61 protein-coding genes, 4 tRNA genes and 2 rRNA genes (1 of these 67 cut by a window edge) are annotated in these 56125 nt (G+C 58.8%); 2 read left to right on the top strand and 65 right to left on the bottom strand.

What is annotated here, in order from left to right; genetic code table 11:
• The 8 genes from selB to ABE456_RS08500 all read right to left on the bottom strand — a co-directional run.
• Positions 1-764, bottom strand: the beginning of a protein-coding gene (gene selB / locus ABE456_RS08535; protein WP_346643497.1) for a selenocysteine-specific translation elongation factor. The gene continues 1159 nt to the left of window position 1, outside the view; the window shows 764 of its 1923 coding nt (coding positions 1-764); its start codon is at positions 762-764; the stop codon falls past the left edge of the window.
• Entirely contained in the window at positions 761-2188 is a 1428-nt protein-coding gene (gene selA, locus ABE456_RS08530) for an L-seryl-tRNA(Sec) selenium transferase (protein ID WP_346643496.1), read from the bottom strand. The genes selB and selA overlap by 4 nt, the downstream gene beginning before the upstream one ends.
• A gap of 160 nt (positions 2189-2348) precedes the next feature.
• A complete protein-coding gene (fdhE, locus tag ABE456_RS08525) occupies positions 2349-3269 on the bottom strand; it encodes a formate dehydrogenase accessory protein FdhE (RefSeq protein WP_346643495.1) in 921 nt (306 codons plus the stop codon).
• A 4-nt stretch (positions 3270-3273) separates the two neighbouring features.
• Positions 3274-3930 carry a formate dehydrogenase subunit gamma gene (locus ABE456_RS08520; protein WP_346643494.1) on the bottom strand — a complete coding sequence of 219 codons (657 nt, stop codon included), beginning with the start codon at positions 3928-3930 and terminating at the stop codon, positions 3274-3276.
• A complete protein-coding gene (gene fdxH, locus ABE456_RS08515; protein ID WP_346643493.1) occupies positions 3927-4877 on the bottom strand; it encodes a formate dehydrogenase subunit beta in 951 nt (316 codons plus the stop codon). Before fdxH ends, ABE456_RS08520 begins: the two co-directional genes overlap by 4 nt.
• Positions 4877-7945, bottom strand: a complete 3069-nt coding sequence (fdnG, locus tag ABE456_RS08510) for a formate dehydrogenase-N subunit alpha (RefSeq protein ID WP_346643492.1) — start codon at positions 7943-7945, stop codon at positions 4877-4879. The genes fdxH and fdnG overlap by 1 nt, the downstream gene beginning before the upstream one ends.
• A 208-nt stretch (positions 7946-8153) precedes the next feature.
• The gene (locus ABE456_RS08505; protein ID WP_346643491.1) at positions 8154-8915 is read right to left on the bottom strand and encodes an SDR family NAD(P)-dependent oxidoreductase; all 762 of its coding nucleotides are present in this window, start codon (positions 8913-8915) and stop codon (positions 8154-8156) included.
• Positions 8916-8937: 22 nt separating this feature from the next.
• Complete coding sequence (locus ABE456_RS08500) at positions 8938-9723, bottom strand: TSUP family transporter (RefSeq protein WP_346643490.1); 786 nt, start codon at positions 9721-9723, stop codon at positions 8938-8940.
• A gap of 319 nt (positions 9724-10042) precedes the next feature.
• On the opposite strand from ABE456_RS08500, the gene ABE456_RS08495 reads away from it, so the two are divergent.
• Complete coding sequence (locus tag ABE456_RS08495) at positions 10043-11443, top strand: PLP-dependent aminotransferase family protein (RefSeq protein WP_346643489.1); 1401 nt, start codon at positions 10043-10045, stop codon at positions 11441-11443.
• 145 nt (positions 11444-11588) lie between these two features.
• Here ABE456_RS08495 and ABE456_RS08490 read toward each other — a convergent pair whose 3' ends face one another.
• The 5 genes from ABE456_RS08490 to ABE456_RS08470 form a co-directional block, all read right to left on the bottom strand.
• Positions 11589-12458: a DMT family transporter gene (locus ABE456_RS08490; protein WP_346643488.1), complete on the bottom strand. Its 870-nt coding sequence runs from the start codon at positions 12456-12458 to the stop codon at positions 11589-11591.
• A gap of 298 nt (positions 12459-12756) precedes the next feature.
• Positions 12757-13068: a hypothetical protein gene (locus ABE456_RS08485; protein WP_346643487.1), complete on the bottom strand. Its 312-nt coding sequence runs from the start codon at positions 13066-13068 to the stop codon at positions 12757-12759.
• Positions 13069-13338: 270 nt separating this feature from the next.
• Positions 13339-13794 carry a hypothetical protein gene (locus ABE456_RS08480; protein WP_346643486.1) on the bottom strand — a complete coding sequence of 152 codons (456 nt, stop codon included), beginning with the start codon at positions 13792-13794 and terminating at the stop codon, positions 13339-13341.
• Between the two features lie 215 nt (positions 13795-14009).
• Positions 14010-14552 (bottom strand): single-stranded DNA-binding protein, encoded by a 543-nt coding sequence (locus ABE456_RS08475; RefSeq protein WP_085677073.1) that lies wholly within the window; start codon positions 14550-14552, stop codon positions 14010-14012.
• Between the two features lie 9 nt (positions 14553-14561).
• A complete protein-coding gene (locus tag ABE456_RS08470) occupies positions 14562-15956 on the bottom strand; it encodes an MFS transporter (protein ID WP_346643485.1) in 1395 nt (464 codons plus the stop codon).
• A gap of 129 nt (positions 15957-16085) precedes the next feature.
• Between ABE456_RS08470 and uvrA the strand changes: the two genes are divergently transcribed.
• Positions 16086-18920 carry an excinuclease ABC subunit UvrA gene (uvrA, locus tag ABE456_RS08465; RefSeq protein WP_346643484.1) on the top strand — a complete coding sequence of 945 codons (2835 nt, stop codon included), beginning with the start codon at positions 16086-16088 and terminating at the stop codon, positions 18918-18920.
• 139 nt (positions 18921-19059) lie between these two features.
• On the opposite strand, the gene bfr is transcribed toward uvrA, so the two are convergent.
• The 52 genes from bfr to ABE456_RS08205 form a co-directional block, all read right to left on the bottom strand.
• Positions 19060-19524 carry a bacterioferritin gene (gene bfr / locus ABE456_RS08460; RefSeq protein WP_003257116.1) on the bottom strand — a complete coding sequence of 155 codons (465 nt, stop codon included), beginning with the start codon at positions 19522-19524 and terminating at the stop codon, positions 19060-19062.
• Between the two features lie 163 nt (positions 19525-19687).
• Positions 19688-21127 (bottom strand): catalase, encoded by a 1440-nt coding sequence (locus ABE456_RS08455; RefSeq protein WP_346643483.1) that lies wholly within the window; start codon positions 21125-21127, stop codon positions 19688-19690.
• 172 nt (positions 21128-21299) lie between these two features.
• Positions 21300-21686 (bottom strand): 50S ribosomal protein L17, encoded by a 387-nt coding sequence (gene rplQ / locus ABE456_RS08450; RefSeq protein ID WP_003255451.1) that lies wholly within the window; start codon positions 21684-21686, stop codon positions 21300-21302.
• Positions 21687-21728: 42 nt separating this feature from the next.
• A complete protein-coding gene (gene rpoA, locus ABE456_RS08445) occupies positions 21729-22730 on the bottom strand; it encodes a DNA-directed RNA polymerase subunit alpha (RefSeq protein ID WP_099814598.1) in 1002 nt (333 codons plus the stop codon).
• A gap of 22 nt (positions 22731-22752) precedes the next feature.
• Positions 22753-23373 carry a 30S ribosomal protein S4 gene (rpsD, locus tag ABE456_RS08440; protein ID WP_346643482.1) on the bottom strand — a complete coding sequence of 207 codons (621 nt, stop codon included), beginning with the start codon at positions 23371-23373 and terminating at the stop codon, positions 22753-22755.
• Between the two features lie 15 nt (positions 23374-23388).
• Positions 23389-23778, bottom strand: coding sequence for a 30S ribosomal protein S11 (rpsK, locus tag ABE456_RS08435; RefSeq protein ID WP_003255454.1), 390 nt, complete (start codon positions 23776-23778; stop codon positions 23389-23391).
• An 18-nt stretch (positions 23779-23796) separates the two neighbouring features.
• Positions 23797-24153 carry a 30S ribosomal protein S13 gene (gene rpsM, locus ABE456_RS08430; protein ID WP_003255457.1) on the bottom strand — a complete coding sequence of 119 codons (357 nt, stop codon included), beginning with the start codon at positions 24151-24153 and terminating at the stop codon, positions 23797-23799.
• 131 nt (positions 24154-24284) lie between these two features.
• Entirely contained in the window at positions 24285-24401 is a 117-nt protein-coding gene (rpmJ, locus tag ABE456_RS08425; RefSeq protein ID WP_002555468.1) for a 50S ribosomal protein L36, read from the bottom strand.
• 28 nt (positions 24402-24429) lie between these two features.
• Positions 24430-25761: a preprotein translocase subunit SecY gene (gene secY / locus ABE456_RS08420; RefSeq protein WP_003257108.1), complete on the bottom strand. Its 1332-nt coding sequence runs from the start codon at positions 25759-25761 to the stop codon at positions 24430-24432.
• On the bottom strand, positions 25762-26196 hold the full coding sequence (gene rplO, locus ABE456_RS08415) for a 50S ribosomal protein L15 (RefSeq protein WP_003255461.1): 435 nt from the start codon (positions 26194-26196) through the stop codon (positions 25762-25764). It lies immediately after the preceding gene.
• A 3-nt stretch (positions 26197-26199) separates the two neighbouring features.
• Complete coding sequence (gene rpmD / locus ABE456_RS08410; RefSeq protein WP_003255463.1) at positions 26200-26376, bottom strand: 50S ribosomal protein L30; 177 nt, start codon at positions 26374-26376, stop codon at positions 26200-26202.
• Between the two features lie 2 nt (positions 26377-26378).
• Positions 26379-26879: a 30S ribosomal protein S5 gene (gene rpsE / locus ABE456_RS08405; protein ID WP_003255465.1), complete on the bottom strand. Its 501-nt coding sequence runs from the start codon at positions 26877-26879 to the stop codon at positions 26379-26381.
• 3 nt (positions 26880-26882) lie between these two features.
• Positions 26883-27233, bottom strand: a complete 351-nt coding sequence (gene rplR, locus ABE456_RS08400; RefSeq protein WP_003255467.1) for a 50S ribosomal protein L18 — start codon at positions 27231-27233, stop codon at positions 26883-26885.
• Positions 27234-27243: 10 nt separating this feature from the next.
• Positions 27244-27777, bottom strand: a complete 534-nt coding sequence (gene rplF, locus ABE456_RS08395) for a 50S ribosomal protein L6 (protein ID WP_003255469.1) — start codon at positions 27775-27777, stop codon at positions 27244-27246.
• 12 nt (positions 27778-27789) lie between these two features.
• Positions 27790-28182, bottom strand: a complete 393-nt coding sequence (gene rpsH / locus ABE456_RS08390) for a 30S ribosomal protein S8 (RefSeq protein WP_346643481.1) — start codon at positions 28180-28182, stop codon at positions 27790-27792.
• A 209-nt stretch (positions 28183-28391) separates the two neighbouring features.
• Positions 28392-28697: a 30S ribosomal protein S14 gene (rpsN, locus tag ABE456_RS08385; protein WP_009681970.1), complete on the bottom strand. Its 306-nt coding sequence runs from the start codon at positions 28695-28697 to the stop codon at positions 28392-28394.
• A 13-nt stretch (positions 28698-28710) separates the two neighbouring features.
• Entirely contained in the window at positions 28711-29250 is a 540-nt protein-coding gene (gene rplE / locus ABE456_RS08380; RefSeq protein WP_003255474.1) for a 50S ribosomal protein L5, read from the bottom strand.
• Positions 29251-29270: 20 nt separating this feature from the next.
• On the bottom strand, positions 29271-29585 hold the full coding sequence (gene rplX / locus ABE456_RS08375) for a 50S ribosomal protein L24 (RefSeq protein ID WP_003255476.1): 315 nt from the start codon (positions 29583-29585) through the stop codon (positions 29271-29273).
• An 11-nt stretch (positions 29586-29596) separates the two neighbouring features.
• Positions 29597-29965: a 50S ribosomal protein L14 gene (rplN, locus tag ABE456_RS08370; RefSeq protein WP_002555479.1), complete on the bottom strand. Its 369-nt coding sequence runs from the start codon at positions 29963-29965 to the stop codon at positions 29597-29599.
• A 23-nt stretch (positions 29966-29988) separates the two neighbouring features.
• Positions 29989-30255, bottom strand: a complete 267-nt coding sequence (gene rpsQ, locus ABE456_RS08365; protein WP_003255478.1) for a 30S ribosomal protein S17 — start codon at positions 30253-30255, stop codon at positions 29989-29991.
• Positions 30256-30257: 2 nt separating this feature from the next.
• A complete protein-coding gene (rpmC, locus tag ABE456_RS08360) occupies positions 30258-30449 on the bottom strand; it encodes a 50S ribosomal protein L29 (protein WP_002555481.1) in 192 nt (63 codons plus the stop codon).
• Complete coding sequence (rplP, locus tag ABE456_RS08355) at positions 30449-30862, bottom strand: 50S ribosomal protein L16 (protein ID WP_003255479.1); 414 nt, start codon at positions 30860-30862, stop codon at positions 30449-30451. Before rplP ends, rpmC begins: the two co-directional genes overlap by 1 nt.
• Positions 30863-30874: 12 nt before the next feature.
• Positions 30875-31561, bottom strand: a complete 687-nt coding sequence (gene rpsC, locus ABE456_RS08350; RefSeq protein ID WP_003255481.1) for a 30S ribosomal protein S3 — start codon at positions 31559-31561, stop codon at positions 30875-30877.
• Positions 31562-31574: 13 nt separating this feature from the next.
• Positions 31575-31907: a 50S ribosomal protein L22 gene (rplV, locus tag ABE456_RS08345; protein ID WP_003103908.1), complete on the bottom strand. Its 333-nt coding sequence runs from the start codon at positions 31905-31907 to the stop codon at positions 31575-31577.
• Between the two features lie 11 nt (positions 31908-31918).
• Positions 31919-32194, bottom strand: a complete 276-nt coding sequence (gene rpsS, locus ABE456_RS08340; RefSeq protein WP_003255482.1) for a 30S ribosomal protein S19 — start codon at positions 32192-32194, stop codon at positions 31919-31921.
• 16 nt (positions 32195-32210) lie between these two features.
• Positions 32211-33035, bottom strand: a complete 825-nt coding sequence (gene rplB, locus ABE456_RS08335; RefSeq protein WP_003255483.1) for a 50S ribosomal protein L2 — start codon at positions 33033-33035, stop codon at positions 32211-32213.
• A 14-nt stretch (positions 33036-33049) separates the two neighbouring features.
• Positions 33050-33349: a 50S ribosomal protein L23 gene (rplW, locus tag ABE456_RS08330; protein ID WP_003255484.1), complete on the bottom strand. Its 300-nt coding sequence runs from the start codon at positions 33347-33349 to the stop codon at positions 33050-33052.
• A complete protein-coding gene (rplD, locus tag ABE456_RS08325) occupies positions 33346-33948 on the bottom strand; it encodes a 50S ribosomal protein L4 (protein ID WP_003255485.1) in 603 nt (200 codons plus the stop codon). The genes rplW and rplD overlap by 4 nt, the downstream gene beginning before the upstream one ends.
• Before the next feature lie 12 nt (positions 33949-33960).
• Entirely contained in the window at positions 33961-34596 is a 636-nt protein-coding gene (rplC, locus tag ABE456_RS08320) for a 50S ribosomal protein L3 (protein ID WP_056806901.1), read from the bottom strand.
• A gap of 80 nt (positions 34597-34676) precedes the next feature.
• Entirely contained in the window at positions 34677-34988 is a 312-nt protein-coding gene (gene rpsJ / locus ABE456_RS08315; RefSeq protein WP_003186070.1) for a 30S ribosomal protein S10, read from the bottom strand.
• Positions 34989-35129: 141 nt separating this feature from the next.
• Positions 35130-36323 (bottom strand): elongation factor Tu, encoded by a 1194-nt coding sequence (gene tuf, locus ABE456_RS08310; RefSeq protein WP_003255489.1) that lies wholly within the window; start codon positions 36321-36323, stop codon positions 35130-35132.
• A gap of 27 nt (positions 36324-36350) precedes the next feature.
• Positions 36351-38498 carry an elongation factor G gene (gene fusA, locus ABE456_RS08305; protein WP_346643480.1) on the bottom strand — a complete coding sequence of 716 codons (2148 nt, stop codon included), beginning with the start codon at positions 38496-38498 and terminating at the stop codon, positions 36351-36353.
• A 30-nt stretch (positions 38499-38528) separates the two neighbouring features.
• On the bottom strand, positions 38529-38999 hold the full coding sequence (gene rpsG, locus ABE456_RS08300; RefSeq protein ID WP_003246741.1) for a 30S ribosomal protein S7: 471 nt from the start codon (positions 38997-38999) through the stop codon (positions 38529-38531).
• Positions 39000-39105: 106 nt separating this feature from the next.
• On the bottom strand, positions 39106-39477 hold the full coding sequence (gene rpsL / locus ABE456_RS08295) for a 30S ribosomal protein S12 (RefSeq protein ID WP_003255492.1): 372 nt from the start codon (positions 39475-39477) through the stop codon (positions 39106-39108).
• Positions 39478-39688: 211 nt separating this feature from the next.
• Positions 39689-43888 (bottom strand): DNA-directed RNA polymerase subunit beta', encoded by a 4200-nt coding sequence (rpoC, locus tag ABE456_RS08290; RefSeq protein ID WP_346643479.1) that lies wholly within the window; start codon positions 43886-43888, stop codon positions 39689-39691.
• Between the two features lie 64 nt (positions 43889-43952).
• On the bottom strand, positions 43953-48026 hold the full coding sequence (gene rpoB, locus ABE456_RS08285) for a DNA-directed RNA polymerase subunit beta (RefSeq protein WP_346643478.1): 4074 nt from the start codon (positions 48024-48026) through the stop codon (positions 43953-43955).
• A 220-nt stretch (positions 48027-48246) separates the two neighbouring features.
• On the bottom strand, positions 48247-48612 hold the full coding sequence (rplL, locus tag ABE456_RS08280; RefSeq protein ID WP_003255496.1) for a 50S ribosomal protein L7/L12: 366 nt from the start codon (positions 48610-48612) through the stop codon (positions 48247-48249).
• A gap of 77 nt (positions 48613-48689) precedes the next feature.
• Complete coding sequence (rplJ, locus tag ABE456_RS08275; RefSeq protein WP_003255497.1) at positions 48690-49190, bottom strand: 50S ribosomal protein L10; 501 nt, start codon at positions 49188-49190, stop codon at positions 48690-48692.
• 197 nt (positions 49191-49387) lie between these two features.
• Positions 49388-50083, bottom strand: a complete 696-nt coding sequence (rplA, locus tag ABE456_RS08270) for a 50S ribosomal protein L1 (RefSeq protein ID WP_060501592.1) — start codon at positions 50081-50083, stop codon at positions 49388-49390.
• Positions 50083-50514, bottom strand: coding sequence for a 50S ribosomal protein L11 (rplK, locus tag ABE456_RS08265; RefSeq protein WP_003255500.1), 432 nt, complete (start codon positions 50512-50514; stop codon positions 50083-50085). The genes rplA and rplK overlap by 1 nt, the downstream gene beginning before the upstream one ends.
• Before the next feature lie 119 nt (positions 50515-50633).
• The gene (nusG, locus tag ABE456_RS08260) at positions 50634-51167 is read right to left on the bottom strand and encodes a transcription termination/antitermination protein NusG (RefSeq protein WP_003255501.1); all 534 of its coding nucleotides are present in this window, start codon (positions 51165-51167) and stop codon (positions 50634-50636) included.
• Between the two features lie 9 nt (positions 51168-51176).
• Positions 51177-51545 (bottom strand): preprotein translocase subunit SecE, encoded by a 369-nt coding sequence (gene secE, locus ABE456_RS08255; RefSeq protein WP_003257081.1) that lies wholly within the window; start codon positions 51543-51545, stop codon positions 51177-51179.
• Positions 51546-51589: 44 nt separating this feature from the next.
• Positions 51590-51665 (bottom strand) — tRNA-Trp (locus ABE456_RS08250).
• Between the two features lie 54 nt (positions 51666-51719).
• Entirely contained in the window at positions 51720-52913 is a 1194-nt protein-coding gene (gene tuf / locus ABE456_RS08245; protein ID WP_010951775.1) for an elongation factor Tu, read from the bottom strand.
• Between the two features lie 78 nt (positions 52914-52991).
• A tRNA-Thr gene (locus tag ABE456_RS08240) sits at positions 52992-53067 on the bottom strand.
• Between the two features lie 29 nt (positions 53068-53096).
• Positions 53097-53170: transfer RNA gene (locus ABE456_RS08235), tRNA-Gly, on the bottom strand.
• Between the two features lie 24 nt (positions 53171-53194).
• Positions 53195-53278, bottom strand: a tRNA-Tyr gene (locus ABE456_RS08230).
• Positions 53279-53430: 152 nt separating this feature from the next.
• Positions 53431-53856, bottom strand: coding sequence for a hypothetical protein (locus tag ABE456_RS08225; RefSeq protein ID WP_346643477.1), 426 nt, complete (start codon positions 53854-53856; stop codon positions 53431-53433).
• A 7-nt stretch (positions 53857-53863) separates the two neighbouring features.
• Positions 53864-54613 carry a pantothenate kinase gene (locus tag ABE456_RS08220; RefSeq protein WP_346643476.1) on the bottom strand — a complete coding sequence of 250 codons (750 nt, stop codon included), beginning with the start codon at positions 54611-54613 and terminating at the stop codon, positions 53864-53866.
• Positions 54603-55562, bottom strand: coding sequence for a bifunctional biotin--[acetyl-CoA-carboxylase] ligase/biotin operon repressor BirA (gene birA, locus ABE456_RS08215; protein ID WP_346643475.1), 960 nt, complete (start codon positions 55560-55562; stop codon positions 54603-54605). The genes ABE456_RS08220 and birA overlap by 11 nt, the downstream gene beginning before the upstream one ends.
• Before the next feature lie 225 nt (positions 55563-55787).
• Positions 55788-55903, bottom strand: a 5S ribosomal RNA gene (gene rrf / locus ABE456_RS08210).
• 132 nt (positions 55904-56035) lie between these two features.
• Positions 56036-56125: ribosomal RNA gene (locus ABE456_RS08205) — 23S ribosomal RNA — on the bottom strand; the annotation flags it as partial.

The raw sequence follows: 56125 nt of genomic DNA, 5'->3' as shown, positions 1-56125 counted from the left end.
CGTACCTGCTCCACCGCCAGGCGTTCGGCAACGATGTTCAGCGCCACCCGCTGGCCCGCCTCGGCCACCAACGCGGCCTGGTTCTGTGCATGCAGACCGCGCACCCGCACTGCTTTACCAGCCTTGCCCAGCAACAAGGTATCGCCGGCACTGACCCGGCCGGCCAGTGCCGTGCCGGTGACCACCACGCCAGCACCGGTAACCGCAAAAGCGCGGTCGACAGCCAGACGAAAACCGCCGCGCACGCTGCGTTGCCGCACAGCTGCTTCGGCCTCCAGCAACGCCTGACGCAGGGCTTCGACGCCCTCCCCGCTGAGGCTGGACAAGGGAAACTGCCGCGCCCCGGCATACGGCCCAGGCGCCAGCAGTTCACCAACTTGCACCTGCACCTCAGCCAGACGCGCCGGCTCGACCCGGTCGCATTTGCTGATCGCCACCAGCGCCTGGGGAATGCCCAGCAATTCGATGATCGCCAAGTGCTCGCGGGTCTGCGGCATGACCCCATCGTCCGCAGCCACCACCAGCAGCACCAGGTCGATGCCATGGGCACCGGCCAGCATGTTGTGGATAAAGCGCTCATGCCCCGGCACATCGATGAAGCCGGTCAGCGGTGCACCTTCGGCCAGCGCGGCATAGCGGTAGCCAAGGTCGATGGTCATGCCACGGGCGCGCTCCTCCTGGCGCTGGTCGCCGGCCTGGCCTGTCAGCGCCTGCAACAGTGCGGTCTTGCCGTGGTCGATGTGCCCGGCGGTGCCAACGATCACTGCACCGGCCCCAGTTGCAGGGCAGGCAACTGCGCCAGCCACTGGGCTTCATCGTCCAGTTGGCGCAGGTCGAGCCACAGGGCGTCGTCGTCGATACGGCCAAGTACCGGCACCGGCAAGTCACGCAGGGCCCGCTCCAGTACATGCAAACTGCGCCCACGCAGCTTCTTCGACACCTGCGGGCGCAGGCACAGGGCAGCACTGGCCAAGCGCGCCACCGGCTGGCTGCCACTGCCGATCATGCCCAACGCCTGTTCCACGCTGACAGCCCATTGCTCGCCGAGGCGGGCCTTGAGTTCAGGAGCCAAACGCTCGGCCTGGGCCTGGATCTCGGCCTGGTTGCGGGTGAGCAGGCGCAGGCTGGGCAGGCGTTCGGCCAACCGATCCGGGTTGCGGTACAGCGCCAGCACCGCTTCGAGTGCGGCGAGGGTGATCTTGTCGACGCGTAGCGCGCGCTTTAGCGGGTTCTTCTTGATCTTGGCAATCAGTTCCTTGCGGCCGACGATGATCCCGGCTTGCGGCCCGCCCAGCAGTTTGTCGCCACTGAAGGTGACGATATCGGCACCATCGGCCAGGGCCTGGCGCACTGTCGGTTCGGCAGGCAGGCCCCAGCGGGTAAGGTCGAGCAGGCTACCGCTGCCCAGGTCTTCAAGCAGCGGCAAGTCATGTTGGTGGGCGATACGCGCCAGCTCGGCAGTGGGCACCTGGGTGGTGAAACCCTGGATGCTGTAGTTGCTGCAATGCACACGCATCAGCAGGCCGGTGCGCGGGCCGATGGCGGCTTCATAGTCACGGGCGTGCGTGCGGTTGGTGGTACCGATCTCGTGCAGCTTCACCCCGGCGCGGGCCATGATGTCGGGGATGCGGAAGGCGCCGCCGATCTCGATCAGCTCGCCACGGGAGATGATGCCCTCCTTGCGCGCGCCCAGGCTGTTGAGCGCCAGCAGCACGGCAGCGGCGTTGTTGTTGACCACGGTGACGGCCTCGGCGCCGGTCAGTTCGCGGATCAGGCCTTCGATGAGATCGTCGCGGTCGCCGCGTTTGCCGGTGGCCAGGTCGAATTCCAGGTTAAGCGGGTAGCGGGCGGCGGTCTGCATGGCCTCGATGGCTTCTTCCGGCAACAGGGCGCGGCCAAGGTTGGTGTGCAGCACGGTGCCGGTGAGGTTGAACACGCGACGGACCTGGCTGCGTTGCTGGATGGCCAAGCGTTCGCCGGCGCGGCCCAAGAGGATTTCGGGGGCCAGCTCGGCTCTGCCGAGTTCGCCATTGCGCGCGGGGACGCGCAAATCGTCGAGCAATTGGCGCAGAGTGGCAAGGACGGCGTCGCGGCCGTGGCGGTCGATCAGCGGCAGGCAGGCCGGGTGGCGCAACAGGGTGTCGATGGAGGGCAGGCGTGGGGTGTTGCTGGCGAGGCTGGAGGACATGCGGTACTACCTTGGACTTATCCGTTGTCTGTTCTGGCCCTTTCGCGGGTGAACCCGCTCCTACAGGTAGGGCGTAACCCTGACGGTTTGCGCATTACCTGTAGGAGCGGGTTTACCCGCGAAGAAGGCGACTCGGTGTTTCAGTGTAGACACTCACCCACTACCCGGGCGCGAGCAGCAGGTTGGGTGCCAGGCGATGGAAGCCTTCCTCGTCCAGGCGCATATCCAGCGCCAGGCTCGCCAGGTCGTCGGCCAGCGGCTCGGCCGCCGCATCGTTCTCCAGGTAATTCTGCTTGAGGTAGCACTCGCACCCCGGGCAGCATTCGGCCCGCAAGGGTGCCTTGCCCGGCGCATGGCGGTCATCCTCGAGGCTGGTATAGCGCAGGTCCTTGCTCGACTCGCAGTACACGCACTTGACCCGCACCACATGCCACTCACAGGCACACAGCGAGCAAGCCAGGTAACGCAGGCCATTGTGCTTGCCACGATTGCGCACCACCCCGGCCATCGCCGGCGAACCGCAGGCCGGGCACTGGGCCAGGCTGTCGCCAGGCTTGAGCTCAGGCGTGGGCAGCGCCAGCAGCCAGCTGGACCATGCTGCCTGCAACGCGGCGCCAAGGAACGGCACCAGCGCCGCAGGCACCGCGTTGTACTGGCCAGCGAGCAAGGCAATGCCCCAGCCCTTGCGCTGGTTGTCATCACTGCCACGCAGCACCTGCAACGCCTCGCCGAGCGGGCCACTGGTGTCGTTTTCGAAGTGTTCGAGCAAGGCCTGCAACCAGACCAGCCAAGGCCCTTCACGTACCAGGCTGTCAGCTGCCAGCGGCGGCAAACCATGACTTATGCACAGGCGCTGACGCTCTTCGACCACCGGCATTTCACCGGGCGGGTTATCCACAAGCTGCTGCTGGATACGACACAGCCGCGCGATCAACTTCAGGTAATCGCCAAGGGCATTTCCCTCGGCCAGCTGCTCCAGGCGCGCGGCGCGCAGTTCAAACAGGTTGGCAGGCGGCAGGTGCAGAAACGGCGGCATCACCGCCGAGGCTTCGATCTGCCCGGGTTCGAGTATCGTGCTCAAGCGCTCATCCTTCTTTTCGTCCGTGATTGCCCGGCGTCTTGTCGCCAGTCACTTCGCGGTACCACAACTCATGGTGCTTGCGTGCCCAGGCGCGGCTGACCCAGCCATGCAGCATGGCGCCGATCGAGCCCTTGATCCAGATGCCGGCGTAGATGTGCACAATGATGCTGAGGATCAGCACGAACGCCGCCAGCGCGTGCAGCAGCGCGGACAGGCGAATGACATCGATGCCGAACCAATGGCTGAAGTATGCGCGCCAGATCACCACGCCACTGACCAGCAGTACCAGCATGCACGCCAGCAGGGTCCAGAACAGCAGCTTCTGCCCGGCGTTGTACTTGCCGATCGGTGGCACGCCCTCCTCCTCGTTGCGCATCACCCGGTCCACCCGGCGCAGCCACAGGCGGTCGTTGGCGGTTATGAAGTTGGCCCGCCAGAAGCGGAACACCAAACCGAGAAAGAACACGAACATCGCCACGCCGATGAAGGGGTGCAGGATGCGCGTCCACGGCCCGCCGCCGAACAGGTTGCTGAGCCAGAACAGCGCCGGGTGGAACAGCGCCAGCCCCGACAGCCCTGCAAGGATGAACAGGATCGCCACCACCCAGTGGTTGCTGCGCTCGTTGGCGTTGTAGCGCAGGATGGGTTTGTTGTCGTTCATGGCCGCTGCCCCCCTTGCCCACCGGGCTTGGTCGGATCATAGACATGCACCGCAGGGTCCACCTGATGCACGCTTTCGTCGGGTGGCGTGGGGTGTTCATCCTCTTCCACCCGCTGTGGGCCAACCCGCACATAGTGGAAAAACCCAGCCAGCACTGCTGCGCCCATGGCCAGCAGCGCCAGCGGCTTGGTGAAGCCCTTCCACAGCCCCACCAGCGGGCTGATCACCGGCTGGTCCGGCAAGCCGGCGTACAGCTTCGGCGTGTCGGCATGGTGCAACACATACATCACGTGAGTGCCACCGACGCCGTCCGGGTCGTAAAGGCCGGCCTTGTCGTAGCCCCGCGACTTCAGGTCGACGATGCGCTCGGCGGCATGCACTTTCATCTCGTCCTTGCTGCCGAAAACGATCGCCCCGGTCGGGCAGGTTTTCACGCAGGCCGGCTCCAGGCCCACGGTCACGCGGTCTGAACACAGGGTGCACTTGTACGCCTTGTGGTCCTTCTGCGAGATGCGCGGGATGTTGAACGGGCAGCCAGTGATGCAATAGCCACAGCCGATGCAGTGGTCCTGGTTGAAGTCGACGATGCCGTTGGCGTGCTTGATGATCGCCCCCGGGCTCGGGCAGGCCTTCAGGCAACCTGGGTCGGCGCAGTGCATGCAGCCGTCCTTGCGGATCAGCCATTCCAGGTTGCCGTCGTCACGCTCATGCTCGGTGAAGCGCATCAGGGTCCAGGTCTCGGCGGTGAGGTCCTGGGGGTTGTCGTAGGTGCCGTGGTTGTGGCCGACCTCGTCACGCAGTTCGTTCCACTCCGAACACGCCACCTGGCAGGCCTTGCAGCCGATGCACTTGGTGGTGTCGATCAGCTTGGCGACTTCCTGCTGCTGGCGTACCGAGGGCGGTACGGTGGTGGTGGCCGAGCGGGCGATGATGTCTTGGCTGGCCATCAGAGTTTCTCCACTTTGACGAGGAACGACTTGGACTCTGGCGTCTGCGTGTTGCCGTCACCGAGGAAGGGCACCAGGGTGTTGGTCAGGTAGCCATGCCGGGTCGCCCCGGTGAAGCCCCAATGCAACGGGATGCCGATCTGGTGCACGGTCTGGTTGTTGACCTGCAAAGGGCGAATCCGCTTGGTCACCACCGCTACCGCATCGATATGCCCGCGCTTGCTCGACACCCGCACCCGGTCACCGGCCTTGATGCCCTTCTCGTTGGCCAGCACCTCGCCAATCTCGACGAACTGCTCGGGCTGGGCAATGGCGTTGAGCCGGCAATGCTTGCTCCAGAAGTGGAAGTGCTCGGTCAGCCGGTAAGTGGTAGCCGCGTACGGGAACTCGTCGTGCTTGCCGAGGCTGTCCCACACCGAGTCGAAGATGCGCCCAGCTGGGTTGCTGGTGGCCTTCTTGTTCTGCGGGTGCAGCGGGTTGATGCCAATTGGCGTTTCGAACGGTTCGTAGTGCTCGGGGAACGGGCCTTCGGCCATCTTGTCGATCGCGAAGAAGCGCGCCACGCCTTCGGGGTTCATGATGAACGGGTTCATCCCCGCTTCGGGTGGTGAATCGACCTTGAAGTCGGGCACGTCGGTGCCGGTCCAGACCTTGCCGTTCCACCACACCAGGCGCTTCTTCTGCGGGTCCCACGGTTTGCCTTGCGGGTCACTGGAGGCACGGTTGTAGAGGATGCGGCGGTTGGCCGGCCAGGCCCAGGCCCAGTTCTGTACCTGGTGCATCCCGTACGGGTCGCTGTTGTCGCGGCGGGCCATCTGGTTGCCCTGCTCGGTCCAGCTGCCAGCGAAGATCCAGCAGCCAGACGCAGTGCTGCCGTCGTCCTTGAGCTGGCCGAAGCCTGCCAATTGCTGGCCGGCCTTGATCACCGCGCCAGCCGGGTCGGTGACGTCGGCCACCGCCCAGCCGTTCATCTCCTTGGCCAACTCCTCCGGGGATGGCTCTTCGGGGATCTTGTACGGCCAGCTGATGTTCATCATCGCGTCGGGGTAGGCGCCGCCCTCGGCCTGGTAGCGTTGGCGCAAACGCAGGAACAGCTCGCTCATGATGTGCACGTCGGTGCGGGTTTCGCCCGGGCCGTCGGCGCCCTTCCAGTGCCACTGCAGCCAGCGGCTGCTGTTGACCAGCGAGCCGTCTTCCTCGGCAAAGCAGGTAGTGGGCAGGCGGATAACTTCGGTCTGGATGTTGGCCGTGTCAACGTCGTTGAACGGCCCGGCGTTGCGCCAGAACTCCGAGGTTTCGGTGGCCAGCGGGTCCATGATCACCAGCCACTTGAGCTTGCCCAAGGCCGCAGTGACGCGGTTCTTGTCCGGCAGCGCGGCGATCGGGTTGAAGCCTTGGCACATATAACCGTTTACCTTGCCCTGGCCCATCATCTCGAACATGCGCAGCACGTCGTAGGCCGGTACATCGAGCTTGGGCAGCCAGTCGTAGCCCCAGTTGTTCTCCGCCGTGGCGTTGGCGCCATACCAGGCTTTCATCAGGCTGACGTGGAACTTGCCGTAGTTCTGCCAGTACGACAGCTGCCCCGGGCGCAGCGGCTTGGAAGCGCGTTTGTCGATGTAGGTGGCGTAGTCCTGCTCGGCGTCGCCAGCCAGGGTCAGGTAGCCAGGCAGCGAGTTGGACAGCAGGCCGAGGTCGGTCAGACCCTGGATGTTGGAGTGCCCGCGCAGGGCGTTGACCCCGCCACCGGGCATGCCGACGTTGCCCAGCAGCAACTGGACCATGGCCGCACTGCGGATGATCTGCGCGCCAATCGAGTGCTGCGTCCAGCCCAGCGCGTAGAGGATTGTCATGGTCTTGCCCGGTACCGAGCAGGTGGCGATCTCTTCCCAGACCTTCATCATGGCGTCCTGCGGCATGCCACAGGTCATGCTCGCCAGCTCCGGGGTATAGCGGCTGTAGTGCTGTTTCATCAATTGGAACACGCAGCGCGGGTGCTGCAGCGTCGGGTCGACCTTGGCATAGCCGTCCTCACCCAGCTCGTAACCCCAGCCGGACTTGTCGGCATACACACGCTTGGCCTCGTCGTAGCCGCTGAACAGACCGTCCTCGAAGCCATAGTTCTCTTTGACGATGAACGACACGTCGGTGTAGTTGCGCACGTACTCGTGCTGGATCTTGTCAGTAGTCAGCAAGTAGTTGATCAGCCCACCCATGAAGGCGATGTCGGTACCGGTGCGGATCGGCGCGTAGTAGTCCGCCACCGAAGCGGTACGGGTAAACCGCGGGTCGACCACGATCAGCCGCGCCTTGTTGTGCGCCTTGGCCTCGGTCACCCACTTGAAGCCGCACGGATGCGCTTCTGCTGCGTTGCCACCCATCACCAGGACCAGATTCGCGTTGGCGATATCGGACCAGTGGTTGGTCATGGCGCCACGGCCGTACGTCGGGGCAAGACTTGCCACCGTCGGGCCATGTCAGACACGAGCCTGGTTATCGAACCCCAGCATGCCTGTTGCGCGGACGACCTTGTGGGTCAGGTAGCCGGCCTCGCTGGAGGCGGCGGAAGCAGCGAGAAAACCGGTGGTGAGCCAGCGGTTGACGGTTAGCCCCTGGGCGTTCTTCTCGATGAAGTTGGCGTCGCGGTCCTGCTTCATCAGGTCGGCGACGCGGTCGAGCGCCTCGTCCCAGCTGACCCGCACCCACTCCTTGCTGCCCGGCTTGCGTACCTCGGGGTACTGCAGGCGGCTCGGGCTGTGGATAAAGTCCAGCAGGCCGGCGCCTTTCGGGCAGAGGGTGCCGCGGTTGACCGGGTGGTCGGCGTCACCTTCGATATGGATGATGCTCTGTTTGACGTTTTTACCCGCATCGCCCTGGCTGTACATGATCAGGCCGCAGCCGACCGAGCAGTAGGGACAGGTGTTACGGGCTTCTTTGGTATGCGCCAGCTTGAAGTGACGCACCTGCTCGGCGAAGGCCGGCGTCGGGGCCATGCCCAACGCCGCCAGGCTCGAGCCTCCAAGGCCGACGGCGGCGACCTTGAAGAACTGCCGACGGTTGAGATCCATCGTGCACTCCTGATCAGGTGGTGGACGCGCGGAACATGGCCGGCGCCTCTTGGTAGTCACGGTGGCGGCTAATTGATGGCCGCCAATAGATAAGACTAGTCAAGAATCGGGAAGGTGCGATGACATGGGTCAGCTGCAGACGCGGTCCCTGTGGGAGCGGGTTTACCCGCGAACACCGGCAACGCCGGTGCCATCCACCACTTACCAATCAGCAACGCGGCAGGTTGCGCACCACATTCAGCGCCGCGCTGCTCTGCGCCACCGGCATGATCTCGATGGTATTGATGTTCACATGCGCCGGTTGCTCGGCAATCCAGGCCACCGTGGCCGCAATGTCTTCCGGCAGAATGGCTTCCACATCCCGGTACAGCGCCTGCACGGCATCCTGGTCACCATTCAGGCGCACCACTGAGAAGTCGGTGCCCGAACACAGCCCCGGCTCAATATTGCTCACCCGCACGCGGGTGCCCGCCAGGTCGGCGCGCAGGTTGAGGCTGAACTGGCGAACAAAGGCCTTGCTCGCGCCGTACACGTTACCGCCCGGGTAGGGGTAGGTGCCGGCGATGGAGCCAATGTTGATGATCATGCCGCTGTCGGCTTCCACCATCTGCGGCAGGATCTTGTGGGTGTCCATGGCCAGGCCGGTGATGTTGGTGTCGATCATCCGCTGCCAGTTTTCGGCACTGCTGGCCTGGGCACGGTCGACACCCAACGCCAGCCCAGCGTTATTGACCAGCAGATCGATTTGCAGCGAAGCATCGCGAATATGCTCGGCCGCCGCTTCGAGCGACACCGGGTCAGTGACATCCAGCGCCAGCGGGATGAAGTTGGCACCCAGCTCGGCCTCCAGCGCTTGCAGCTTGTCCATGCGCCGGGCACCACCGATCACGCGGTAGCCTTTGCCGATCAGGGTGCGGCAAATGGCGCGGCCAAAGCCTGAGGAGGCGCCGGTTACGAATGCGGTTTTCATCAATTGTCTCCTTTGGATTGAGTCAGGCCAGGTACTTCACGCCCAGGCTGGTGAACAGGCAGAGCATCGAGAACACCAGCGCCTTGCGCACCACTTCGTTACCTTTGCGCAGGGCCAGCGCGCTGCCCAGGTGATTACCGAGGATGTTGCAGGCCACCAGCGGCAACGCCAGCAGGTAGACGACCTTGCCTGCCATGACGAAGGCCACCAGGGCGCCGATGTTTGACGCAAAGTTGAAGGTTTTCGAGTTGGCCGAGCTGGAGACCAGGTCCATGCGCAGCAGGTAATGGAAAGCGATGATGAACATGCTGCCGGTACCGGGGCCGAAGAAGCCGTCATAGAAGCCAATGGCCAGGCAGGTCAGCGGCACCACGGTGTACAGCACGCGCGAAGACAGCTCGCGCTCCTCGACCGGGCGGTCCTTGGGGGTGAGGAAAATGAGGATGCCGAACGGGATCAGCGCCAGGATGATCTTGCCCACGGTTTCCTGGGAGATCGACACGATCAGGTGCGCCCCCAGGTAGGCACCCAGCAGCGAGAACGGCACCCCGACCAGCGCCACCTGCCAGACCATCTTGCTGTTGGCCAGGAAGTTGCGAATGGCCGCCAAGGTGCCAAGGGTGCTGACCAGTTTTTCCTGGCCCAGGGCAACCTGGGGGGGCATGCCAACCAGCAGGAAGCCCGGCACCAGGAACAACCCGCCACCGCCAGCAATGCTGTCGACGAAGCCCGCAATGAAGGCGATCGCACCGAGCATGAGGATCGCCAACAACCAGTGTTCCGCCCAGAAGGCGCCTAACAGTTCCATTATGGTACGTCCCTTACCCTGGATAATTGCATCGATTCAATGATTGTATTTATAGAAATAACATCGATTCAATTAGTTTTTTGCACGCCAGCCTCATCAAATCGAAAAACCTTAATTAACCATCTGAATTTATTAGATTTTATTGAAGCAAGTGTTAAGCCACGGCTCGACGTTAAGCCCGTTTAATCGCCATCCAATGCACCTGCACGACGGACCGGAACGGTTAAATCGAGGTAATTTGTGCGCAGAAATCACAATTACTTCCATCAGACCTTTCGTGCTAGGCTTCCGCGTTCTCGCAGCTTCTGGTGCCATTTCCATGTGGGTTCCTCACTACAGCGACCTGGCGCAGCCGGTCTACCTGATGATCGCCGACGCCTTGGAGCAAGACATTGGCAGTGGCCGGCTGTTGGCGGGCGAACGCTTGCCTACACTCAAAGACTTGGCCGAGGCCCTGAATGTGACCCCTGGCACCATCGGCCGAGCCTATGACGAAGCTGCCAAGCGCGGCCTGGTAGTGGGTGAAGTTGGCCGTGGCACCTTCGTGCTGCAGCGGCAGCAGGTGCAAAGCCCTGCCCCGGCCCCGAGCGCAAAACCAAAGGCAGCAACAGCCGAGCGTGAGAGCGGCCAGATCGACCTGTCGATCATCAAGCCCAACGATGCCCACATGGCCGACTGGCTGCGCGGGGCGATAAACGAACTGGCCACGTCGCCCGACCTGGTGCAAGTGCTGGACTATGTCACCGAGGGCGGCCACACCACGCACAAACAGGCCGGCGCCGCCTGGATCCAGCGCTGGCTGCCCGAGGCGCGCTGGCAGCAGGTAGTGCTGACTTCGGGGGCCCAGCATGGCCTGCTGGTGGCCATCAGCAGCCTGTCGAAGAGCGACGACGTGGTGCTGTGCGAGTCGTTCTGCTACCCAGGCATCATCTCCCTGGCGCATAGCATGGGCCGCCGCCTGCGCGGCGTAGCCATGGACGAGCACGGGCTGATTCCCGAGGCGCTGCGCGCGGCATGCCTGGAGCATCGCCCTTCCCTGCTGGTATGCGTCACCACCCACCAGAACCCGACCAACTCGATCATGCCCCACGCACGGCGCCAGGCCATCGCCGAGATCGCCCGCGAGTTCGACCTGTTCATCGTCGATGACGATATCTACGGTTTCCTTGAGCCCGCACCGGATTACAAGCCACTGGCTGCGTATGCGCCCGAACGCTCGGTGTACCTCACCAGCCTTTCCAAGAGCGTGCTGCCGGCGCTGCGTATCGGTTACCTGTACGCTCCGCCGCAAACCCTCTCGCGGTTATCGTCGATGGTACGCAGCAGCGTGTGGATGCCATCGCCATTGATGGCGCAACTGGCCAGTAACCTGATCAACAGCGGCATGGCCGACCAGTTGGTGCAGGTGCAGCAGAATGAGGCGGCCGCGCGCCAGCACATGGCCCGAGAGATACTTGGCAAGTACAAGATCCGCAGCCAGCCCAACAGCTTCCATATCTGGCTGGAGTTGCCGGAGCCATGGACCAGCGACGAGTTCGCCAACCTGGCGCGCAACAACGGCGTCACGGTGGTCAGTGGCAGCCAGTTCCTGCCTGAACGCAGCAACACCAACTACGGCGTGCGCATCGCCCTGATGACCCCTAGCCGCGAGGAACTGGGCTTTGCCCTGACCAAGCTGGTCAGTTTGCTGGACTCGCCGGATCCGCGGCTGTTCTATTGAAGCGCTGGCTGATTTGACGCGCCCCTCTGTGGGAGCGGGTTTACCCGCGAATGCGTCGGTAAGCCCGCTGCCGCATTCGCGGGTAAACCCGCACACAGTGACCGCGTCATGGCTCAGATGAACGCAGTACCTGAACTTATCGGGGTCACCCAAACAGGTGCAGCAGAATGGCACCCGACAAAACCAGGTTCACGCCCACCACCTGAAAACAGGACAAGCGCTCTCGATAGAAGAAAAAGCCAAGTATCGCAGCGATGCCGCCAGACAGTGTGCTGATCACCGTGACAATGGAAATCGAACCATTGAGTACCCCCCAGGAAAAGGCAGAAAAACCACCCAGGTTAAACAGGCTGGCACCGCACAATGTTGCACAGGTTCTTAGCCTGATTGCCGACCACCCTCTCATCAGCCTCAGCGCTTCGGGCATCAGGAAGATCACCCCTACTGCATACCCTAACGCCAACATGTTTACAGGGCCGAGCGATGGCAGCGCATATTTCCCCTGAAGCCAGAAACTGATGCCGTAGAGCGCCGCCGCCAACAAAGCAAAACCAACTGGCAAACGGCTCATCGAGCGCCCCTGCTCATCCGCCCTGTTACCGCTGCTACTGGCCAACAGCACACCAAGGAAACAGGTCAGCAAGCCAAGAAACTGCCAAAGCGACAGTTCATCACCACCCAGCCAGGCCAGCAACGTAGTAAAGATGCCATACGAGGTCACCATCGGGGCCACGACTGCCGTCTTGCCGATAGCGAACGCCTTGGAAAGTGACAGCGCCCCCAACACAGTGCAAAGCGCCGCAACCCCACCGAGGAGCAATGCGCTAACAGGTGCCGCCAGCATCTTTTCCAACTGATTGGCCGACATGAAGAGAATCAGTCCCATCAGCAGCAGACCCAAAACCTGTCCAAAAAAGACAGCTCGGCGGATGCCAACTGCCCGGGCGTTTACTCCCACCAGAAAATCCGTGGCGCCCCATAACACGGCGGCTACCAAACCCATGATGACGTCCATGCTTTCATTCCCTCTGCTTGCTATGGAGCAGATACTAAACAAGAGAGGGCGATGATGAGTCGCAATACCAGCAATTTCAGATGCTTCCTACACAGGATGGCTGGCCAAAAAACATCACGACATAATGGGAATTAGCAACCCGCGATGTGCGTTCGAAGCTTCCCGCAAGCTTTCTGTAACAGCTTTGTATCGCGAAAGGTCGCGTTGCAGCTCCAGCCCTTGTTCATGTAGAAAATCCGGAGCCGCTATGCGGTCTTTTCGCAACATATGGCCGTTCCTACAACTGCGGCGTCAGCCCTCATGGATGCAATGAAATATTGAACTCATCTTCTGCCACATGACGTATGTCGACCTGCTCTCTGGCGTCATTCCCATCAATGCTAATTACCTTGTAGTGAGCAAGCAGAAAAGACTCTCGACTGACCTGATCTTCGCCGCGTATTTTTTGGGCCAGGGCCAGGAAAAAGATCCCCACAGATAGGACAAGATGAGGAGCAATTTGCATGTGTTGTATAAAGCTCGGACCAGAAAGGCGGTCGTAGTAAACGGTCGAAGGGCCGAACATCCAGATACCGAGGCCCAATGCTGCAATCGCAAGACCTATCACCATGAGTACGCTGGCACCGTGACGCCTGTCAGCACAATCCTCCGAGTAGCTTTCATAAGCATTGGAAAAGCCGCAGACCTGGTAAGCCTGCCTGTCTGGCTGGCTGGAGCTTCACTTCACCCATGAGTTTCTTGACCGATGTTTGCATCCTCATCTCCTTTGAAAAAATAGAGACTACGCAGTCAACGATCAAGAAACCTCTAGCGAACCAATATTCAGAATCTACTTACAAGCGAGGATAAAAATTCTTCGACTTTCTGGCCCGCTTACCCCTCAGTTGATTGCTATATTAAAGTTATCACCGCCCAGATAACGGAGATGAACTGTTCCAGTAACAACCTGCCCATCAGGCGCGATGAGTTTGTAGATCGTCACCAGAAACTCCTCTCGCCCCACTGCCTTCTTTGAATACAGATAACCACCCAAGGTAAACAGCGCACCGCCAGCCATCATTATCGGCGCAGCGTACATCTGGACATACTGAAACCAGGAGGGGCCGGTAGATCGGTAGTAAGTGATCGTCGACGGGCCGAAAACCAGCGCACCGATGGCCAGTGCAGCGATGGCAAAACCTAACAGGAGCAGAAAGCCTCCAGTGTAACCCGCACCCTTTTTGCAGCCCTTGAGATACAGCGCGTAACCTTCGCTGAACCCCGGGATCCGATAGTCGCCTGATGAAGACTTCAGCTGGATTTCAATTTTATCTAACTCTTCACTTTCTGATTGCATGATCCACTCCTTTAAAAACGTAGATGCTAAGCAATCGCGACAGCAGATAGTTGACGCAAGAGTAAATTCAGAAATGCCCTACAACAAAAGAGACCATTTATTTGAGTATTTCGAGGCCCTCCCCATAATTTCTTACTGCTTCATTTCCACAGGCAAAAAAAACCCGGAGCAATTGCTCCGGGTTTCTGGCCTGGCGCGATTCCTAACCGTTCGAGTTAGAACGGAATATCGTCATCAAAGCTGTCAAAGTCAGCCGCCGGCTGCGGTGCTGGCTGCTGTGGCGCCGGGCGCTGTTGCTGCTGCGGGCGTTGGGCCTGCTGGCGTGGCGGAGCCTGGTTGTACTGTTGCTGCTGGCCGCCACCGTAGTTGCCGCCACCCTGGTTGTACGGGTCACCGCCCTGCTGTTGGCCCTGCGGACGGCCGCCGAGCAGCTGCATGGTGCCGTTGATGTCGACGATGATCTCGGTGGTGTAGCGCTTGATGCCGTCCTTTTCCCACTCGCGGGTCTGCAGCTTGCCTTCGATGTAGCACTGCGAACCTTTGCGCAGGTACTCGCCGGCGATTTCGGCAACCTTGCCGAACAGCGACACACGGTGCCACTCGGTACGCTCGACCTTCTGGCCCGACTGCTTGTCGGTCCACTGCTCGCTGGTGGCCAGGCTCAGGTTGGTCACGGCGTTACCGTTGGGCAGGTAGCGGACTTCGGGATCCTGGCCACAGGTACCGACCAGAATGACTTTGTTAACCCCACGGGCCATAACGTTCTCCTAGGCTTCGCACGCCGAAGAGGCCGGGTTCACCAGGCGCTCGAGGGTCGTACGGTCCAAAATTTTCGTATCCAGTTTGATATAGATGGCGGATTCTTCAGCCACCACAATGGCGTCGGTCACACCCGGCACGGCCATCAGGCGCTCGGTCAGGCCGGCTTCCCGGACTGCCTCTGGCGTCAGCGGCATGCGCAGGCTGGTCACATAGGGCGGCTCGTTCATGCGCAAGGCGACGACCAGCCATATGGCACACAGAACCGCACAGCCGAGGAACACCATGTTCAGCCCGCCGTGCTGGAACAACCAGCCACCGAGGATTCCTCCCAGGGCAGCGCCGAGGAACTGGCTGGTGGAGTAAACCCCCATTGCCGTCCCCTTGCCACCTGCAGGCGACACCTTGCTCACCAGCGAAGGCAGCGAGGCCTCCAGCAGGTTGAATGCAGTAAAGAATACCACGGTGCCGATCACCAGTCCGCGCAAACCGTCAGCCCACTGCCAGAAGAACACCTCGACCAGCAGCAACACACTGACCGCCCCGGCCAGCACACGTTTCATCTTGCGCTTTTTTTCGCCGTAGATGATGAACGGTACCATTGCAAAAAATGAAATGAACAACGCGGTCAGGTACACCCACCAGTGTTGCTCCTTGGGCAGGCCACCACGCTCGACGAAGGCCAGTGGCAATGCGACGAAGCTGGCCATGAGGATGGCGTGGAGGATGAAAATACCCACGTCCAGGCGCAGGAGGTCCGGATGGCGCAGGGTCGGGCCAAGGGCCTTGCGCGCCACACCCGACTCGCGATGCTGCAGGATGCTGTGGGTATTGGGCACGACAAAGGCAATCAGCAGGATACCGACCAAGGCAAGGCCGGCCGTGGCCAGGAACAATCCTGACAAGCCAAAGGCACTTGTCAGCAATGGGCCAACGACCATGGCGACAGCGAACGACAGCCCGATACTCATGCCGATCATGGCCATCGCCTTGGTCCGGTGTTGCTCGCGGGTAAGGTCGGACAGCAGCGCCATGACGGCGGCAGAAATCGCCCCGGCGCCCTGCAGGATTCGCCCGGCAATCACACCCCAGATAGAGTCGGCCTGGGCCGCCAATACACTGCCCAGGGCAAAGATCACCAGCCCCAGGTAAATCACTGGCCGGCGGCCAATGCGGTCGGAAATCATCCCGAACGGTATTTGCAATACCGCCTGGGTCAGGCCATAGGCGCCAATGGCCAGGCCGATCAGCGCAGGCGTGGCACCGGCCAGGTCCATGCCGTAGGTGGCCAGTACCGGCAAGACCATGAACATGCCCAGCATACGAAAGGCAAAGACCAGGGCCAGGCCGCCAGCAGCGCGGGTTTCGCCGCTGCTCATGCGCTCGTTGTGGGTGTCGTGCATGGATTAACCTCGTGTGAACCGGCGGGGATTCTATCAGTCCGACAGCTTGACGGCATCTACGCGACGCTTTGCCGCGTACTGGCAGCGCGCCGTATACTTCCTTGTTTATGCCCGCCGAGCGAGGCCGCAGTGGACAAGATCCTGATTCGTGGGGCGCGTACCCACAACCTGAAGAACATCGACCTGACCCTGCCCCGGGACAAACTGATCGTGATCACCGGCCTGTCCGGTTCCGGTAAGTCGTCCTTGGCGTTCGATACCCTGTACGCCGAAGGCCAGCGCCGCTACGTCGAATCGCTGTCGGCCTACGCCCGGCAATTCTTGTCGATGATGGAAAAACCCGACGTCGACACCATCGAAGGCCTGTCGCCGGCGATTTCCATCGAACAGAAGTCGACTTCGCACAACCCGCGCTCCACGGTCGGCACCATCACCGAAATCTACGACTACCTGCGCCTGCTGTATGCCCGCGTCGGTACCCCACGCTGCCCCGACCACGATATCCCGCTGGAGGCGCAAACGATCAGCCAGATGGTCGACCTCGTGCTGGAGCGCCCGGAAGGCAGCAAGCTGATGCTGCTGGCGCCGGTGGTGCGCGAGCGCAAGGGCGAGCACCTGGCAGTGTTCGACGAGCTGCGCGCCCAGGGCTTCGTCCGTGCCCGGGTCAACGGCAAGCTCTATGAGCTTGATGAGCTGCCCAAGCTGGACAAGCAGAAGAAGCACAGCATCGATGTGGTGGTGGACCGCTTCAAGGTCCGCGCCGACCTGCAACAGCGCCTGGCCGAGTCGTTCGAGACCGCGCTGAAGCTGGCCGACGGCATCGCCCTGGTGGCACCGATGGACGACGAACAAGGCGAAGAGATGATCTTCTCCGCGCGCTTCGCCTGCCCACTGTGTGGCCATGCGATCAGCGAGCTGGAGCCGAAGCTGTTCTCCTTCAACAACCCGGCTGGCGCCTGCCCGACCTGCGATGGCCTGGGAGTGAAGCAGTTCTTCGACACCAAGCGCCTGGTTAACAGCGAGCTGACCTTGGCCGAAGGCGCGATCCGTGGCTGGGACCGGCGCAATGTGTACTACTTCCAGATGCTCGGCTCGCTGGCCGCGCATTACGGCTTCAGCTTGGAGGAGCCGTTCGGCGAGCTGTCAGCCGAGCACCAGAAGGTGATCCTGCAGGGCAGCGGCAAGCAGAGCGTCGACTTCAAGTACCTCAACGACCGAGGCGACATCGTCAAGCGCTCGCACCCGTTCGAAGGCATCGTGCCGAACCTGGAGCGCCGCTACCGCGAAACCGAATCGGCCACCGTGCGCGAAGAGCTGGCCAAGTTCCTCGGCACCCAGCCCTGCCCGGATTGCCGTGGCACCCGCTTGCGCCGAGAGGCACGTCACGTCTGGGTGGGCGAGAAGACCTTGCCGGCGGTGACCAACCTGCCGATCGGTGAAGCCAGCAATTACTTCGGCGACCTGACCCTGACCGGTCGCCGTGGCGAAATCGCAGCGAAGATCCTCAAGGAAATCTGCGAACGCCTGCAGTTCCTGGTGAACGTCGGCCTCGACTACCTTACCCTCGACCGCAGTGCCGATACCTTGTCCGGTGGTGAAGCGCAACGTATCCGCCTGGCCAGCCAGATCGGTGCCGGCCTGGTGGGGGTGATGTACATCCTCGATGAGCCATCCATCGGCCTTCACCAACGTGACAACGACCGCCTGCTGGCCACCCTCAACCACCTGCGCGACCTGGGTAACACGGTGATTGTGGTGGAGCACGACGAGGACGCCATCCGTCTGGCCGACTACGTGGTCGACATCGGCCCGGGTGCCGGTGTGCATGGCGGGCAGATCGTCGCCGAAGGCTCGCCGCAGGAAGTCATGGAACACCCTGACTCGCTGACCGGCAAGTACCTGTCCGGGCGCAAGAAGATCGTCGTGCCGGCCAAGCGCACACCGCGCAACAAGAAGCTACAACTCAAGCTCAAGGGCGCACGCGGCAACAACCTGCAGAACGTCGACCTGGAAGTACCGATCGGCCTGCTGACCTGTGTGACCGGGGTATCCGGCTCGGGCAAGTCGACACTGATCAACAACACCCTGTTCCCCCTGGCCGCCACTGCCCTCAATGGCGCAAGCAGCCTGGAAGCTGCACCACACGCCAGCATGGACGGCCTGCAGCACCTGGACAAGGTGGTGGATATCGACCAGAGCCCGATCGGCCGCACCCCGCGCTCCAACCCGGCGACCTACACCGGTATCTTCACGCCGATCCGCGAGCTGTTCTCTGGCGTGCCAGAATCGCGTTCGCGCGGTTATGGCCCAGGGCGCTTCTCGTTCAACGTCAAGGGTGGCCGTTGTGAGGCCTGCCAGGGCGATGGCCTGATCAAGGTGGAGATGCACTTCCTGCCGGACATCTACGTGCCGTGCGACGTGTGCAAGAGCAAGCGTTACAACCGCGAAACCCTGGAGATCAAGTACAAGGGCAAGAACATCCACGAGGTGCTGGAAATGACCATCGAGGACGCCCGAGAGTTCTTCGATGCGGTGCCGGCGCTTGCGCGCAAGCTGCAAACGTTGATGGATGTAGGCCTGTCGTACATCAAGCTGGGCCAGTCGGCGACCACGCTGTCTGGCGGCGAAGCACAGCGGGTGAAGCTGTCACGCGAGCTGTCCAAGCGCGATACCGGCAAGACCTTGTACATCCTCGATGAACCAACCACGGGCCTGCACTTCGCCGATATCCAGCAGCTGCTGGACGTATTGCATCGCCTGCGTGACCACGGCAACACTGTGGTGGTGATCGAACACAACCTGGATGTGATCAAGACTGCCGACTGGCTGGTAGACCTGGGGCCGGAGGGTGGCTCCAAGGGTGGGCAGATCATTGCCTGTGGTACGCCGGAAGAGCTGAGCGAGATGAAGCAGTCGTATACCGGGCATTACCTGAAACCGCTGCTGGAGCGGGATCGGGCTTGAGGGTAAATGGGGGCGCTTTGCGCCCCTATCGCGACACAAGGCCGCTCCTACAGGGGGAGCGCGTAAACCCAAGCGGAAACGCGATCGCCTGTAGCAGCGGCCTTGTGTCGCGAAAGGGCTGCAAAGCAGCCCCCAGCTTTTACATCTGCGACTGCAGGTAATTCTCCAGGCCAATGGCCTTGATCAGGCCCTGCTGCTTCTCCAGCCAATAGGTGTGATCTTCTTCAGTATCGGCCAGCTGTGCACGCAGGATGTCACGGCTGATGTAGTCCTTGTGCAGCTCGCACAGCTCGATGCCTTTGCACAGGGCGCCGCGCACCTTGTACTCAAGTTTGAGGTCAGCCTCGATCATTTCCGGCACGGTGCTACCGACTTCCAGGTCGTCTGCACGCATGTCGGGGGTGCCCTCGAGCATGAGGATGCGACGCATCAGAGCATCGGCGTGCTGCGTCTCTTCTTCCATCTCGTGGTTGATGCGCTCGTAGAGTTTGGACAGGCCCCAGTCTTCGTACATGCGCGAATGAATGAAGTACTGGTCGCGTGCCGCCAGTTCGCCCTTCAGCAGCGTGACGAGGTAGTTGATTACGTCCGGGTGGCCTTGCATCGCCCTGCTTCTCCATGTGAAAACGTCTATGCCACATAGTGTGAACCAGCTTTTGCCCGCGGTCACTGAAAAACGCGCAATTAGAAGCAAAAAATCGGTTAAACAGTAGTGATATTCATTGAAAAACCGCCCAAATGAGGGCGGTTCTTCTTATCACTTCGACTTAGGCGAGATTGACGCCCAAGGCCTTGGCAATCCCTTCGCCATAAGCCGGGTCGGCCTTGAAGAAGTACTGCAGCTGGCGCTGGACCACGTCTTCGCTAACCCCTGCCATGGTCCCGGCGATGTTATTGATCAGCAAGGCCTTCTGCTCATCACTCATCAAGCGGAACAGCGCACCGGCATGGCTGAAGTAGTCGGTGTCCTCGCGGTGATCGTAACGGTCAGCCGAACCGTTCAAGGCCAATGCTGGCTCGGCATGACGTGGCGACTGCTTCGGTGCCTCGGCGTAGCTATTGGGCTCGTAGTTGGGCGCGCTGCCGTAACTGCCGGTGGCCATGGAGCCGTCGCGCTGATAGCTGTTGACCGGGCAGCGCGGCGCATTCACCGGCAGCTGCTGGTGGTTGGTGCCCACACGGTAGCGGTGCGCGTCAGCGTAAGCGAACACACGGCCTTGCAGCATGCGGTCAGGCGACAGGCCCACCCCTGGCACCATATTGCTCGGTCCGAAGGCAGCCTGCTCGACCTCGGCAAAGTAGTTGAGCGGGTTACGGTTGAGCTCCAGCACGCCCACCTCGATCAGCGGGTAGTCCTTCTGCGACCAGGTCTTGGTCACGTCGAAGGGGTTCTCGTCGCGGCTGGCGGCCTCGGCCTCGCTCATCACCTGAATACATACGGTCCAGCGCGGGTAGTCGCCACGCTCAATGGCCTCGAACAGGTCGCGCTGTGCGTAGTCCGGGTCAGTACCTGCCAGGCGTGCAGCATCTGCCGGGGCCAAGTTCTTGATGCCTTGCTGGGTCTTGAAGTGCCACTTGACCCAGGTGCGCTCCCCCTTGGCATTGATCAGGCTGTAGGTGTGGCTGCCAAAGCCGTGCATGTGGCGATAGCCGTCTGGAATGCCACGGTCAGAGAACAGGATAGTGACCTGGTGCAGCGCCTCGGGGGAGTGCGACCAGAAGTCCCACATCATCTGGGCGTTCTTCAGGTTGGATTGTGGGTGGCGCTTCTGGGTGTGGATAAAGTCCGGGAACTTCAGCGGGTCACGAATAAAGAACACTGGCGTGTTGTTGCCCACGATGTCCCAGTTGCCTTCCTCGGTGTAGAACTTCACGGCGAAGCCACGTGGATCGCGCTCGGTATCGGCAGAGCCACGCTCGCCACCAACCGTAGAGAAGCGCAGGAAGGTCTCGGTCTGTTTGCCGACCTGTTCGAACAGCTTGGCGCTGGTGTAGCCGGTAATATCACGGGTGACGGTAAAGCTGCCATAGGCACCCGAGCCCTTGGCGTGCACGCGGCGCTCAGGAATGTTCTCGCGATTGAAATGGGCAAGCTTCTCGATCAAGTGGAAATCGTCGAGCAGCAGCGGGCCGCGAGGGCCGGCGGAACGGGAATTCTGGTTGTCGGCTACAGGTGCACCGCTGGCGGTGGTGAGAATCTTGCTCATGGGCTCTCCTTATCGGTCTTCGACTGCCGGCTAATCGGCTTGAGAAGGAGTATTGACGAGCGGTCGCCTCAGGACAAATTCATTACATGACTTGTATCAATAGAAATAAACAATGTAGGCGGACACAAAAAACCGGGCACTAGGCCCGGTTCTTTGTAGCAGACAGAACGTCTTACTCAGCAGCTTCTACAGCACCGCCGACCGGACGATCAACCAGCTCGACGTACGCCATAGGCGCGTTGTCGCCAGCGCGGAAACCGCACTTCAGGATGCGCAGGTAGCCGCCCTGACGGGTGGCGTAACGCTTGCCCAGGTCGTTGAACAGTTTGCCAACAGCGGACTTCGAACGGGTACGGTCGAAGGCCAGACGACGGTTAGCAACGCTGTCTTCCTTGGCCAGGGTGATCAGCGGCTCGGCAACGCGGCGCAGTTCCTTGGCTTTCGGCAGGGTGGTTTTGATCAGCTCGTGCTCGATCAGCGACACTGCCATGTTCTGGAACATAGCCTTGCGGTGAGAGCTGGTACGGCTCAGGTGACGTCCACTTTTACGATGACGCATGATTCATTCCTTACCAAACACTACGTTCGGTGATTACGACGATCAGGCGGTCGCCTTGTCGTCTTTCTTAAGACTTGCAGGCGGCCAGTTGTCGAGGCGCATGCCGAGAGACAGACCACGAGAGGCCAGGACGTCCTTGATTTCAGTCAGGGACTTCTTGCCCAGGTTAGGAGTCTTCAACAGCTCTACTTCGGTACGCTGAATCAGGTCGCCGATGTAGTAGATGTTCTCCGCCTTGAGGCAGTTGGCCGAACGTACAGTCAGTTCCAGGTCGTCAACCGGACGCAGCAGGATCGGATCGATCTCGTCTTCCTGCTCGACTACGACAGGCTCGCTGTCACCTTTGAGGTCGACGAACGCGGCCAGCTGCTGTTGCAGGATGGTCGCAGCGCGGCGGATAGCCTCTTCAGGATCCAGGGTGCCGTTGGTTTCCAGATCAATGACCAGTTTGTCCAGGTTGGTACGCTGTTCAACACGGGCGTTTTCGACCACATAGGCGATACGACGCACCGGGCTGAACGAAGCGTCCAACTGCAGACGGCCAATGCTACGGCTTTCGTCTTCGTCGGCTTGACGGGAGTCGGCCGGCTCGTAACCACGACCACGAGCTACAGTGAGCTTCATGTTCAGGGCGCCATTCGACGCCAGGTTCGCGATTACGTGATCGGGGTTGACGATCTCGACATCGTGATCCAGCTGAATATCGGCAGCGGTAACCACCCCCGAACCCTTTTTCGACAAGGTCAGCGTAACTTCGTCACGACCGTGCAGTTTGATAGCCAGGCCTTTCAGGTTCAACAGGATTTCAATTACGTCTTCCTGAACACCTTCGATCGCGGAGTACTCATGGAGTACGCCATCGATCTCGGCCTCGACTACTGCACAGCCAGGCATGGAGGACAACAGGATGCGGCGCAGCGCGTTGCCCAGGGTGTGGCCAAAGCCACGCTCGAGAGGCTCGAGCGTGATCTTGGCGCGGGTCGGACTGACTACCTGCACATCAATATGGCGGGGAGTCAGGAACTCATTTACCGAAATCTGCATGGATGCACCTATTTTCTAGCCCTTACTTGGAGTAGAGCTCGACAATCAGGTTTTCGTTGATGTCGGCAGACAGGTCGCTGCGAGCAGGAACGTTCTTGAAAACGCCCGACTTTTTGGCAGCATCCACGTCAACCCACTCAACGCGGCCACGCTGGGCGCACAGTTCAAGGGCTTGAACAATGCGCAGCTGGGTCAGCGACTTCTCGCGGACCGCGACCACGTCACCCGGACGAACTTGGTAGGATGGAATGTTTACAGTCTTACCGTTGACGCTGATCGCTTTGTGCGAAACCAGCTGACGCGACTCGGAACGAGTCGAGCCGAAGCCCATACGGTAAACGACGTTATCCAGACGGCACTCGAGCAGTTGCAGCAGGTTCTCACCGGTTGCGCCTTTTTTCGAGGCAGCAGCTTGGTAGTAACCGCGGAACTGACGCTCCAGAACACCGTAGATACGACGGACTTTTTGTTTCTCACGCAGCTGGGTGCCGTAGTCGGACTGACGGCCACGGCGCTGGCCGTGGATACCTGGGGCTGCTTCGATGTTGCACTTCGATTCCAGAGCGCGAACGCCGCTCTTCAGGAACAGATCGGTGCCTTCACGACGAGACAGTTTGCATTTTGGACCAATGTAACGTGCCATTCTTCTGTCTCCTGATTACACGCGACGCTTCTTCGGCGGACGGCACCCGTTATGCGGGATTGGCGTCACGTCGGTGATGCTGGCGATCTTGTAGCCGCAGCTGTTCAGTGCACGAACGGCGGACTCACGACCTGGACCTGGACCCTTGACGTTTACGTCGAGGTTCTTCAGACCGTATTCCAGCGCAGCTTGACCAGCACGCTCAGCAGCGATCTGAGCTGCGAACGGGGTGGATTTGCGCGAACCACGGAAACCCGAACCACCGGAGGTCGCCCAGGACAAAGCGTTGCCCTGACGGTCGGTGATGGTCACGATGGTGTTGTTGAAAGACGCATGGATGTGGGCGATGCCATCAACCACTGTCTTTTTGACTTTCTTACGAGGACGAGCAGCAGGTTTTGCCATGTCTATATTCCTGGGCGGTTACTTGCGGATCGGCTTACGCGGGCCCTTACGGGTGCGTGCGTTGGTCTTGGTGCGCTGACCGCGAACCGGCAGACCTTTACGATGACGCAGGCCGCGGTAGCAACCCAGGTCCATCAAGCGCTTGATCTTCATGTTGATGTCACGACGCAGGTCACCTTCGGTGGTGAACTTCGCGACTTCGCCACGCAGGGTTTCGATTTGCTCGTCGCTCAGATCCTTGATCTTAGCGGCTGGGTTTACACCAGCGTCTGCACAGATCTTCTGTGCAGTTGTGCGACCGACACCATAGATGTAGGTCAGCGAGATAACAGTATGCTTGTTATCTGGAATGTTGACGCCTGCAATACGGGCCATTCAGTGGGACTCCAATTGACAGCTACCTACGCCCCGGAAGCCAAGAAATAGGGCGCGAGATAATATCGCTGTAGAAACGAATAATCAACCCAGCAGCACACTAGCTGCTGGGTTTGAAGCGCAGATCACACTCAGCCTTGGCGCTGTTTGTGACGCGGTTCCGCGCTGCAGATCACTCGTACGACGCCTTCGCGACGGATGATCTTGCAGTTACGGCACAGCTTTTTCACCGATGCACGAACTTTCATTACCGACTCCTCGAACCTTAGGGGCGTATCAGCGCAGCAGACCGCTGCCACCGTAGCCTTTCAGGTTGGCTTTCTTCATCAGGGATTCGTACTGGTGCGAAACGAGGTGCGATTGTACTTGGGACATGAAGTCCATCACAACCACTACCACAATCAGCAACGAGGTCCCGCCAAGGTAGAACGGCACATTTGCTGCCACCACCAGGAACTGGGGCAGAAGGCAGACGGCCATCATGTAAAGAGCACCGAACATGGTCAAACGGGTCAGAACGCCATCAATGTAGCGCGCCGACTGCTCACCAGGACGGATACCCGGAATAAAGGCACCGGACTTCTTCAGGTTTTCCGCTACGTCTTTCGGGTTGAACATCAACGCTGTGTAGAAGAAGCAGAAGAAAATGATCCCTGCACTAAACAGCAAAATGTTCAACGGCTGACCAGGAGCGATCGACTGCGAGATGTCCTGCAGCCAGCCCATACCTTCGGACTGACCGAACCAGGCACCCAGCGAAGCCGGGAACAGCAGAATGCTGCTCGCGAAAATGGCCGGGATAACCCCCGCCATGTTCACCTTCAACGGCAAGTGGCTGGTCTGCGCAGCGAAGACCTTGCGGCCCTGCTGACGCTTGGCGTAGTGAACGGCGATACGACGCTGACCACGCTCAATGAACACCACGAAACCGATAATCGCTACTGCCAGCAAACCGATAGCGACCAGGGCGAAAATGTTGATATCGCCTGTGCGTGCAGACTCGAAAGACTGCCCGATTGCTCTCGGAAGACCGGCAACGATACCTGCGAAGATCAACATCGAGATACCGTTGCCCACACCGCGCTCGGTGATCTGCTCGCCCAGCCACATCATGAACATCGCGCCGGCCACGAAAGTGGAGACAGCGACGACATGGAAGCCCAGGCCTACAGAAAACGCCACGCCCTGGTTGGCCAGGCCAATGGACATGCCAATGGCTTGAACCAGTGCCAGGATAACGGTGCCGTAGCGGGTGTACTGGCTGATCTTGCGACGGCCAGCTTCACCTTCCTTCTTCAACTGCTCCAGTTGCGGGCTGACCGCCGTCATCAGCTGCATGATGATCGATGCCGAGATGTACGGCATGATCCCCAGTGCAAAGATGCTCATGCGCTCAAGCGCGCCACCGGAAAACATGTTGAACAAGCTAAGAATGGTCCCCTCATTCTGCCGAAACAGATCCGCCAGACGGTCCGGATTGATGCCTGGAACCGGGATATGCGCACCTATCCGATAGACGATGATCGCCATAAACAGAAAGCGCAGACGAGCCCAGAGTTCCGACATCCCGCCCTTACCGAGCGAAGAGAGAGCACCTTGCTTAGCCATTTATTCCTCGAATTTGCCGCCAGCTGCTTCGATAGCCGCACGCGCACCCTTGGTGGCTGCGATACCCTTGATGGTGACTGCGCGAGTAACTTCGCCAGACAGCATGATTTTCACACGCTGAATGTGCTGGTTGATCACGTTGGCATCCTTCAGGGATTGCACGGAGATCACGTCGCCTTCCACTTTGGCCAGCTCGGACAGACGCACTTCAGCGCGGTCCATGGCTTTCAGGGAAACGAAGCCGAACTTCGGCAGACGACGGTGCAGCGGCTGTTGACCGCCTTCGAAGCCAGGAGCGATCGAACCGCCCGAACGGGAGGTCTGACCTTTGTGGCCACGGCCGCCGGTCTTACCCAGACCGCTACCGATACCACGACCTGGACGATGCTTCTCGCGACGGGAACCCGGCGCTGGACTCAGATCATTGAGTTTCATCGATTAACCCTCGACCTTCAGCATGTAGTAAGCCTTGTTGATCATCCCGCGGTTCTCGGGAGTATCCTGGACTTCTACAGTGTGACCGATGCGACGCAGACCCAGGCCTTTAACGCACAGTTTGTGGTTAGGCAGACGGCCCGAGACGCTCTTGATCAGCGTTACTTTTACGGTTGCCATGATCAGAAGATCTCCTCGACGCTCTTGCCGCGCTTGGCAGCAATGGATTCAGGAGATTGCATGGCTTTCAGACCCTTGAAGGTGGCGTAAACCACGTTCACTGGGTTGGTCGAACCGTAGCACTTGGCCAGAACGTTCTGAACGCCAGCAACTTCCAGGACAGCACGCATTGCGCCACCGGCGATGATACCGGTACCTTCCGAGGCAGGCTGCATGTAAACCTTCGAGGCGCCGTGGGCAGCCTTGGTGGCGTACTGCAGGGTGGTGCCCTTCAGGTCAACCTGGATCATGTTGCGGCGAGCAGCTTCCATGGCTTTCTGGATCGCGGCTGGTACTTCGCGCGACTTGCCACGGCCGAAGCCGACACGACCTTTACCATCACCAACCACGGTCAGCGCGGTGAAGGTGAAGATACGGCCGCCTTTTACGGTTTTGGCAACGCGGTTAACTTGAACCAGCTTCTCGATGTAGCCTTCGTCGCGCTTTTGATCGTTATTTGCCATAACTTAGAACTCCAGCCCGCCTTCACGAGCAGCATCAGCCAGCGCTTTGACGCGGCCATGGTACTTGAAGCCGGAACGGTCAAAGGCAACTTGAGATACACCGGCGGCTTTCGCACGCTCAGCTACCAGCTTGCCAACCTTAGTGGCCGCGTCGATGTTGCCAGTGGCGCCATCACGCAGGTCTTTGTCCAAGGTCGAGGCGCTTGCCAGAACCTTGCTGCCGTCGGCCGAAATGACCTGGGCGTAGATGTGCTGCGAGGAGCGGAACACGCACAGGCGCACGACTTCGAGTTCGTGCATCTTGAGACGTGCTTTGCGAGCGCGACGCAGTCGAATAACTTTTTTGTCGGTCATTTACTAGGCCCTACTTCTTCTTGGCTTCTTTACGACGGACTACTTCGTCCGCGTAACGCACACCTTTGCCTTTGTAAGGCTCTGGCGGACGGAAGTCGCGGATTTCAGCGGCCACCTGACCTACCAGCTGCTTATCGATACCCTTGATCAGGATGTCGGTCTGGCTAGGAGTTTCAGCGGTGATACCGGCTGGCAGTTCGTAGTCCACTGGGTGAGAGAAGCCCAGGGCCAGGTTCAGGACGGTGCCTTTAGCCTGTGCCTTGTAACCAACACCGACCAGCTGGAGCTTGCGCTCGAAGCCTTGGCTTACGCCTTGGACCATGTTGTTGACCAGAGCACGGGTAGTACCGGCCATGGCACGAGCTTGCTGGTCACCATTGCGAGCGACGAAACGCAGCTCACCAGACTCTTCGGTAACTTCAACAGACGAGTGAACGTTCAGTTCGAGAGTGCCTTTGGCACCCTTCACCGAAAGCTGTTGGCCGGCGAATTTGACTTCGACACCGGATGGCAGCTTAACGGGGTTCTTAGCGACGCGAGACATGTCTATCCCCCCTTAGAACACTGTGCACAGAACTTCGCCGCCGACACCGGCAGCGCGCGCAGCGCGATCAGTCATCACACCTTTGTTGGTGGAGACGATAGACACGCCCAGACCGCCACGTACTTTCGGCAGATCGGAGACGGCCTTGTACTGGCGCAGGCCTGGACGGCTGGAGCGCTTCAGTTCCTCGATGACCGGACGGCCTTCGAAGTACTTCAGTTCGATCGACAGGGAAGGCTTGGCCTCACCAGTTACCTGGTAGCCAGCGATGTAACCTTCGTCCTTCAGAACTTTGGCAACCGCGACCTTCAGGGTAGAGGAAGGCATGCTTACGACGGACTTTTCAGCCATCTGGGCATTACGGATGCGAGTTAGCATGTCCGCTAACGGGTCCTGCATACTCATGGGCTAGATGCTCCTGATACAAGAATTATTAGCCTTGCGGCTATGACAACCACCCGAGCGGATTGGGCAAAAAACCCAGGCTCAGGTGAGCCGGTCATTCTAGACACAAGGCAGAAACGAAACAAGCCCCATATAGGGGCTTGTTTGTTGGCGAGGTCACCGACGGTCGGAAGATTGCTCCCCTTCCGCCGGGATTCTGCCTGCAGCGATTACCAGGAGGCCTTGACCAGACCTGGTACGTCACCGCGCATTGCAGCTTGACGCAGCATGTTACGGCCCAGGCCGAACTTACGGTATACACCGTGAGGACGACCGGTCAGGCGGCAACGGTTGCGCAGGCGCGAGGCGCTAGCGTCACGTGGCTGCTTCTGCAGAGCGACAACGGCAGCGAAACGCTCTTCTGGAGAGGCGTTAACGTTGACAATGGTCGCTTTCAGCTCAGCACGCTTCTTAGCGAACTTGGCTACCGTCAGCTGACGCTTCAGCTCACGGTTTTTCATGCTCTTCTTGGCCATTTTCCTACTCCAATCAGTTGCGGAACGGGAACTTGAAAGCACGCAGCAGAGCGCGGCCTTCGTCGTCCGAACGAGCAGTGGTGGTCAGGGTGATGTCCAAACCGCGCAGAGCATCGATCTTGTCGTAGTCGATTTCCGGGAAGATGATCTGCTCTTTCACGCCCATGCTGTAGTTGCCACGGCCATCGAAGGACTTGGCATTCAGGCCGCGGAAGTCGCGAACCCGAGGCAGGGAGATCGCCAGCAGGCGGTCCAGGAATTCGTACATCTTGTCGCTACGCAGGGTCACCTTGACGCCGATCGGCCAGCCTTCGCGGACTTTGAAGCCAGCGATGGATTTGCGAGCGAAAGTCACGACCGGCTTTTGACCGGTGATCTTTTCCAGGTCGGCAACAGCGTGCTCGATGACTTTCTTGTCGCCGATCGCTTCGCCCAGACCCATGTTCAGGGTGATTTTGGTAACGCGCGGAACTTCCATCACGTTCGACAGCTTAAGTTCTTCCTTAAGCTTAGGAGCGATTTCGTTCCGGTAAATCTCTTTCAGTCGTGCCATGGTCTTCTACCTAGCAGTGTTCAAGCATCAACCGCTTTTTGGGTCGACTTGAAGACACGAATTTTCTTACCGTCTTCTACTTTGAAACCAACGCGGTCAGCCTTGTTGGTTTCGCCGTTGAAGATGGCAACGTTGGAAGCGTGCAGAGGCGCTTCTTTCTCGACGATACCGCCCTGAACGCCCGCCATCGGGTTAGGCTTGGTATGACGCTTGACCAGGTTCACGCCACCGATGACCAGACGGTCATCAGCCAGAACCTTCAGCACCTTACCGCGCTTACCTTTGTCTTTGCCGGCGATCACGATGATCTCGTCGTCACGACGAATCTTTTGCATGTCGGATCTCCTTACAGCACTTCAGGGGCGAGCGAGACGATCTTCATGAACTTCTCAGTACGAAGTTCACGGGTCACTGGCCCGAAGATGCGAGTGCCGATCGGCTCTTGCTTGTTGTTCAGCAGAACAGCAGCGTTGCCGTCGAAACGAATGATGGAACCGTCAGCGCGACGTACACCGTGACGGGTACGGACGACAACAGCAGTCATCACCTGGCCTTTTTTGACCTTACCGCGCGGAATTGCTTCCTTGACGGTTACTTTGATGATGTCACCGATGCCGGCGTAACGACGGTGCGAACCGCCGAGCACCTTGATGCACATGACGCGACGAGCGCCGCTGTTATCGGCCACATCGAGCATGGATTGAGTCTGAATCATAAAATTTCTCCGACCCCTAGCCCTTAGACTTCAACAGCGCGTTCGAGGACTTCAACCAGTGCCCAGGACTTGGTCTTGGCCAGCGGACGGGTTTCACGGATGGAAACCTTGTCGCCGATCTTGCACTGGTTGGCTTCGTCGTGCGCGTGCAGCTTAGTCGAACGCTTAACGTATTTACCGTAGATCGGGTGCTTTACGCGACGCTCGATCAGAACGGTGATGGTCTTGTCCATTTTGTCGCTGACGACACGGCCAGTCAGCGTACGGACGGTTTTTTCAGCTTCAGCCATGATCACTTACCTGCCTGCTGGTTGAGCACAGTTTTCACGCGAGCGATGTCACGCTTAACTTGCGAGAGCAGGTGCGACTGCCCCAACTGGCCAGTTGCTTTCTGCATACGCAGATTGAACTGGTCGCGCAGCAAGCCGAGCAGTTGCTCGTTCAGTTGCTGTGCCGATTTTTCACGAAGTTCATTCGCTTTCATCACATCACCGTCCGCTTAACAAAGGAGGTGGCGAGAGGCAGCTTTGCAGCAGCCAGGGCGAAAGCTTCGCGCGCCAGCTCTTCAGAAACACCCTCGATCTCGTACAGGACTTTGCCTGGCTGGATCTGGGCAACCCAGTATTCCACGGAGCCCTTACCTTTACCCATACGAACCTCGAGAGGCTTCTTGGAGATCGGCTTGTCCGGGAACACACGGATCCAGATCTTACCGCCACGCTTAACGTGACGGGTCAGCGCACGACGTGCGGACTCGATCTGGCGAGCGGTGAGGCGACCGCGAGCAACAGCTTTCAGGGCGAATTCGCCGAAGCTGACTTTGCTACCGCGCAGTGCCAGACCACGGTTGTGGCCAGTCATCTGCTTGCGGAATTTTGTACGCTTTGGTTGCAACATTTGGCGTACCCCTTACTTAGCAGCTTTTTTACGAGGCGCTGGTGCTTGTGGTTTCAGTTCTTCTTGGCGACCACCAATAACTTCGCCTTTGAAGATCCAAACCTTCACACCGATCACACCGTAAGTGGTGTGAGCTTCGTAGGTGTTGTAGTCGATATCGGCACGCAGGGTGTGCAGAGGCACACGACCTTCGCGATACCACTCGGTACGAGCAATCTCAGCACCGCCGAGACGACCGCTCACCTGGATCTTGATGCCCTTGGCACCAATACGCATGGCGTTCTGTACGGCGCGCTTCATGGCGCGACGGAACATTACGCGGCGTTCCAGCTGCTGAGCTACGCTCTGCGCAACCAGCATAGCGTCGAGTTCCGGCTTGCGGATCTCTTCGATGTTGATGTGCACAGGCACACCCATCTGCTTGGTCAGGTCCTGACGCAGCTTCTCGACATCTTCACCTTTCTTCCCGATAACGATACCTGGACGAGCGGTGTGGATGGTGATGCGTGCAGTTTGAGCCGGACGATGAATATCGATACGGCTTACGGACGCGCTTTTTAGTTTGTCTTGGAGGTACTCACGCGTTTTCAGATCCTTCAACAGGTAATCTGCGTAAGTAGCACCGTCTGCGTACCAGACGGAGGTGTGCTCCTTGACGATTCCCAGGCGAATGCCAGTGGGATGTACTTTCTGACCCATCTGATCGACTCCGTTACTTGTCCGCAACCTTGACAGTGATATGGCAAGACCGCTTGACGATGCGATCAGCACGGCCTTTGGCACGTGGCATGATGCGCTTCAGCGAACGCCCTTCGTTGACGAAGACGGTGGAGACCTTCAGGTCATCAACGTCTGCGCCTTCGTTGTGTTCGGCGTTGGCTACGGCCGACTCGAGGACTTTCTTCATGATTTCAGCGGCTTTTTTGCTGCTGAAGGCCAACAGGTTGAGCGCTTCGCCCACCTTCTTCCCGCGGATCTGGTCGGCGACCAAGCGGGCTTTCTGGGCGGAGATGCGAGCGCCCGACAACTTAGCGGCTACTTCCATTTCCTTACCCCTTAACGCTTGGCTTTCTTGTCAGCCACGTGCCCGCGATAGGTGCGGGTACCGGCGAACTCGCCCAGTTTGTGGCCGACCATGTCTTCGTTCACGAGAACTGGAACATGCTGGCGACCGTTGTGAACCGCGATGGTCAGACCGACCATTTGTGGCAGGATCATCGAGCGACGCGACCAGGTTTTAACTGGCTTGCGATCGTTCTTCTCCACCGCCACTTCGACCTTCTTCAGCAGGTGAAGATCGATAAAAGGACCTTTTTTCAGAGAACGTGGCACTGTCGTATCCCTCTAGTTACTTGCGACGACGGACGATCATGTTGTCGGTACGCTTATTACCACGGGTTTTAGCACCCTTGGTTGGGAAGCCCCATGGCGATACCGGATGACGACCACCGGAGGTACGACCTTCACCACCACCATGTGGGTGGTCAACCGGGTTCATGGCAACACCACGAACGGTTGGGCGAACGCCGCGCCAGCGTTTGGCACCAGCTTTACCCAGCGAACGCAGGCTGTGCTCGGAGTTCGAGACTTCGCCCAGGGTCGCACGGCACTCAGCCAGGACTTTACGCATTTCACCAGAGCGCAGACGCAGGGTCACGTAGACACCTTCGCGGGCGATCAGCTGAGCCGAGGCACCAGCGGAACGTGCGATCTGTGCACCTTTACCCGGCTTCAGTTCGATGCCGTGAATGGTGCTACCTACTGGAATGTTGCGCAGCTGCAGGGAGTTGCCGGCCTTGATTGGGGCCAGGGCACCTGCGATCAGCTGGTCGCCAGCGCTCACGCCTTTAGGGGCGATGATGTAGCGACGCTCACCGTCTGCGTAGCACAGCAGGGCGATGTGAGCAGTACGGTTCGGGTCGTATTCGATACGCTCGACAGTGGCTGGGATGCCATCTTTGTCGTTGCGACGGAAGTCGACCAGACGGTAATGCTGCTTATGACCACCACCAACGTGACGAGTGGTAATGCGGCCATTGTTGTTACGACCACCAGACTTCGATTTTTTCTCGATCAGCGGTGCGTGAGGAGCGCCTTTGTGCAGCTCCTTGTTGACCACCTTGACCACGAAACGGCGGCCAGGGGAAGTCGGTTTGCATTTAACGATTGCCATGATGCACCCCTTCCTTACTCAGCACTGCTGCTGAAATCGAGATCTTGGCCTGGCTGAAGGGAGACGATCGCCTTCTTCCAGTCATTACGCTTGCCCAGACCACGTGCGGTACGCTTGGTTTTACCCAGAACGTTAACAGTCGACACGTTTTCAACTTTTACGTTGAACAGGCCTTCGACAGCTTTCTTGATTTCCAGCTTGGTTGCATCGGTAGCAACCTTGAATACGAACTGGCCTTTTTTCTCAGCCAGAACGGTAGCCTTCTCGGAAACGTGCGGGCCAAGGAGGACTTTGAATACGCGTTCCTGGTTCATCCCAGCAGCTCCTCGAATTTCTTCACGGCCGAGACAGTGATCAACACTTTCTCGTATGCGATCAGACTGACCGGGTCGGAACCTTGTACGTCACGTACGTCGACGTGCGGCAGGTTGCGAGCAGCCAGGTACAGGTTCTGATCAACAGCGTCGGAAACGATCAGTACGTCGCTCAGACCCATGCCGTTCAGCTTGTTCAGCAGATCTTTGGTTTTCGGTGCTTCAACAGCGAAGTCCTGAACCACGACCAGACGGTCGCTACGCACCAGCTCAGCGAGGATGGAGCGCAGGGCTGCGCGGTACATCTTCTTGTTGAGCTTCTGCGAGTGATCTTGAGGGCGAGCTGCGAAGGTTACACCACCGCCACGCCAGATCGGACCACGAGTGGTACCAGCACGAGCACGGCCAGTACCCTTCTGACGCCATGGGCGCTTACCGCCACCAGCCACGTCGGAACGGGTCTTCTGCTGCTTGGTGCCCTGACGGCCGCCGGCCATGTAGGCCACGACTGCTTGGTGAACCAGCGTCTCGTTGAATTCGCCACCGAAAGTCAGTTCGGAAACTTCGATCGCCTGAGCGTCATTTACATTAAGTTGCATGTCAGTTTCCCCTTAACCGCGAGCCTTGACAGCTGGACGTACAACCACGTCGCCGCCAGTAGCGCCAGGTACGGCACCCTTGATCAGCAGCAGGTTGCGTTCAGCGTCTACGCGTACTACTTCCAGGGACTGAACAGTCACGCGCTCGGCGCCCATGTGACCGGACATTTTCTTGCCCTTGAACACACGACCAGGAGTCTGGCACTGGCCGATGGAACCAGGAACACGGTGCGACACGGAGTTACCGTGGGTGTTGTCCTGACCACGGAAGTTCCAGCGCTTGATGGTACCGGCGAAGCCTTTACCTTTGGACTGACCAGTAACGTCAACCAGCTGGCCTGCAGCGAAGAGTTCAGCTTTGATCAGATCGCCAGCCTGGAAATCGCCTTCTTCAAGACGGAACTCCCAAACACCGCGACCAGCGGCAACGTTGGCCTTGGCGAAGTGACCTGCCTGAGCGGCAGTCACACGCGAAGCACGACGCTCGCCGACAGTGACTTGCACTGCACGGTAGCCATCGGTTTCTTCAGTTTTGAACTGGGTGACACGATTCGGTTCGATCTCAATGACCGTGACCGGAATGGAGACACCTTCTTCGGTGAAAATGCGGGTCATACCGCACTTGCGACCGATTACACCAATAGTCATGTTGTAAACCTCATGAGTGTACGGGGCTTTCACCCGCTATGGCCGCCCATTTCAGAGCGTTACACGACTAGACCGAAGTCTTAGCCGAGGCTGATCTGTACTTCCACACCTGCCGCCAGATCAAGCTTCATCAGCGCATCAACGGTTTTATCCGTTGGCTGGACGATGTCCAGAACACGCTTATGAGTGCGAATCTCGTACTGGTCACGCGCGTCTTTGTTGACGTGCGGGGAGACCAGAACGGTGAAACGCTCTTTGCGGGTAGGCAGTGGAATTGGACCACGCACTTGTGCACCAGTACGTTTCGCGGTTTCCACGATTTCCTGGGTGGATTGGTCGATCAGGCGATGGTCGAAAGCCTTCAACCTGATTCGGATTTGCTGATTTTGCATTGGATTTCAGACTCCAGGCTGTTCCCAACGGACGCACTACGCCCGCTAAAAGGAGGCGTGATTCTATAGACGCCCCCATTTAGTGTCAACCCAATAAAAAAAACCCCCGCTGAGCGGGGGTTTTTTCAATCGGTCGAGTGATTACTCGATGATTTTGGCTACGACGCCGGCGCCGACGGTACGACCGCCTTCACGGATAGCGAAGCGCAGACCGTCTTCCATTGCGATGGTCTTGATCAGGGTAACAGTCATCTGAATGTTGTCACCTGGCATTACCATTTCAACGCCTTCCGGCAGTTCGCAGTTACCGGTCACGTCAGTGGTACGGAAGTAGAACTGAGGACGGTAGCCTTTGAAGAACGGAGTGTGACGGCCGCCTTCTTCCTTCGACAGGACGTAGACTTCTGCGGTGAACTTGGTGTGCGGCTTGACCGAACCCGGCTTGACCAGAACCTGGCCACGCTCAACGTCGTCACGCTTGGTACCACGCAGCAGAACGCCGCAGTTCTCGCCAGCACGACCTTCGTCCAGCAGCTTGCGGAACATCTCAACACCGGTGCAGGTGGTGGTGGTGGTGTCACGCAGGCCAACGATTTCCAGCGGATCCTGAACGCGGACGATACCACGCTCGATACGGCCGGTAACAACGGTACCACGACCCGAGATCGAGAATACGTCTTCGATCGGCATCAGGAACGGCTGGTCGATGGCACGAACTGGCTCAGGAATGTAGCTGTCCAGAGTCTCTACCAGCTTCTTGACAGCGGTAGTGCCCATTTCGTTGTCGTCTTTGCCTTCCAGGGCCATACGAGCCGAACCGATGATGATCGGAGTGTCGTCGCCTGGGAAGTCGTAGGTGGACAGCAGGTCGCGAACTTCCATCTCGACCAGTTCCAGCAGCTCAGCGTCGTCTACCAGGTCAGCCTTGTTCAGGAAGACCACGATGTACGGAACGCCAACCTGACGGGACAGCAGGATGTGCTCACGGGTTTGTGGCATCGGACCATCGGCGGCCGAGCAAACCAGGATCGCGCCGTCCATCTGGGCAGCACCGGTGATCATGTTCTTCACGTAGTCAGCGTGACCTGGGCAGTCAACGTGAGCGTAGTGACGAATGGTCGAGTTGTACTCAACGTGAGCGGTGTTGATGGTGATACCGCGCGCTTTTTCTTCCGGAGCCGAGTCGATCTTGTCGAACTCAACGATTGCCGAACCGAAAACTTCGGAGCAAACGCGAGTCAGAGCTGCGGTCAGAGTGGTCTTACCATGGTCAACGTGGCCGATGGTGCCGACGTTAACGTGGGGAAGGGAACGATCAAATTTTTCTTTAGCCACGACAGTGAACCTCTTGCCTAAAGGGGATTAGCCTTGTTTTTTAACGAGTGCTTCGACGATGTTCGACGGAGCTTCGGCGTATTTGGAGAATTCCATGGAGTAGCTTGCGCGACCCTGAGACATGGAACGAACGTCGGTTGCGTAACCGAACATTTCTCCGAGCGGAACTTCAGCGCGGACGACACGGCCAGAGACCGACTCATCCATACCCTGGACCAGACCACGACGACGGTTCAGGTCACCCATCACGTCACCCAGGTAGTCTTCCGGGGTTACAACTTCGACCTTCATGATCGGCTCGAGAACCACGCCACCGCCCTTCTGGGCCAGTTGCTTGGTCGCCATCGAAGCAGCGATCTTGAACGCCATTTCGTTGGAGTCGACGTCGTGGTACGAACCGTCGAATACCGCGGCCTTCAGGCCGATCAGAGGATAGCCGGCAACAACGCCGTTCTTCATCTGCTCTTCGATACCCTTCTGGATCGCAGGGATGTATTCCTTAGGAATCACACCACCAACGACTTCGTTGGCAAACACCAGACCTTCGGTGATGTTGCCTTTTTCGTCCTGATCCGGCTCCGAGAAACGGATCCAGCAGTGACCGAACTGACCACGGCCGCCCGACTGACGAACGAACTTGCCTTCGATCTCGACGTTGGACTTGGTGATCTTCTCGCGGTACGAAACCTGCGGCTTGCCGATGTTGGCTTCGACGTTGAACTCGCGCTTCATGCGGTCAACGAGGATGTCCAGGTGCAGCTCACCCATACCGGAGATGATGGTCTGACCGGTTTCTTCATCGGTCTTGACGCGGAACGACGGGTCTTCCTGAGCCAGTTTGCCCAGTGCGATACCCATCTTTTCCTGGTCCTGCTTGGTTTTCGGCTCTACGGAGAGCGAAATCACAGGCTCAGGGAAGTCCATACGCTCGAGGATGATCGGCTTGTCGGCGTTGCACAGGGTGTCACCAGTAGTGACGTCCTTCATGCCGATCAGAGCAGCGATGTCGCCTGCACGTACTTCTTTGATCTCTTCACGCTGGTTGGCGTGCATCTGGACCATACGACCAACGCGCTCTTTCTTGCCTTTGACCGAGTTGATGACGGAGTCACCGGAGGTCAGGAAGCCCGAGTAAACGCGAACGAAGGTCAGAGTGCCAACGAACGGGTCGGTGGCAATCTTGAACGCCAGGGCCGAGAACGGCTCGTCGTCGTCAGCGTGACGCTCGTCGAACTGCTCTGGCTTGACTTCATCCTTCGGCACTTCGGCCAGATCAGGGTGGATACCCTTGATCGCAGGGATCTCGGTCGGAGCTGGCAGGAAGTCGATGACGGCGTCAAGAACCAGGGGAACGCCCTTGTTCTTGAACGACGAACCGCAGACAGCCGGAACGATCTCGCTGGCCAGGGTGCGCGCGCGCAGGCCGGCCTTGATTTCTTCGACGGTCAGCTCACCTTCTTCAAGGTACTTGTTCATCAGCTCTTCGGAGGCTTCGGCAGCAGCTTCCACCATGTTCGAGCGCCATTCTTCGGCCAGCTCGAGCATGTCCGCAGGAATTTCTTCCTCGCGGTAGGTGGTGCCTTTGTCGTCGTCGTTCCAGTAGATAGCCTTCATCTTGATCAGGTCGACCTGACCCTGGAAGTTATCTTCCGAACCGATGGCCAGCTGAACAGGAACCGGAGTGTGACCCAGACGGTTCTTGATCTGACCTACGACGCGCAGGAAGTTTGCACCAGCACGGTCCATCTTGTTCACGTAGACAACACGTGGAACGCCGTACTTGTTGGCCTGACGCCATACGGTTTCGGACTGCGGCTCAACGCCGGAGGTACCGCAGAACACAACGACCGCGCCGTCGAGTACACGCAGCGAACGCTCTACTTCAATAGTGAAGTCAACGTGGCCGGGGGTATCGATGACGTTTACGCGGTAGTTGTCGTACTGACCACGGGAACCCTGCCAGAAGGTGGTAACGGCAGCGGAGGTAATGGTAATACCCCGCTCCTGCTCCTGCACCATCCAGTCGGTGGTCGCGGCGCCGTCATGCACCTCGCCCATTTTGTGGCTCAGACCTGTGTAGAACAGGATCCGCTCGGTAGTGGTGGTCTTGCCCGCGTCAACGTGGGCACAGATACCAATGTTACGGTAGCGGTTAATTGCTGTAGTACGAGCCATAAAGCCCTCGCAAAATGATTGATGCTTGAATTAGAAGCGGTAGTGCGAGAACGCTTTGTTGGCTTCAGCCATACGGTGAACGTCTTCACGCTTCTTGACTGCAGCACCCTTGCCTTCGGCAGCATCCAGCAGCTCGCCGGCCAGGCGCAGAGCCATCGACTTCTCGCCGCGCTTGCGGGCGTAGTCTACGAGCCAGCGCATTGCCAGAGCGTTACGACGGGATGGACGAACTTCAACCGGAACCTGGTAAGTAGCACCGCCGACACGACGGGACTTAACTTCGACCAGCGGAGCGATGGCGTCGAGAGCTTTCTCGAAGATTTCCAGGGGGTCGCTGTTCTTGCGTGCTTTGACGGTATCCAGGGCACCGTAAACGATGCGCTCGGCTACGGCCTTCTTGCCGCTTTCCATCACGTGGTTCATGAACTTGGCGAGGATCTGGGATCCGTACTTCGGATCGTCAAGGATCTCACGTTTTGCTGCTACACGACGTCTTGGCATGATAAGCCCTCAAACGGTCTTCAGGTTAGCCCGGGACGTGGGTCTTCGACCCCTGCCCGACCTTACTCTTATCGACTCAAAAAAATGGATGTCTGCAAACGGCCGATTACTTCGGACGCTTGGTACCGTATTTCGAACGACCCTGGTTACGGCCTTTAACGCCCGAAGTATCCAGAGAGCCGCGAACGGTGTGGTAACGAACACCTGGCAAGTCTTTTACACGGCCGCCACGAATCAGGACAACGCTGTGCTCTTGCAGGTTGTGGCCTTCACCACCGATGTACGAGGAAACCTCGAAACCGTTGGTCAGACGCACACGGCATACTTTACGCAGTGCCGAGTTAGGTTTTTTCGGCGTGGTGGTGTACACACGGGTGCACACGCCACGACGCTGCGGGCAGTTCTGCAGCGCAGGAACGTCGGACTTCTCGACCGAACGCTTACGCGGCTGACGTACCAGCTGGTTGATAGTTGCCATCTACTAGCTCCACTGATTGTCTTGCGACTCTATTGTCTTGCAAGAAAGCCAAAAATTGGCGAGACGGAGCCTCACCAAATTTAAGGGTACAAAAGTCTACGGAGGATCTTGCACCCAGTCAAGACGAGGCCCCGGCCATCCCCGCCCGATCATCGGCAACATTTTATGTCGCCGATGGCCGCTCGGAGCTTGCCGGGGCCCTGCCCTGTACTTAGTTACCGCTGGAATTCAGCGCTTCGGTCAGTGCGGCTTCCACCTCACTGGCGCTTACACGCAGCGGCTTGTCGGCATCACGGCGACGCTTGCGCTCGCTGTGGTAGGCCAGACCAGTACCGGCCGGGATCAGACGACCCACGACCACGTTCTCTTTCAGGCCGCGCAGGTAGTCGCGCTTGCCGGTTACCGCCGCTTCGGTCAGCACGCGGGTGGTTTCCTGGAAGGAAGCCGCGGAGATGAACGACTCGGTCGACAGCGAGGCCTTGGTGATACCCAGCAGTACGCGGGTGAACTTGGAGATGAACTTGTCCTCGCCGGCGAGACGCTCGTTCTCTACCAGTACCTGGGTCAGTTCCATCTGGTCGCCCTTGATGAAGCTGGAATCGCCCGACTCGGAGATCTCGACCTTGCGCAGCATCTGACGCAGGATGGTCTCGATGTGCTTGTCGTTGATCTTCACACCTTGCAGACGGTAAACGTCCTGGATCTCGTTGACGATGTACTTCGCCAGCGCGCTCACACCCAGCAGACGCAGGATGTCGTGCGGATCGCTCGGGCCGTCGGAGATAACTTCGCCGCGGTTTACCTGTTCACCTTCGAAGACGTTCAGGTGGCGCCACTTCGGAATCAGCTCTTCGTACGGATCGCTACCGTCGGTCGGAGTGATGACCAGGCGACGTTTGCCCTTGGTCTCTTTACCGAATGCGATGGTGCCGCTGACTTCAGCCAGAATCGAGGCTTCTTTCGGACGACGCGCTTCGAACAAGTCGGCAACGCGCGGCAGACCACCGGTGATGTCACGGGTCTTCGACGTTTCTTGCGGGATACGCGCGATAACGTCACCAACACCGATCTGGGCACCGTCAGCAACACCAACAAGGGCGTTGGCCGGCAGGAAGTACTGTGCAGGTACGTCGGTACCTGGCAGGTACAGGTCCTTGCCAGCGGCGTCGACCATCTTGATTGCCGGACGGATTTCCTTGCCAGCGGCAGGGCGATCCTTGACGTCCAGTACTTCAATGTTGGTCAAGCCGGTCAGCTCATCGGTCTGACGCTTGATGGTGATGTTTTCTTCCATGCCCACGAAGGTCACGGTACCTTTCAGTTCGGTAACGATCGGGTGGGTGTGCGGGTCCCACTTGGCGACGATGGCGCCAGCTTCGACCTTTTCACCTTCCTTGACCGAAATCACCGCACCGTAAGGCAGCTTGTAACGCTCACGCTCACGACCGAATTCGTCGGCAATGGCCAACTCACCGGAACGCGATACGGCAACCAGGTTACCGTCGGCACGCTCAACCTGCTTCAGGTTATGCAGACGCACCATACCGCCATTCTTCACCTGGACGCTGTCGGCAGCCGAAGTACGGCTTGCAGCACCACCGATGTGGAAGGTACGCATGGTCAGCTGGGTACCCGGCTCACCGATCGACTGTGCAGCGATAACGCCGACAGCTTCACCGATGTTCACCTGGTGACCACGAGCCAGGTCGCGACCGTAGCACTTGGCGCAGATACCGAAGCGGGTTTCGCAGTTGATCGGCGAACGCACGATCACTTCGTCGATGCTGTTCAGCTCGATGAACTCTACCCACTGCTCGTCAACCAGGGTACCGGCCGGAACGATGACGTCCTCGGTGCCTGGCTTGAACACGTCACGGGCGATAACACGGCCCAGTACACGCTCACCCAGCGGCTCTACAACATCACCGCCTTCAATGTGCGGCGTCATCAGCAGCCCCTGGTCGGTGCCGCAGTCGATCTCGGTAACTACCAGATCCTGGGCAACGTCTACCAGACGACGAGTCAGGTAACCGGAGTTCGCAGTCTTCAACGCGGTATCCGCCAGACCTTTACGAGCACCGTGAGTCGAGATGAAGTACTGGAGTACGCTCAGACCTTCACGGAAGTTCGCAGTGATCGGCGTCTCGATGATCGAGCCGTCCGGCTTGGCCATCAAGCCACGCATACCGGCCAGCTGACGGATCTGTGCTGCGGAACCCCGCGCACCCGAGTCAGCCATCATGTACATCGAGTTGAAGGACTCTTGCTCGACTTCCTTGCCCTCGCGGTCGATGACCTTCTCTTTCGAGAGGTTGGCCATCATCGCCTTGGACACTTCGTCGTTCGCCTTCGACCACAAGTCGATGACCTTGTTGTACTTCTCGCCCTGGGTTACCAGGCCGGAGGCGTACTGGCTCTCGATTTCCTTCACTTCGTCGGTAGCGTTACCGATGATGCGGGCTTTCTCGTCCGGGATAACGAAGTCGTTAACACCGATGGAAACGCCGGAAATGGTCGAGTAAGCGAAACCGGTGTACATCAGCTGGTCAGCGAAGATAACGGTCTCCTTCAGACCAACCACGCGGTAGCACTGGTTGATCAGCTTGGAGATCGCCTTTTTCTTCATCGGCTGGTTGACCACATCGTACGGCAGGCCTGCCGGTACAACCTGGAACAGCAGCGCGCGGCCGACGGTGGTGTCGACGATGCGGGTATTCTTGACCACCGAACCATCACGCTCTTTCACGGTTTCGTTGATACGAACCTTGATTTTCGCGTGCAGGGCAGCTTCGCCGGCGCGGAATACGCGGTCGACTTCCTGCAGGTCGGCAAATACGCGACCTTCGCCCTTGGCGTTGATGGCCTCACGGGTCATGTAGTACAGACCCAGTACAACGTCCTGCGACGGCACGATGATTGGTTCACCGTTGGCTGGCGACAGAATGTTGTTGGTCGACATCATCAGCGCACGTGCTTCGAGCTGGGCTTCCAGGGTCAGCGGCACGTGAACGGCCATCTGGTCACCGTCGAAGTCGGCGTTGTACGCAGCGCAGACCAGCGGGTGCAGCTGGATAGCCTTACCTTCGATCAGTACCGGTTCAAAGGCCTGGATACCCAGACGGTGCAGAGTCGGTGCACGGTTGAGCAGTACGGGGTGTTCGCGAATCACTTCGGCGAGAACGTCCCACACCTCTGGCAGCTCGCGCTCGACCATCTTCTTGGCAGCCTTGATGGTGGTCGCCAGACCACGCATTTCCAGCTTGCCGAAAATGAACGGTTTGAACAGCTCGAGGGCCATCTTCTTCGGCAGACCGCACTGGTGCAGACGCAGGGTCGGGCCTACGGTAATTACCGAACGGCCGGAGTAGTCCACACGCTTACCGAGCAAGTTCTGACGGAAGCGACCTTGCTTACCTTTGATCATGTCGGCCAGGGACTTCAGCGGACGCTTGTTCGAGCCAGTGATGGCGCGACCGCGACGGCCGTTGTCCAGCAGGGCGTCGACCGCTTCCTGCAGCATGCGCTTTTCATTGCGCACGATGATGTCCGGCGCCGACAGATCCAGCAGGCGCTTCAGACGGTTGTTACGGTTGATCACCCGACGATACAGGTCGTTCAGGTCGGAGGTCGCGAAGCGGCCACCATCCAGCGGAACCAGCGGACGCAGGTCCGGCGGCAGTACTGGCAGGACGGTCAGGACCATCCACTCAGGCAGGTTGCCCGAACCCTGGAAAGCTTCCATCAGCTTCAGGCGCTTGGACAGCTTCTTGATCTTGGTTTCCGAGTTGGTCTGCGGAATTTCTTCGCGCAGGCGGCCGATCTCGTGCTCCAGGTCGATAGCGTGCAGCAGCTCGCGGACAGCCTCGGCACCCATGCGGGCGTCGAAGTCGTCACCGAACTCTTCCAGCGCTTCGAAGTACTGCTCGTCGTTCAGCAGCTGGCCCTTTTCCAGGGTGGTCATGCCCGGATCGATAACAACGTAGCTCTCGAAGTAGAGCACGCGCTCGATGTCACGCAGGGTCATGTCCATCAGCAGGCCGATACGGGACGGCAGCGACTTCAGGAACCAGATGTGGGCAACCGGCGAGGCCAGTTCGATGTGCGCCATGCGCTCACGACGAACCTTGGCCAGGGCAACTTCAACGCCGCACTTCTCGCAGATCACGCCGCGGTGCTTGAGGCGCTTGTACTTGCCGCACAGGCACTCGTAGTCCTTGACTGGGCCAAAGATCTTGGCGCAGAACAGGCCGTCACGCTCAGGCTTGAACGTACGGTAGTTGATGGTTTCCGGCTTCTTAACTTCACCGAACGACCACGAACGGATCATTTCAGGCGACGCCAGACCGATGCGGATGGCGTCGAACTCTTCGACTTGACCCTGGTTTTTCAGCAAATTCAGTAGGTCTTTCAAGGCCTTTCCTCCTGGCGGAGCAGGGAGCGGGCATTACCTGCCCCACTCCCCTTCGCGTCACGTGTTATTCGGTTTCCAGATCGATATCGATACCGAGCGAACGGATCTCTTTGATCAACACGTTGAAGGACTCGGGCATGCCCGGCTCCATACGGTGATCGCCATCCACGATGTTCTTGTACATCTTGGTACGGCCGTTCACGTCGTCCGACTTCACTGTGAGCATTTCTTGCAGGGTGTATGCCGCGCCGTATGCTTCCAGCGCCCACACTTCCATCTCCCCGAAACGCTGACCACCGAACTGCGCCTTACCACCCAGCGGCTGCTGGGTAACCAGGCTGTAGGAACCAGTGGAACGCGCGTGCATCTTGTCGTCCACCAAGTGGTTCAGCTTGAGCATGTACATGTAACCAACGGTCACTGGACGCTCGAACTTGTTGCCGGTACGGCCATCGAACAGCACCATCTGGCCGCTCTCTGGCAGGTCGGCCAGCTTCAGCATGGCCTTGATCTCGCGCTCCTTGGCACCATCGAAGACCGGGGTAGCCATCGGCACGCCTTTCTTCAGGTTGTTGGCCAGGGCCAGGATCTCTTCGTCGGTGAACTCGTCGAGGCTTTCCTGACGACCGCCGATCTCGTTGTAGACCTCGGTCAGGAACACGCGCAGCTCAGCGGCTTTGCGCTGCTCTTCGATCATGCGGTCGATCTTCTCGCCCAGGCCCTTGGCCGCGAGGCCCAGGTGGGTTTCGAGGATCTGACCGACGTTCATACGCGAAGGTACACCCAGCGGGTTCAGTACGACGTCGACCGGAGTACCGTTGGCATCGTGCGGCATGTCTTCAACCGGCATGATCACCGAGACAACACCCTTGTTACCGTGACGACCGGCCATCTTGTCACCCGGCTGGATGCGACGGCGGATTGCCAGGTAAACCTTGACGATCTTCAGTACGCCCGGTGCCAGGTCATCGCCCTGCTGCAGCTTGCGCTTCTTGTCTTCGAACTTGTCGTCCAGCAGACGGCGACGGTCGACGATGTACTGCTGAGCCTTTTCCAGCTGCTCGTTCAGTGCATCCTCAGCCATGCGCAGTTTGAACCACTGGCCGTGCTCCAGACCGTCCAGCACTTCGTCAGTGATCACGGTGCCTTTCTTCAGGCCCGCGCCACCGTCGACCACCTGGCCGTTCAGGGCAGAACGCAGACGCTCGAAGGTTGCACCTTCGACGATGCGGAACTCTTCGTTGAGGTCCTTGCGGATCTCGTCCAGCTGCATCTTCTCGATGGCCAGGGCGCGGCTGTCGCGCTCGACGCCATCACGGGTGAAGACCTGTACGTCGATGACGGTACCCTTGGTGCCGGTTGGCACACGCAGGGAGGTGTCCTTAACGTCGCTAGCCTTCTCACCGAAGATTGCGCGCAGCAGTTTTTCTTCCGGAGTCAGCTGGGTTTCGCCTTTTGGCGTGACCTTGCCAACCAGGATGTCGCCAGCACCAACTTCAGCACCCACGTAAACGATACCGGCTTCGTCCAGCTTGTTCAGTGCGGCTTCACCCACGTTCGGGATGTCCGCAGTGATTTCCTCTGGGCCAAGCTTGGTGTCACGCGCCACACAGGTCAGTTCCTGGATGTGGATCGTGGTGAAGCGGTCTTCCTGCACCACACGCTCGGACAGGCAGATGGAGTCTTCGAAGTTGAAGCCGTTCCACGCCATGAACGCGATGCGCATGTTCTGACCCAGCGCCAGTTCACCCATGTCGGTGGACGGGCCGTCGGCCATGATGTCGCTGCGCTGAACCTTGTCACCCTTGCTTACCAGCGGACGCTGGTTGATGCAGGTGTTCTGGTTCGAACGGGTGTACTTGGTCAGGTTGTAGATATCCACACCTGCTTCACCGGTCTCGACTTCGTCGTCATTGACGCGAACGACGATACGGCTGGCGTCGACCGAATCGATCACACCACCGCGGCGAGCAACCACGCAGACACCGGAGTCACGGGCAACGTTGCGCTCCATGCCGGTACCTACCAGCGGCTTGTCGGCGCGCAGGGTTGGTACAGCCTGACGCTGCATGTTCGAACCCATCAATGCACGGTTGGCGTCGTCGTGCTCGAGGAACGGAATCAGCGAGGCAGCAACGGAAACAACCTGCTTCGGCGAAACGTCCATCAGGGTGACGTCTTCCGGCGCCTTGACGGTGAATTCGTTCAGGTGACGAACAGCTACCAGCTCATCGATCAGCTGCTTCTTCTCGTTCATCGCGGCCGAAGCCTGGGCGATGACGTGATCCGCTTCTTCAATGGCCGACAGGAACACGATGTCGTCGCTGACCACGCCTTCCTTCACTACGCGGTACGGGCTTTCCAGGAAGCCGTACTGGTTGGTGCGGGCATAGGCTGCCAGGGAGTTGATCAGGCCGATGTTCGGACCTTCAGGAGTCTCGATCGGGCACACACGGCCGTAGTGGGTCGGGTGTACGTCACGGACTTCGAAGCCTGCACGCTCACGGGTCAGACCGCCAGGGCCGAGTGCGGAGACACGGCGCTTGTGGGTGATCTCGGAGAGCGGGTTGTTCTGGTCCATGAACTGGGACAGCTGGCTGGAACCGAAGAACTCTTTCACCGCCGCCGCAACCGGCTTGGCGTTGATCAGGTCTTGCGGCATCAGGCCTTCGCTTTCCGCCATCGACAGGCGTTCCTTGACCGCGCGCTCAACACGCACCAGGCCAACGCGGAACTGGTTCTCGGCCATCTCGCCGACGCAACGTACGCGACGGTTACCCAGGTGGTCGATGTCGTCGACGATGCCTTTGCCGTTACGGATATCGACCAGGGTCTTCAGAACCTCGACGATGTCTTCCTTGCTCAGCACGCCCGAACCTTCGATCTCGGTACGACCGATACGACGGTTGAACTTCATGCGGCCAACGGCGGACAGGTCGTAACGCTCGGCGCTGAAGAACAGGTTGTTGAACAGGGTCTCGGCTGCATCCTTGGTCGGCGGCTCGCCTGGACGCATCATGCGGTAGATCTCGACCAGGGCTTCCAGCTGGTTGCTGGTGGTGTCGATCTTCAGGGTGTCGGAGATGAACGGACCGCAATCGATGTCGTTGGTGTACAGGGTCTCGATACGGACAACCTGTGCCTTGGCGACCTTGATCAGCAGTTCGGTGGTCATCTCGGTGTTGCATTCGGCCAGGATCTCGCCGGTAGCCGGATGCACGATGGCCTTGGCGGTCGTGCGGCCCAGGACGTATTCCATTGGAACGTCCAGCTGCTTGACGCCAGCCTTCTCGAGCTGGTTGATGTGGCGCGCGGTAATACGGCGGCCCTGCTCGACGATGACTTTGCCGGTTTCGTCATGGATATCCATGACAGCAACTTCACCACGCAGACGCTGCGGCACCAGTTCCAGGCTGAGTTTTTCGCCGGAAATGTGGAAGACGTTGGTGGTGTAGAAGGTGTTCAGCACTTCTTCAGTGCTGTAACCCAGGGCGCGCAGCAGCACCGAGGCCGGCAGTTTGCGGCGACGGTCGATACGCACGAACACGCAGTCCTTCGGGTCGAACTCGAAGTCCAGCCAGGAACCGCGGTAAGGGATGATGCGAGCGGAGTACAGCAGCTTGCCGGAGCTGTGAGTCTTGCCACGGTCGTGGTCGAAGAACACACCAGGCGAACGGTGCAGCTGGGAAACGATCACACGCTCGGTACCGTTGATTACGAAGGTACCGTTCTCAGTCATCAGGGGGATTTCACCCATGTAGACTTCTTGCTCTTTGATGTCCTTGATCGCTTTGTTCGACGATTCCTTGTCGAAGATGATCAGGCGCACCTTGACCCGCAGTGGGACCGCGAAGGTCACGCCACGCAGGACACATTCCTTCACATCGAAGGCGGGTTCGCCCAGGCGATAGCCTACGTACTCCAGGGCAGCATTGCCGGAGTAGCTGATGATCGGGAATACCGATTTGAAGGCCGCGTGCAGGCCGACGTCGCGGAACTGATCCTTGGATGCTCCCGCTTGCAGGAATTCGCGATACGAATCCAGCTGGATGGCCAGGAGGTAAGGCACATCCATGACGTCCGGCAACTTGCTAAAGTCCTTGCGGATACGTTTTTTCTCAGTGTATGAGTAAGCCATCAGCGTTCCCCAGCTTGGTCACCTGCTTGTTTGGCTTCTCCCGGCGGGAGCAGCCAGAAAATCGTGCAAACCCCTTGGTTTGCGCCACCCACATGGGTGTCTTGCAGCTTGTTATCGGGGCCGGCCTGACCGGCCACCAATAACGGAAAAAGGCCGGTGGCATAAGCCACCAGCCATCAGCCTTTCGCTTAACGCTCAGGCTGGCATCGCAAGGTCGAGATTACTTCAGCTCGACTTTAGCGCCTGCTTCTTCCAGCTTCTTCTTAGCGTCTTCAGCGGCTTCTTTCGAAACGCCTTCAGCTACAACCTGAGGAGCGCCGTCGACTTTCTCTTTGGCTTCTTTCAGGCCCAGACCGGTCAGTTCGCGAACGGCTTTGATCACGTTCACTTTCTTGTCGCCGGCTTCAACCAGAACAACGTTGAACTCGGTCTGCTCTTCAACAACGGCAGCAGCAGCAGCTGGGCCAGCAGCGGCAACAGCAGCGGTAACGCCGAAGGTTTCTTCCATAGCTTTGATCAGCTCAACAACTTCCAGAACGGTTTTCTGGCCGATTGCTTCGATGATTTGTTCGTTAGTCAGAGACATGACTTAAATCCTGTATTGGGGTGACAGCCTACGCAGCCATCAAATTAAACGTATGATTTTGAAAGAGTTCGCGTGCCTTAGGCAGCGGTAGCTTCTTTCTGGTCGCGAATGGCTGCCAGAGTACGAGCCAGCTTGCTGGTGGCGCCTTGAATAACGCTCATCAGTCGTGCAATAGCTTCGTCGCGGGTCGGCAGGGTAGCCAACACGTCGATCTGGTTCGCTGCAATGAAATTGCCGTCAAACGCAGCTGCCTTGATCTCGAACTTGTCCTGACCCTTGGCGAACTCTTTGAACAGACGAGCAGCAGCGCCCGGGTGTTCGTTGGAGAAAGCAATCAGGGTCGGGCCTTTGAACGCGTCGTTGAGGATCGAAAATTCGGTGCCTTCAACAGCGCGCTTGAGCAGGGTGTTACGTACGACACGTACGTAAACGCCAGCTTCGCGGGCCTCTTTACGGAGTCCGGTCATTGCGCTTACAGTCACACCACGGGCATCGGCCACGACAGCGGACAGAGCGACTTTGGCAGCCTCGTTGACTTCAGCGACGATGGCCTTCTTGTCTTCGAGTTTAATTGCCACGGGTTTACTCCTGGTTTTTACCGTTTCATCTGGCCGAAGCCGGATGTCGTTTTGGTGTCTGATTCGGTAACGAATCGGGAGCACCATCTGCGTGGGCTGGTGTTTTAAGGCTTGCGCCGCCTACGGTCTTGGATAGCCCCCGCCAGGCAGGGACCCCAATTTTTGCTGGTGGCGCGACAAGTCACGCCACCATGTTCTTACACGTTCAGCGAGCTCTGATCGATGACCAGACCTGGGCCCATGGTGGTGCTCAGGGTAACGCGCTTGACGTAGATACCTTTCGAAGAAGCTGGCTTGATACGCTTCAGATCAGCGATCAGGGCTTCAACGTTTTCCTTCAGCTTGCCGGCTTCGAAGCCGATCTTGCCAACGGAGGTATGGATAATACCGTTTTTGTCGGTACGGTAGCGAACCTGACCAGCCTTGGCGTTTTTCACGGCAGTGGCTACGTCTGGGGTCACGGTACCAACTTTCGGGTTAGGCATCAGGCCGCGAGGACCCAGAACCTGACCCAGCTGACCTACAACGCGCATGGCATCAGGCGATGCGATGACGACGTCATAGTTCAGGTCGCCGCCTTTCATTTCGGCAGCCAGATCGTCCATACCTACGCGGTCAGCGCCGGCAGCCAGAGCGGCTTCAGCAGCTGGACCCTGGGTGAAGACAGCAACGCGAACAGTCTTGCCAGTGCCGTGTGGCAGCACGGTAGCGCTACGTACGACCTGGTCGGATTTACGCGGATCAACACCGAGGTTAACGGCGATGTCGTAGGACTCTACGAACTTGGCAGCTGGCAGCGAAGCCAGCAGAGTTGCCGCTTCTTCGAAGTTGTAGGCCTTGCCTGCTTCGATTTTCTCGGCGATTGCCTTTTGGCGCTTGGTCAGCTTAGCCATTACACACCCTCCACGTTCAGGCCCATGCTGCGGGCAGAGCCAGCGATGGTGCGTACAGCAGCGTCCAGGTCAGCGGCAGTCAGATCAGCCTGTTTAGCTTTGGCGATGTCTTCCAGCTGAGCACGGGTAACGGTACCGACTTTAACGGTGTTCGGACGAGCCGAACCACTGGTCAGGCCAGCAGCTTTCTTCAGCAGAACCGAGGCAGGGGTGCTCTTGGTCTCGAAGGTGAAGCTACGGTCGCTGTAGACAGTGATGATCACTGGAGTCGGCAGGCCGGCTTCTTGACCCTGGGTACGGGCGTTGAAGGCCTTGCAGAATTCCATGATGTTCACACCATGTTGACCCAGTGCTGGACCAACGGGTGGGCTTGGGTTGGCCTGGCCGGCCTTAACTTGCAGCTTGATGTAAGCCTGAATCTTCTTAGCCATGAGCTACTCCAAAATCGGGTACGAACGCCTGATGGCTCCCCGGATGACTTGCGTTTTATCCCAGTGACGACAAAACCCCGCAGCACACAGGGCTGCGGGGTATGGGATGCTTTGTCCGCCTAGACCTTTTCGACCTGGCTGAACTCGAGCTCCACCGGAGTAGAGCGACCGAAAATGAGCACTGCAACCTGCAGGCGGCTCTTTTCGTAGTTAACCTCTTCGACACTACCATTGAAGTCAGCGAACGGACCGTCAATGACTCGAACCACTTCACCCGGCTCGAACAGCGTCTTCGGCTTCGGCTTGTCGCTACCGTCGGCAACGCGACGCAGGATAGCCTCAGCTTCTTTATCAGTGATCGGCGCAGGCTTGTCTGCGGTACCACCGATAAAGCCCATCACACGAGGGGTGTCCTTGACCAAGTGCCAAGTCCCTTCGTTCATCTCCATCTGGACCAGCACATAGCCAGGGAAGAACTTACGCTCACTCTTGCGCTTCTGGCCGTTGCGCATTTCGACGACTTCTTCGGTCGGGACCAGGATCTCGCCGAAACCGTCTTCCATGCCAGCCAGCTTGACGCGCTCAATCAGGGAGCGCATTACATGCTTCTCGTAACCCGAGTAAGCATGCACAACATACCAACGCTTAGCCACGGGACACCTTTAGCCAACGATCAAGGAGACCGCCCAGCCGAGCAGGGAATCAAGACCCCACAGCAGCAGTGCCATAACCAGCACGACAGCCACGACAATCAGCGTGGTCTGGGTGGTTTCCTGGCGGGTCGGCCACACGACTTTACGAATCTCGGTACGAGCTTCCTTCGCCAGCGCAAAGAACGACTTGCCCTTCGCAGTCTGCAGAGCTACAAAGCCAGCGACAGCAGCCAGGACGAGAAGTGCGAGGACGCGATACAGGATTGGAGAGGCGGAGTAATATTGATTACCCACAACACCAACAACCACCAAAGCCACTACAGCCAGCCACTTGAACAGATCAAAACGCGATTCTTGGGCTTCAGTTTTGGGAGTCATCGAGGAGGATCCTGTGAGAAGAAAGCCATCACACCGAAGTGAAATGGCAGGTCAGGAGGGAATCGAACCCCCAACCTACGGTTTTGGAGACCGTCGCTCTGCCAATTGAGCTACTGACCTGTAACGCTGTATCAGGCCGGCCATTATACCGGCCTGATTAGGAAAATCAACTACTTATTCAATAATTTTTGCTACGACGCCGGCGCCGACGGTACGACCGCCTTCACGGATAGCGAAGCGCAGACCGTCTTCCATTGCGATGGTCTTGATCAGGGTAACAGTCATCTGAATGTTGTCACCTGGCATTACCATTTCAACGCCTTCCGGCAGTTCGCAGTTACCGGTCACGTCAGTGGTACGGAAGTAGAACTGAGGACGGTAGCCTTTGAAGAACGGAGTGTGACGGCCGCCTTCTTCCTTCGACAGGACGTAGACTTCTGCGGTGAACTTGGTGTGCGGCTTGACCGAACCCGGCTTGACCAGAACCTGGCCACGCTCAACGTCGTCACGCTTGGTACCACGCAGCAGAACGCCGCAGTTCTCGCCAGCACGACCTTCGTCCAGCAGCTTGCGGAACATCTCAACACCAGTGCAGGTGGTGGTGGTGGTGTCACGCAGACCAACGATTTCCAGCGGATCCTGAACGCGGACGATACCACGCTCGATACGGCCGGTAACAACGGTACCACGACCCGAGATCGAGAATACGTCTTCGATCGGCATCAAGAATGGCTGGTCGATGGCACGAACTGGCTCAGGGATGTAGGCATCCAGAGTTTCTACCAGCTTCTTGACAGCGGTAGTACCCATTTCGTTGTCGTCTTTGCCTTCCAGCGCCATACGAGCCGAACCGATGATGATCGGGGTGTCGTCGCCTGGGAAGTCGTAGGTGGACAGCAGGTCGCGAACTTCCATCTCGACCAGTTCCAGCAGCTCAGCGTCGTCTACCAGGTCAGCCTTGTTCAGGAAGACCACGATGTACGGAACGCCAACCTGACGGGACAGCAGGATGTGCTCACGGGTTTGTGGCATCGGACCATCGGCGGCCGAGCAAACCAGGATCGCGCCGTCCATCTGGGCAGCACCGGTGATCATGTTCTTCACGTAGTCAGCGTGACCTGGGCAGTCAACGTGAGCGTAGTGACGAATGTTCGAGTTGTACTCGACGTGAGCGGTGTTGATGGTGATACCGCGCGCTTTTTCTTCTGGAGCCGAGTCGATCTTGTCGAACTCAACGACTGCCGAACCGAAAACTTCGGAGCAGACGCGAGTCAGTGCCGCGGTCAGAGTGGTCTTACCGTGGTCAACGTGGCCGATAGTGCCGACGTTAACGTGGGGAAGGGAACGATCAAACTTTTCCTTAGCCATCGATACAATCCTCCGCAGAAGAAATAGTCTTGCGCTGATAAAACAAAGGCAGATATTTTCATATCTGCCTTGTTTATATGGAGCTCTTGAGCGGATTTGAACCGCTGACCTCACCCTTACCAAGGGTGTGCTCTACCAACTGAGCTACAAGAGCGAAACACTTTGCGCAAAATCCAGCAAACTTGGAGCGGGTAGCGGGAATCGAACCCGCATCATCAGCTTGGAAGGCTGAGGTTCTACCACTAAACTATACCCGCGGAGCTTGCGGCTCTCGCTAAAACTGGTGGAGGGAGAAGGATTCGAACCTTCGAAGCTCTCGCAACGGATTTACAGTCCGTCCCCTTTGACCGCTCGGGAATCCCTCCAGATGTGGCCGGCATTCTATTTGTCTGCCGTCCTAGTGTCAAGCGTTTTTTCAAATTTTTTCAATCAAATCTGAAGCTTAGCTGCTTTGACACCGCTTCCAGTTCTACCACCTGAGTGGTGTTCCCTGTGAAGCGGGCGCCATTCTATCAAGCTATTCGCCAGTTGCAATACCCTGGCAGAAAATAATTTTATGTTTTAAGTCTTTGAAATCATTGGAAAGAGCCGAGAGCACCGTTTGGTCCAGCAAACGCTCGCTTTCCGGGGCTACTTTGAGCCAGCGGCCATCCGCCCCAGGCAGCTGCCCCGCCACCGGCAGCGTGGCGATATCCAGGCTCAACAGCCGCTGACGTAGCGCATCGAGCTGGTCCTGCCCCATCACACCACCGACTACCAGACACTCGTCACGGCGCCTGGATGGTGCCGAAACCCCGGTTTCACGCAACAGGCGAATCTCTTGCTGATTACCCTTGTACAGCGACAGCGGGGCAACTTCCTTGACCTTCAGCGGGGCTTCCTGCTGATGCCATACGTAATAGAAGACGTTGAGCACCAGTAACAGCAGAAACAACCAACGCATAGGCACCTCAATCCAGTGGGCAGGCCATGGCCAGGCCAACGAAAACCAGGTCAGGCACGACGCGCGCCTGCGGCACGGCCTCCCTCACCAGCGGCGCATCGCCCCCAGTAAGGAATACAGTGAAATCCTCACCCCATAGCGCACGCGCCTGCTCAAGCTGGGTACGCGCAAAACCTTGGAGCATCAACACGCAACCGCGCTCTACCGCCTCTACGGTCGAACGGCCCGGCGCCAGGCTGGCCAACGCTCGTTCGGCGGAGGCATCGTCATAACGGATACGACGGGTGTGGGTACGCAACTGGCTACGCATCAACGGCATACCTGGGCAGATGTAGCCGCCCAGATGCTCGCCGTCCGCAGCAACGAAATCCGCTTTTGCGGCGGTGCCCAGGTCGATGACCAGGCAAGCACCCTTGGCCAGGTGAAATGCGCCCAGCGCCGCCAGCCAACGGTCCATGCCCAGGCGCTGATAGTCGTCATAGCCATTGCGCACGCCGGCCATTTGCTGAGCAGGGTGCGCCACACGCGCTTGCACGGCAAATGCCTGGGCAAGCAACGCGCACAGTGCGTCGGTTTCTTCTTCGCTGCGCACACTGACAATGCGACAGCCCGTGAGACGCACTGACGCGAGTACAGCCACTTCGGCCAGCAGCGCCTGATCGGAGTCGACGATACCGCCACCTTCAATCACTGCATCAGCGGCATGGATAACCCGCCACTTGATAAAACTGTTACCGCAATCGAGCTCAAGAATCATCACGCAACCTCAAACTGAGCTCACCACCACTGAAGCTCTTTTCCACCCCGTCCACCTCAAGGCGCAAGCCGCCCTGCCCGTCGACGCCAAGAACCACACCATCAATACGCGTGCTACCGGCAACCAATGAAACATTACGCCCCTGCCAGAGGTGCGCCTGTTCCCATTCTTCCTGAAATGCGGCGAACCCGTAACGACGATGGCGGGCCAATTCGCGCTGCAACTGCTGGCTTAGCGACGCGACCAGATGGTTACGGTCTATCACCGCCCCCACTTCGCGTCGCATCGAGGTCCACTCCTGGTCGACCTGGTCGTTGGCCTGCATGTTCACATTGATACCGACACCCAGTACTACATGACAGACATCTGCGGGGTCACCCACCAGCTCCAGGAGAATACCGGTGATTTTCTGCCCCCGAACAAGAACATCGTTGGGCCATTTGAGCCCTACATCCTTTACACCGAACGCCTGCAGGGTACGCATTACTGCCAACCCTACCACGAGGCTCAAGCCCTCGAGCTGGCGCATGCCACCCTCGACACGCAAGACCAGGCTGTAATAGAGGTTTTCAGCAAATGGGCTGACCCACTGCCGGCCACGTCGACCACGGCCTGCACTCTGGCGCTCGGCCAAGACCAGGAATGGCGCGGCCTGCCCATCACTGGCAAGCCGCAGGCCTTCGGCATTGGTCGAGTCGATGGTTTCGTGGATGAAAACGGGCCACTGTTCGCCCTCGGCAAACCCGGCAATAGCCGGAGCCTCAAGCAAGGCCAGTGGCGCCGCCAGCTGATAGCCGCGACCACGGACCTTGTGAATGGTGAGGTTCAGTTCACTCTCCAGGTGCTGCAGCTGCTTCCAAACGGCGCTGCGACTCACCCCGAGGGCTGCCCCCAGAGCTTCTCCGGAATGGAACCGGCCATCCTTGAGGAGATTCAACAACTTCAGCATGCCAGTCTCGACTTGGAATAAGGCAGGCATGATAGCCATGGGCTGTTGGCTTGCATAGGAAAAGGGCCGAATACCAAAGGCTGACGCCACTCCTTCCTGGCGCCGCGATCCCTGTAGGAGCGGCTTTAGCCGCTCCCACAGGGAATACTGCAAGGCCAGGGAATTTTCTGGCCACAAAGACAAAACCCCTACCTGCATGCGCAGATAGGGGTTTTGCGAAATGAATCTTGACGATGACCTACTCTCACATGGGGAAACCCCACACTACCATCGGCGATGCATCGTTTCACTACTGAGTTCGGGATGGGATCAGGTGGTTCCAATGCTCTATGGTCGTCAAGAAATTCTGTAGCCAGAATGTCCAGATGGACAGCCCAGCGAATTCGGATATGCGATATTTGTGATGTTGCGAACTTTCGGTTCGTTTCGTCTTCACCACCGCAATCTGCGTCAGCAAATTGCTTGGGTGTTATATGGTCAAGCCTCACGGGCAATTAGTATTGGTTAGCTCAACGCCTCACAGCGCTTACACACCCAACCTATCAACGTCGTAGTCTTCGACG

Origin of the sequence: Pseudomonas sp. TWI929 (genome assembly GCF_039673335.1) — a bacterium.
Classification (GTDB): domain Bacteria; phylum Pseudomonadota; class Gammaproteobacteria; order Pseudomonadales; family Pseudomonadaceae; genus Aquipseudomonas.
This window is presented reverse-complemented; position numbering and strand designations above follow the sequence as displayed.

Excerpts from the sequence above, each read along its gene's own strand:
- selA (WP_346643496.1), bottom strand. The coding sequence starts at position 2,188 with ATGTCCTCCAGCCTCGCCAGCAACACCCCACGCCTGCCCTCCATCGAC.
- ABE456_RS08520 (WP_346643494.1), bottom strand. The coding sequence starts at position 3,930 with ATGAACGACAACAAACCCATCCTGCGCTACAACGCCAACGAGCGCAGC.
- fdxH (WP_346643493.1), bottom strand. The coding sequence starts at position 4,877 with ATGGCCAGCCAAGACATCATCGCCCGCTCGGCCACCACCACCGTACCG.
- ABE456_RS08505 (WP_346643491.1), bottom strand. The coding sequence starts at position 8,915 with ATGAAAACCGCATTCGTAACCGGCGCCTCCTCAGGCTTTGGCCGCGCC.
- ABE456_RS08500 (WP_346643490.1), bottom strand. The coding sequence starts at position 9,723 with ATGGAACTGTTAGGCGCCTTCTGGGCGGAACACTGGTTGTTGGCGATC.
- ABE456_RS08495 (WP_346643489.1), top strand. The coding sequence starts at position 10,043 with ATGTGGGTTCCTCACTACAGCGACCTGGCGCAGCCGGTCTACCTGATG.
- ABE456_RS08490 (WP_346643488.1), bottom strand. The coding sequence starts at position 12,458 with ATGGACGTCATCATGGGTTTGGTAGCCGCCGTGTTATGGGGCGCCACG.
- ABE456_RS08485 (WP_346643487.1), bottom strand. The coding sequence starts at position 13,068 with ATGGTGATAGGTCTTGCGATTGCAGCATTGGGCCTCGGTATCTGGATG.
- ABE456_RS08480 (WP_346643486.1), bottom strand. The coding sequence starts at position 13,794 with ATGCAATCAGAAAGTGAAGAGTTAGATAAAATTGAAATCCAGCTGAAG.
- ABE456_RS08475 (WP_085677073.1), bottom strand. The coding sequence starts at position 14,552 with ATGGCCCGTGGGGTTAACAAAGTCATTCTGGTCGGTACCTGTGGCCAG.
- ABE456_RS08470 (WP_346643485.1), bottom strand. The coding sequence starts at position 15,956 with ATGCACGACACCCACAACGAGCGCATGAGCAGCGGCGAAACCCGCGCT.
- bfr (WP_003257116.1), bottom strand. The coding sequence starts at position 19,524 with ATGCAAGGCCACCCGGACGTAATCAACTACCTCGTCACGCTGCTGAAG.
- ABE456_RS08455 (WP_346643483.1), bottom strand. The coding sequence starts at position 21,127 with ATGAGCAAGATTCTCACCACCGCCAGCGGTGCACCTGTAGCCGACAAC.
- rplQ (WP_003255451.1), bottom strand. The coding sequence starts at position 21,686 with ATGCGTCATCGTAAAAGTGGACGTCACCTGAGCCGTACCAGCTCTCAC.
- rpoA (WP_099814598.1), bottom strand. The coding sequence starts at position 22,730 with ATGCAGATTTCGGTAAATGAGTTCCTGACTCCCCGCCATATTGATGTG.
- rpsD (WP_346643482.1), bottom strand. The coding sequence starts at position 23,373 with ATGGCACGTTACATTGGTCCAAAATGCAAACTGTCTCGTCGTGAAGGC.
- rpsK (WP_003255454.1), bottom strand. The coding sequence starts at position 23,778 with ATGGCAAAACCTGCTGCTCGTCCTCGTAAGAAAGTCAAAAAGACAGTG.
- rpsM (WP_003255457.1), bottom strand. The coding sequence starts at position 24,153 with ATGGCCCGTATTGCAGGCGTCAACATTCCAGATAACAAGCATACTGTT.
- rpmJ (WP_002555468.1), bottom strand. The coding sequence starts at position 24,401 with ATGAAAGTTCGTGCATCGGTGAAAAAGCTGTGCCGTAACTGCAAGATC.
- secY (WP_003257108.1), bottom strand. The coding sequence starts at position 25,761 with ATGGCTAAGCAAGGTGCTCTCTCTTCGCTCGGTAAGGGCGGGATGTCG.
- rplO (WP_003255461.1), bottom strand. The coding sequence starts at position 26,196 with ATGAAACTCAATGATCTGAGTCCAGCGCCGGGTTCCCGTCGCGAGAAG.
- rpmD (WP_003255463.1), bottom strand. The coding sequence starts at position 26,376 with ATGGCAACCGTAAAAGTAACGCTGATCAAGAGCGTCTCGGGCCGTCTG.
- rpsE (WP_003255465.1), bottom strand. The coding sequence starts at position 26,879 with ATGGCAAATAACGATCAAAAGCGCGACGAAGGCTACATCGAGAAGCTG.
- rplR (WP_003255467.1), bottom strand. The coding sequence starts at position 27,233 with ATGACCGACAAAAAAGTTATTCGACTGCGTCGCGCTCGCAAAGCACGT.
- rplF (WP_003255469.1), bottom strand. The coding sequence starts at position 27,777 with ATGTCTCGCGTCGCTAAGAACCCCGTTAAGCTGCCATCCGGTGTCGAA.
- rpsH (WP_346643481.1), bottom strand. The coding sequence starts at position 28,182 with ATGAGTATGCAGGACCCGTTAGCGGACATGCTAACTCGCATCCGTAAT.
- rpsN (WP_009681970.1), bottom strand. The coding sequence starts at position 28,697 with ATGGCCAAGAAGAGCATGAAAAACCGTGAGCTGAAGCGTCAGCTGACG.
- rplE (WP_003255474.1), bottom strand. The coding sequence starts at position 29,250 with ATGGCACGACTGAAAGAGATTTACCGGAACGAAATCGCTCCTAAGCTT.
- rplX (WP_003255476.1), bottom strand. The coding sequence starts at position 29,585 with ATGCAAAAGATTCGTCGTGACGACGAGATCATCGTGATCGCCGGCAAA.
- rplN (WP_002555479.1), bottom strand. The coding sequence starts at position 29,965 with ATGATTCAGACTCAATCCATGCTCGATGTGGCCGATAACAGCGGCGCT.
- rpsQ (WP_003255478.1), bottom strand. The coding sequence starts at position 30,255 with ATGGCTGAAGCTGAAAAAACCGTCCGTACGCTGACTGGCCGTGTCGTC.
- rpmC (WP_002555481.1), bottom strand. The coding sequence starts at position 30,449 with ATGAAAGCGAATGAACTTCGTGAAAAATCGGCACAGCAACTGAACGAG.
- rplP (WP_003255479.1), bottom strand. The coding sequence starts at position 30,862 with ATGTTGCAACCAAAGCGTACAAAATTCCGCAAGCAGATGACTGGCCAC.
- rpsC (WP_003255481.1), bottom strand. The coding sequence starts at position 31,561 with ATGGGTCAGAAAGTACATCCCACTGGCATTCGCCTGGGAATCGTCAAG.
- rplV (WP_003103908.1), bottom strand. The coding sequence starts at position 31,907 with ATGGAAGTAGCCGCTAAGTTGTCGGGCGCTCGCATCTCCGCCCAGAAA.
- rplB (WP_003255483.1), bottom strand. The coding sequence starts at position 33,035 with ATGGCAATCGTTAAATGCAAACCGACTTCCCCTGGCCGCCGTTTCGTG.
- rplW (WP_003255484.1), bottom strand. The coding sequence starts at position 33,349 with ATGAACCAGGAACGCGTATTCAAAGTCCTCCTTGGCCCGCACGTTTCC.
- rplD (WP_003255485.1), bottom strand. The coding sequence starts at position 33,948 with ATGCAACTTAATGTAAATGACGCTCAGGCGATCGAAGTTTCCGAACTG.
- rplC (WP_056806901.1), bottom strand. The coding sequence starts at position 34,596 with ATGACTATTGGTGTAATCGGTCGCAAGTGCGGTATGACCCGCATTTTC.
- rpsJ (WP_003186070.1), bottom strand. The coding sequence starts at position 34,988 with ATGCAAAATCAGCAAATCCGAATCAGGTTGAAGGCTTTCGACCATCGC.
- fusA (WP_346643480.1), bottom strand. The coding sequence starts at position 38,498 with ATGGCTCGTACTACAGCAATTAACCGCTACCGTAACATTGGTATCTGT.
- rpsG (WP_003246741.1), bottom strand. The coding sequence starts at position 38,999 with ATGCCAAGACGTCGTGTAGCAGCAAAACGTGAGATCCTTGACGATCCG.
- rpsL (WP_003255492.1), bottom strand. The coding sequence starts at position 39,477 with ATGGCAACTATCAACCAGCTGGTACGTCAGCCGCGTAAGCGTTCGGTC.
- rpoB (WP_346643478.1), bottom strand. The coding sequence starts at position 48,026 with ATGGCTTACTCATACACTGAGAAAAAACGTATCCGCAAGGACTTTAGC.
- rplL (WP_003255496.1), bottom strand. The coding sequence starts at position 48,612 with ATGTCTCTGACTAACGAACAAATCATCGAAGCAATCGGCCAGAAAACC.
- rplA (WP_060501592.1), bottom strand. The coding sequence starts at position 50,083 with ATGGCTAAGCTGACCAAGCGCCAAAAGGCAATCGCCGAGAAAATCGAA.
- rplK (WP_003255500.1), bottom strand. The coding sequence starts at position 50,514 with ATGGCTAAGAAGATTCAGGCTTACATCAAGCTGCAAGTTAAGGCCGGC.
- secE (WP_003257081.1), bottom strand. The coding sequence starts at position 51,545 with ATGACTCCCAAAACTGAAGCCCAAGAATCGCGTTTTGATCTGTTCAAG.
- tuf (WP_010951775.1), bottom strand. The coding sequence starts at position 52,913 with ATGGCTAAGGAAAAGTTTGATCGTTCCCTTCCCCACGTTAACGTCGGC.
- ABE456_RS08225 (WP_346643477.1), bottom strand. The coding sequence starts at position 53,856 with ATGCGTTGGTTGTTTCTGCTGTTACTGGTGCTCAACGTCTTCTATTAC.
- ABE456_RS08220 (WP_346643476.1), bottom strand. The coding sequence starts at position 54,613 with ATGATTCTTGAGCTCGATTGCGGTAACAGTTTTATCAAGTGGCGGGTT.
- birA (WP_346643475.1), bottom strand. The coding sequence starts at position 55,562 with ATGCTGAAGTTGTTGAATCTCCTCAAGGATGGCCGGTTCCATTCCGGA.